The organism is Algoriphagus aurantiacus, assembly GCF_035156405.1.
GTDB classification, from domain to species: Bacteria; Bacteroidota; Bacteroidia; order Cytophagales; family Cyclobacteriaceae; genus Algoriphagus; species Algoriphagus aurantiacus.
The window spans coordinates 1-57,671 of the sequence record NZ_JAXRUT010000007.1; the positions used below are offsets into that span (position 1 = coordinate 1).

Sequence of the window (57,671 nt, forward strand, 5' to 3'; positions counted from 1 at the left end):
GGAGACTTGCACCAAGTAAGCAAACCCGTGACCTTTGTGTTCGAGGTTAGAATGAAATAATCAAAACGATTTAATTACCCAAAGTGGCTTATTGATAAAATAGGTCATTTTTTTTGAGAGACTTTTCGAGAAAATTTGATCAAAGAAGGATTTCTTTTCACTAAGAGTAACTAAGATATCACCCTTGGCTGTCTGTAAATAATTCTCCAGCCCTAGCGCAATATCATCACGGAAGGATTTCAGTACAAAATTTACTTTATCATATTTAATGAAAGGCTCTATCTCCTCTATCATAGTCATGTGCAATGATTTATCCAAGGCCTTGTGCGTATTACTTACATGAACGACATCAATTTCAGAATCAAAAAACTTAGCTATTTCCACTATTTTCTGAATAGCAATTTTATCCTCTTCTAAGTAATCACTTGCATAGACAAGCTTACGGGGTGCTTTGAAATAAACTTTTCGGGGTACGACAAAAATATCCCGATCTGACTGCTCAACAATTCTACTGGCACGAGAACCTATAATATTTTCCCGGAAATCATTTACTCCCTCAGTTCCTACTACTATCAGACCTGCACCGATTTCAGAAGCGAATCCTAATGTCTCTTTCACGATACCCCCTTCTCTCACGGTAGAAGTACAACTAATCAACCCATTCTTTATTCCTTCCTTGCTAACAGCACTTTGCAAATTTTGAAGCTTTTCAAGCACAAAGTCCATTTGATACTTTCCGCTGGTATCTCTGGGAGACAGTTTTTCATAATCCTCTCGATTGAGCACATGAAACAGAATAAGATCCGCCTTATACTTTTCGCCCAATCTAGTTGCATACTCTATTGCATTCAATGAGCATTCAGAAAAATCAGTAGGGCACAATATTTTAAAAGTTTGTTCCATATTATATGGCATCAGTAACCTCTTGTTCGATTTACAACGTTAATCAATTCTCTGTTTTCCCGAATCCGCTTGATATTTTCTATTACTTGTGGAGCTGCAGCTTGAGGATTCGTCACACTAGCTATGTGGGGGGTCATTGTTATTTCCCCATTCTCCCAAAAAGGATGGTCTTTCGGCAAAGGCTCTTCCCTGTATACATCCAGCATAGCTCCGGAAAGTTGACCATTTTCCAAAGCCTTACTCAAATCATCTTCTACCAAATGCTTGCCCCTAGCGACATTGATGAGATAGGTATTAATATTACATTTTTCAAACAGTTCAGTATTTAAAATATTTTCTGTGTCAGGAGTAAGTGGAAGTAAGCAGATTAAAACATTCACCTCCTTTAGAAACTCTTCTAATTTGTCCTTAGTATAATATGGGTATTCAAAATCTTGTTTTTCTGAAAAGCCAAAACCAACCACAGGAAACCCTAGGTAATTTAACTTGTCCATCACATCTTTTCCCAAAGCACCTACCCCCATCACTCCCACTGTTACATCCAATTCTGGACTACTCATGTCCCAGATTTTGCGAGTTTGGTTTACTTGATATCGAGGTGTTTGTCTATGAAAATTCAACACTGCCATCACTACATAATTGGTCATGGAAAAAGTGAGCTTTTCATCCACTATTCTCACGATTGGTATGGATGAAGGAATCGACTTATCCCGCAAAATATGATCAACTCCTGCACCCATTGAACTAATTAATTTTAGATTTGGGAAGTCTGAAAGAATTCCTTCCGGATGTTGCCATAAAAAGACAAACTCTACTTTTTCTGGCTCTGTTATCTCAGGGTATACTTCAATAGTAAGCTCAGGAGCCAGAGCCTTAAATTCTTTAATCCAAACGTCCGGTTTCTTGCCGGGACAAATAATAGCTAAACTCATAAAGTTCTATACGGTAGATATTGATTGAGGATGAAAAACAACAAGAAACGTTCTACTCCATGAAAAAAAATGAGCATTGCACTTTACAATATTGCCTTAAAAAGCATCAAATTGCAGCTCTTTTCGAAACATGCTATTAAATTTTACGCTTAAGTATCTATAATCCAAATTATAACTTCAATTTCAATGAAACAAAAAATTGCCTTCACTTTAGCCTTTTTGCTGTGTAGCATAATTTCTATTGCACAACAGATTCAAATGCCTCAGGCATCTCCATCGGCTAGGATCGCCCAGAAAGTAGGTTTAACAGATGTTACTGTAGATTACAGCAGACCAAGCACCAAGGACAGAAAGATTTTTGGAGAACTGGTTCCTTACGGACAAGTATGGAGAACTGGTGCAAATGGAGCTACCGTTCTTTCTTTTTCTACAGATGTACTGATCGATGGCAAGACTATTCCTGCCGGTCAATATGCTCTTTACGCTATTCCAGGTAAATCCGAATGGACAATGATCCTATCCAAAAATACCAAGCTTTGGGGAGCTATCGGTTACGATCAAAGCGAAGATATACTACGATTTAAAGTACAGCCGGCAAAACTTAGCAAGAAGAGCGAAACTTTTGAAATCAGCTTTGCTAATATGACGGATACAGGTTCTGACATTTCATTGAAATGGGAAAAAACAAAAGTTGATTTTAGAATAGAAACTGAAGTAGATCCGTTGGTAATGGCTCAGATAAAAGAATACGTTATCGATGGTGACAGTGCAGATCCAAGCTTACTATATTCTGCAGCAAGCTATTATTACACAAATAGCAAGGATCTAAACCAAGCTTATAACTGGATAAACGAGTCTGTGGAAGAAGATCCAAAATATTGGACAATGCACCTCAAGGCAAAGATAGCTGCAGCATTAGGCAAAAAGACCGAGGCAGTAGAAACTGCTGAAGAGGCAATTGACTTGGCTGAGGAAGCTGGAAATCCAGATTATGTGGGATTAAATGAAAGACTAATCAAGTCCTTGAAATAATAATTTTGAATTTCAAAAATTTGCAACAAACTGAAAGTAGAAATATAATAAGAGAAGCCTCCTGATTTGGGAGGCTTCTCTTGTTTAGGATTGACTAGGAATTTTTAGGTGGAATCACCAACTGAATCAAAGCAGCAAAAAGCATTACGGCTAAGCATCCGATAGGATTATACCATAAGAACCCTATATCCCAAAGATTGCCATCCATTACATCTCCATTGTTGAAATGCACAAATAAAACCAGCGCCTGGGACAACAATGCACCTATAAAAACTGCTTGGCCTTTTACCCACTTCATAAAGAAAGCCACTAAGAATATCCCAAGAATAGTACCGTAAAATAGCGAACCCAACAAATTAACTGCCTGAATCAAATTTTCAAATAATGAGGCATACGTAGCAAAAAGAATTGCTCCTAGACCCCAAAAAGCTGTAAACAACTTGGATGATCTCAGGTAATGCTTGTCGCTAGCTTCTTTCTTGATCGAACGCTTATACAAATCAACGGTGGTGGTAGACCCTAATGCATTCAATTCAGAAGCTGTAGATGACATGGCCGCTGAGAAGATCACTGCGAAGAGCAATCCTATAATACCCTTCGGAAGATGATCCATCACAAATCGCATAAATACATAATCCGTATCCCTAGTCTCTGCCACCGGATCATTGGTTACAATTAATTCTTTTACCTCTTCCCGAATAGCTTTCTGCTCAATTTTTAAGCTAGATAGCTTCTCACGAATTTCAGTTTCCCGGCCTTGATCTTCCTGATCTATTGCATCGAGCATTTCCAGATAGGAAGTTTTACTTAGCTCAAAATTCTCTGCGTATTCCGCTTCCAATCCTTCAAACTCACCTGCATATTCGCTCTGGCGAAGTTTGTCGGTTTGTACTTTGTTGAAAACTACCGGTGGTAGGAAAAATTGGTAAAACACAAAAACCATCACACCAATGAAGAGAATAATAAACTGCATTGGAATCTTCAAAAAACCATTCATGATCAATCCCATCCGGCTTTGGGATAGTGTCTGACCAGAAAGGTAGCGCTGCACCTGACTTTGATCCGTACCAAAATATGAAAGGAAAAGAAATACGGCTGCTGTCATTCCTGACCATATATTGTATCGATCTGAAACATCAAATTCAAAGTTGATCATTTCCAGTTTATCCATCTTACCTGCGACATGCATGGCTTCTTGAAAGGAAATAGGAAGCATTTGAATAACAATAATTCCTGCCAAAATCATCCCTCCCATCATCACAGCCATTTGCTGCTTTTGAGTGATAGACACAGCTTCCGTCCCTCCGGAGACGGTATAGAGAATAACCACCGACCCAATCAGAATATTTGTAAATGTCAGATTCCAGCCAAGAAGTGTGGATAGAATAATTGCCGGGGCATAGATGGTGATCCCAGCGGCCAAACCTCTCTGTAAAATAAAAAGCAGCGCAGCAAGTGTTCTTGTTTTTAGATCAAAGCGATTTTCTAAAAACTCGTAGGCTGTGTAAACTTTCAGCCGGTAATAAATCGGAATAAAAACCACTGAGATAACAATCATCGCCAGCGGCAATCCAAAGTAAAACTGAATGAACCCCATCCCATCCTCATAAGCCTGCCCTGGCGTGCTCAAGAAAGTGATAGCTGAAGCTTGAGTTGCCATTATAGACAATCCTATGGACCACCAGTTCATTGAATTTTTGCCGCGCAGATAGGAATCCAGACTCTTTGGCCCGTAAGTTTTATAAATTCCGTAAGTCGCTATGAGCGCCAAAGTGCCAAAGAGAACTACCCAATCTAAAGTACTCATGCGTATGCTACTTTAAGCCAGTAAAATAAGGCTATTAGCAAAAATAGACATACAATCAATCCTGCATAAAGGTATTTCCAACGTATAGGTTTTTCTTCCAAAACTATTGCTCGATCAAGTTGATGAATAATTTAGTAGCTCCAGGAACACCAGCAGGTAGCTCTCTAAAGAATGATATACCTGTATAAATGTATGTTCCTTTACCATATTTCGCATAGATCAACGATCCATTAAGCGGATCTTCATTCGGGTCTTGGAAAGTAATAGGGGTAGAGTATTCTGGAGCAATATCAGACTCAAAATACAATCCTCTTTCCTGAATCCAACCATCAAAATCGGCTGTTGTTATCTTATTTGGCCCTGCCAAAATCGGATGGTTCCAATCGGCTGTAAATGGGGAATCTTCCACAGTCACTCGGTCTCTACTAATAGCAAAAGGATAGGGTCCAAGATTGTCGATAAGAAGCGGTCTGCTCACGTTGTATTGCACGACCACAGTACCTCCGTTTTCTACATACGCCATTAAGTTTTGTTGGTTGGCGGCAAGATCAAAATTGGTATTGTATGCCCTGATTCCCACTACGATGCTTTTGTATTGAGACAGGTTTGTCAAAGAATAATCAGTGAGTTCGGTCACTTGGTAACCTAGAGATGAAAGTACAGCTGGCACATCATCCCCTGCTCCCATGATATATCCGATTTTAGCTCCAGACACCTTCCAGTCTTCTTGGATCAAATTCATGGCTGCCGGAGAAAAATAAGTCAAGTTCGGAATATGCTTATAGGGTATTCTATGAGTCACTTGATCAAAAGTTTCTCCGTCTGAAGTGGCAAATTGTGCAACCGCTTCTCTCTTTTCATTCTTATCCAATTTGAAAGAAACGCTGTAAGTTTTTTTCTTTTGACTACTATTTTCTTCTACACCCAAAATTTCAAATTCAGACTTTTGAAGATTTCTAAATGACAACTCGCCGTCTTTCAATTCACCATTGAAATTGACAGTGACTGTGACAACTGGGTTTACTCCTGAAATCAAAAACACATTTTGATCCGATACTTTCAAGTCAATTTCTGGCACAATCGTAAATGGCTGCTTTACTTCGCCATCCACCTGATCATTGTATTTATATTCTAGAGGAATTGTCGTTTTGAATTCCTTTCCGTTGATTTTAAAAGTCAAGTCACCCCCAACTTTCATGTCATTGAATGGCCTGCCTATCATTTGCTGATCCCTCACATCGTAAAGGGCACCCATTACCGGGTTTACGAGCCAATAGGGTTGTGACAAGGGGGTAGTTTCAGCGATCTGGAATTCGACAGGAATCTGTTCTGGCTCGTTATTGGCAACTACCTTTTTCTCCAGAGAATAGTAAGTATCATAAAGCTGCAATGAAATGTCCGTAAGCATAACAGCAGATGGATTATTGACCACAAGATTTGCTTTGATCTCTTCACCTGCATAACCTAGCTCTTGACTAGTAACAAACTCCATTTTCAGTCCCAATAGTTTAAAGATCAGTTGGTCCATCTTCTGGGCTTTTTCACGAATCCAGGAAGTTTTTGAGCCATGCTCCATAAGTTTATCTCGAATTTGCATCAACGACTTTAGGTTGATGACAGGATCTTTAAAGTTGAATTTCTCAATGGCACTTTGAAGCATAGCCTCTATTTCCTTTCCACCCTCTACTTCCACCCAGCGATCAGGTATTCCCTCAAAAGCTGAATTTTCAAAAGGCTCTCCTTTGATAAATTGCAAATGATCTTCAGTGGCTCCTGTTCTAGCTGTTGCCCCAAAACCCTGTGATTTATGCATGGTACGGCTATTGGCGGCTATTTGGCTGTAAGACTGCCCTAGCAAACTATTGAAATCTCCTGTTTGAATCACAGCATACTTTTCATCTTCCAATGGCTTGAATTCACCTCCGAAATTGTATGAGTTCCAAAAGATTCTCCTAGTCTGCCAAGTCTGTACGTATTTCAATTGTTCAGGAAATACTTTTGGATCCGCAGCCAAGTCAAATGCTTCCTCAGCCAAAATCGCTGATGTGGTATGATGTCCATGATTGCCTCCAGGTATAGTATTGAATCGAGTAATGATTATATCTGGCCTAAAATTTCTTACCACCCATACCACATCAGAAAGAACCTTTTGCTTATCCCAATTTTGCAGGGTTTCATCGGGATTCTTAGAATAGCCAAAGTCCATTGCTCGGGTAAAAAACTGTCTTCCACCGTCGGTCTCACGAGCGCGAAGCAATTCCTGCGTTCGGATCTGACCAAGTTCAATACCTAGTTCCTTTCCTATTAAATTCTGACCTCCATCACCACGTGTTAGACTCAAGTAAGCCACTTGCATATGCTCACCATTGCCAAGAGCTGCAATTAGCTGCGTATTTTCATCATCAGGATGCGCAGCTATGTAAAGGACTCTTTTGGTTTCCTTAATCTGAAGTAGCTGATGATATATCTCGGAGGAAGAGAGTGATTGTGAGACACAAATCAAACTGTTTAGCATAAGGAAAAGAAATGCTAAACATCTGAGCAGAATAAGCTTGGTCATAAATGGGGGTAATTTATGCCTACAAGCTAGAATAAGCCCAATAGAAATAAAAACAATTTGTGATTAAAGGAAGAAGAACTGGTTAAGGATTAACGATTTTTCTCACTTTGCCTGGAATGGTGTATCCTAAAGTAAACTCAAAAATGTCAGCCTTTGCCTTGTGCGCTTTAATCTGCACCCCCACAAACACATTATTGTTCATGCTATAGCGAACACCAATTCGTTCATAGAAACTAGAGGTTTCCTGATTATAATCGGCTTTACTCAGGTAAACTCCGAATGCTATGGGCATATATAATTTTTCGGTCAATTTCCATTCCCATGAGCCCACCACTGCAAAAGAATTGACATCTGTAAAAGTTATATTTTCGTCAGGATATCGATCTTTAGCTCCTGCTCCATAATACCAATCTACACCTAGCCCACCCCTGTATTTATGAGAAATCTCCCAGAGATAATTAACGCCTAACCCTCCCCTGAAATAGGTTTTTTCGTCTATATCATAGCTTTTAAGTCCAGTGTAAGCTGCAATGTTCCAAAAGCCTCTTTTCTCTAAAGGTGGGGAATCTGGTTTAGCCCCAGGATTGAATTTCTCCTTATCAAGGTTCATTCGAAGACCAATAGCTAAAGGGATAAAATTGATTCCTGAATTGGGCTTTTTGATGGAGCCATTGGAATAATGTTTGGTACCTATTGAAGTGAATACTCCTATTGACTTTGAAATTTGATAAGCTGCTTTCACTCCGAAATGAATGTGTGCATTGACTGCAGTACCCACAAATCCATTAAGTGGATTGGTTTCTGCATCGTAAGGGTTCATATTGAAACCAACTCCGATTTGAGCATAATAGCTGAAATTGAGTTTCCTATCAAAATTAATCTTACCAAAAGGAAACTCCCCAAATCCGTAGATTCCCATGGGCCTTCCAATTTCTTCGTAATAATTAACGGCAGTAGTAAAGCCTAATCCGTAACTCGGATATCTATTGAGATAATTGTAGTAGGTGTTTTTGCTGCTTCTCCAGCCAAATCTAACATCGACTCCGCTATAGTCTATGATGTCAATAAGTTCATTAGCCCAATCCTTATTGTTTCCAATAACAGGGCCTTGATCGTAAGACACCTCAATGAATTTTTTAGATTGTGCCTCTACTTGATAAGATAGTAGTACAAAAAATATAAAAGCTAAAATCGGCACTATTTTCAATCGCATCACCACTAGGAATTTCCGAAGGCAAAGATAAAAATATTGTAAAAACCAGACTATCGGTTTTGAAATTCTATTACGCCTGGATATTTGATGTGACATTCTTGGAATAGGTAGAAAAATTATAAAAAAAGAGCCTCTGAATTGAATTCAGAGGCTCCATCTATATATTTGGCCTATTAATTATCCGATTCGAGCCAGTTAGCACCTTTTAATTCGATTAACATTTTATTATACTTTCCTGCTTCCTCAGCATTTTTCAATCTAGTATGTACTTGATAAAGAATTGCCATAATATCAGTGTTTTCAGGTCTGATTTCTAATGCTTTTTCAAAGTAAGGTATGGCTTGTTTATAGTAGCCATTTGACTCTTCCGTCATTGATTGTGATTTAGCTTCCCACTCTTCGTCCGACAGAGCACCTAGTTCAACAACGATTTCTCTGGATTTCTCCAATAGAAGTGCTCCTGTATAGTAGTTACCATCGTAGAATTCAGGATCAGCAACAACAGACTTTTTGTAGTCTTCTAAAGCACCATCTATATCGCCAGCTTGCTCCTTGAGGTAGCCTGATCTCAATAGGATTCCAGCATTATTGGGGTCATTTTTTAAAGCTTCCTGGATAGATGCCATCGCCTCATCCATTTTGTTCAATTGAAGTAACAATTGGATTTCATATTCAGCAAGTATTTTGTCATCAGGGTAATCTTCTCTACCTGCCATAATGATATCGTACGCCGCTTCAGGATTTGCATCTTCACCACTTAGAATCTGAACCATTAAGTAGTAAACAGTCAATTTATTGTACTCTTCTACTTCAAGCAAGTATCCGAAATGCTTCTTTGCTTCATCGAATTTACCTAATTCTTGTGCTATGAAACCAGCATTGTAATGGACTGTAGTATCAGTAAGGTCTATTTCTCCTGCCAAATCAAAGAATTCGTAAGCCATTTCTTGATCTTCTGCATTATACCTTTCTAATGCTTTATCAAAAGCTAGATTCTTCAGTGTAAAGATAGAATAAGGTCTAAGGTTATTAGGAACGCCAGGCATATCCTCAGTATAAATCTCCTCGCCTACACCATCTTCTTTATTACTTCCTGCCATTTCAAAAGCTTTGTTGTAAGTAGTCAATGCAGCATGCCCTGTTTCCACAGTGGAAGCTGTATTAGAAGAGTCAGAACCAAACATCTTGGTTTCAATTTGGGCTTTTAAAAGATAAGTGGCTGGATCACTTCCAGTTTCTGGATCAGAACTGGCAGCTTCTACGTCAGCCAAGGCAGTGGTTAAATCTCCAGACTTGAAGTTCTTCTCTGCAGAACGAACCACTTTTTTTTGTCCAAAAGCCAGGGTCGTTGCACCGATCAAGGCCATTGATAGAATTAGCTTCTTCATTTTAGCGTATTTTTCGTGTTTGGTTGGTTAATCGTTAATTTCATTTGATTCATCCGAAGAGTCGTCAGTTTCGTCCGTTGGAGATTCATCAGTAGCTATTTCAGGATTTTGATTTTCATCTGAAACTACTATTGCTTCTTCGATCGCTTCTACTTCTTCTTTTGATATTTTTTCAACAGAGGAAATCTCGTCATTTTCTCCGATTTTTATCAATCTTACTCCTTGAGTAGCTCTTCCCATGACGCGAAGTCCATCCACAGAAATACGAATGGTGATTCCAGATCTGTTGATGATCATCAAATCATCTGTTTCTACTACTTCTTTAATTGCAACTAGTGCACCGGTTTTCTCAGTTACATTCATTGCTTTCACTCCTTTGCCTCCACGATTGGTGATTCTGTATTCGTCTAGACTAGAGCGCTTACCGTAACCTTTTTCGGAAACTACCAGTAACGTTGCATTCTCCTCAGATGCACATACCATGCCAATCACATAATCATTATCATCATTTAATCTGATAGCTCTCACTCCCGTAGCTGTTCGACCCATTGGTCTTACTGCTGATTCGTTGAAGTGAATTGCTCTACCGGATTTAGCTGCGATCACAATGTGCTGACTACCATTAGTCATCTCTACATTGACTAATTGATCATCCTCACGGATATTCAATGCAATGATACCATTGGTTCTAGGACGGCTATATTGTTCAAGCGTGGTCTTCTTGATCACCCCTTGCTTAGTCACCATCACTAGGAAGTGATTGTTAAGGTAATCTTGATCATTCAAATCAACAACCTGAATGATAGAACGGATCTTATCATCCTGTTCGATGCTTATCAAGTTCTGAATTGGTCTTCCTTTAGACGTCTTTGATCCTTCTGGAATAGCATAGGTTTTCAACCAGAATAATTTCCCTTTATCAGTAAAGATCAATAGGTAGTTATGCGTTGATGCCGTAAATAAGTACTCCGTGAAATCATCTTGCTTGGTACTTACACCACGCGATCCTACCCCACCTCTACCCTGAGTTCTATATTCCGTAAGCGCCGTGCGCTTCACATAACCTTCATGAGAAACAGTGATAATGACTTCCTCATTTGGAATCATATCTTCATAACTGAAATCTTCTGCATTATGCTCGATCTCAGTTCTGCGGTCATCAGCATAGCGAGTTCTCATTTCTGAAAGCTCTTCCTTGATGATTTCCATTCTTTTCTCTTCGTTGCCAAGTATTTCTTTGAGTTCCTCGATCAAGGCCATTATTTCTTCGTACTCCTTGATAATCTTGTCTCGCTCCATTCCAGTCAATCGCTGTAATCTCATATCGAGAATAGCTCTTGCCTGAATTTCACTTAATTCAAACCTCTCCATCAAACCATTTCTAGCGGTCTCCGGATCAGCAGAACTTCTAATCAAAGAAATCACCTCATCTAAATGATCTAATGCGATCAAATAGCCCTGTAGGATATGCGCTCTCTTTTCTGCTTCTCTTAATTCATACTCCGTTCTGCGAATCACTACCTCATGGCGGTGATTGACATAATGAACGATCATATCCTTCAGATTCAGCGTATGCGGTCTGCCTTTCACTAAGGCAACATTATTCACTGAGAATGAAGTTTGAAGCTGTGTATGCTTATAAAGATTATTAAGGACTACGCTGGATATTGCGTCACGCTTCAATTCATAAACAATCCGCATTCCTGAGCGGTCAGACTCATCACGAATCGCAGAAATTCCATCAATTTTCTTTTCATTGATCAACGCGGCAGTTTTCTCTACCATGCTGGCCTTGTTCACCATATATGGAATCTCGGTGATGATAATCATCTCCTTGCTACCACCATCTTTGATCTCTACATTGGCTTTACCACGCATTACAACTCTACCACGGCCAGTTTCAAAGGCAGCTTTCACTCCATTGTATCCGTAGATTATACCTCCAGTCGGAAAATCCGGTGCAATGATATGCTCCATCAATTCGGCTATGGTAATCTCGTTATTGTCAATGTATGCGACAATCCCGTCAATAACTTCACCTAAATTGTGAGGTGCCATATTAGTCGCCATACCTACTGCGATACCCGAAGCGCCATTCAATAGCAGCGCGGGAACTTTAGCAGGCAAAACAATCGGCTCCTTCAGGGAGTCATCAAAGTTGAATTGAAAATCAACTGTCTCCTTATTGATATCCACCAAAAGCTCTTCAGCAATACGCTTCAGTCTGGCTTCGGTATAACGCATCGCTGCGGGATTATCTCCATCCACAGAACCGAAGTTACCCTGACCATCCACCATAGGATATCGCAAAGACCAAGGTTGTGCCATACGAACCATCGTTTCGTACACAGCTGAATCACCATGTGGGTGATACTTACCGAGTACCTCACCGACAATTCTGGCAGATTTCTTATAAGGTTTGTTATGTAATACTCCCAGTTCCTGCATCCCAAAAAGGATTCTGCGGTGTACTGGTTTCAGTCCGTCACGGACATCAGGAAGCGCTCTTGAAACAATAACCGACATCGAATAATCGATGTAGGCACCACGCATTTCCTCTTCAATATTAATGGGTATGATGTTCTCGTTTTCTCCTTGAGCCATATAATGCTATTCACGGGGTCGATTAAGGCTGCAAGATAGTAAAAACAGACTGGTTTTGAAAAGAGATTACAAACACCAATAAGGATAATCAGGACTTTAGTACCACTGCCCTACCTTCCTGTCTTGAAAATTGAAAATCCCGCTTCCTCTATACTCAATTCCATTGTGCATATGCTTCATCACTACACCACATCCAACGATTTTGCAACGCTTTGTTCCAGGAAACCGAACAGCAAGCCCCACTTGCATAGCATATACTTTTTGATCCAGCTCCTGAAATTCAGAAAAATCAGAAGCCGCATAGGTGAAACTACGGAAATCAGCTCCTCCTTTGACAAACATCTTGGTGTAATCAGAGAAATCACGCTCTATTCTCAAACCTAAACCGTAATAATTTTTATCAGACACAGCTAGTCTTGGCACATAGGGATCTGGTCCATCATCTAGGGCTGCGTCATAAGCCTTTTTAAGATTCAGTTTACCAAACTCCGCTTCAAAAATAAATCGCCAAGGATAATTCTGACGAGCTCGCTGTCTTAATTCTGACTGCATGTAAAGATTAGAAGAAGAATAATTTCTATATCTCCAGTTGAGAAATGAGCGTCTTCTATTAGCATCGTAAAGCACCAAACCAACCGTACCGTAAAGTTTATCCACTTGATAAGTAGCTCCTTCGAAATCAAACTGGTGATCTCCGCCTTGCATAGGAGCTAGATTACCCCATTCCTGACCAAAACCACCACCAATAGTGATTAGATTGAAAAAATTGATTCTTACTCCTCCATTCCAGTTTGGAAACACCCAGTCCCCACCTTTCATTTCCAGTGGATTTTCTTCAGAAATATCCAAAGGATCTCCGTCAAGGTTTTGGAAGCGTGAGAAGGGATAAAGGCTAGGATTTGCAGAATAAAAGCTAGTTCCAAATTGCTGATAGGAACCTCCACCTGAAAGCTCTACACTGAACATTTCCAGCACGTTCCGGGTCACATTACCCAATCCTGACTCACTCTTGGGTTTTTTGGCTTTGTCGGAAATCCCGAATATGTCTTCTCCCTGAGCAAACACAGCTGACATTACGAAACAAAGAATAATAGAGAGGGGGAGCTTTTTAAAATTCATACTTATCTAAACGAAGGCTTGGAACTCTTGGTGTGAAATTAAAAAAAAATGCCTCCCGATTGGGAAGCATCTTCATATTAACTTGAATAAAATCTTATTTTCCGTCTATTACTTTTGTAGTATCTGCATTTTCAGCCGCTTGTTTTGCTTTTAGCTCAGCTATCAAGGAATCAAGTTTTTCTTTCAATGCTGGATCTTCTTTAGTGGCACCATTTACTTTGTTATAAGTGGAAGCTCCAAGAATAGAATCGTTCATAATGAGATCGGTTTTATATTCTTTCAGCACGTCTTGTTGAGAATCTTGGAAAGCCTGAACTTCTTCATAAGCTGCAATTTCCTCAGGCGTTACTTTAGCTTCGGTCATTTTCGCTTCATCACCCCATGCTGCCTTTATTTCATTGTAGCGCGCACCACCCTGAAAGATCTCATTATCCAGAATCATTGATTTCATTTTTTCTGTTCTGGAATTAAGGAAATTTTCAAACTCAACTTCCATATTCGCAAACTTGGTAAGCTCCTCAGTGGTTACTTCTTCCGTCGCTTCCTGCGCAAATCCTGACATTACAATACACGCGAAAAGCGCTCCAAACAACAGTACTTTTTTCATAAATTTTTATTTTAATTTCTGTATAACCCTCAATAAAAAAACCAAAAGCCAAAAATTCAAAGAATTGTAAAGCTTTTTAAGGTTTTTTATGATAAATGGTATCCCTCAAAGTCAGACCAACGATATGGACTTCAATTGACTGATCGTTTGAACAGGATTTGATGAATTGAATACAAAACTCCCAGCAACAAATACATCCGCCCCCGCAGCCATGAGTTTTGGCGCATTTTCAAGATTAACTCCACCATCAATTTCAATTTTTGTTTTAGCTCCCTTAGCAAGAATCAAATCCTTTAAACGTGACACCTTGGAATAAGTATTTTCTATAAATTTCTGTCCTCCAAAACCTGGATTCACTGACATCATACATACCAAATCAATATCCAGAATCACGTCTGACAGTAACTCTACAGGTGTATGGGGATTAATCGCAACCCCTGCTTTCGCTCCGAGATTGTGGATAGCTTGTAAGGTTCGGTGCAAATGAGTACATGCTTCGTAATGTACAGAAATCACTTCCGCGCCCGCATTTCTAAAAGCTTCTAGGTAATTATCAGGATTCACTATCATCAAGTGTACGTCCAAAGGCTTTTTCGCGTAGCGATGGATCGCCTCAGTCACAGGAATACCAAATGATATATTTGGGACAAATACACCGTCCATTATATCCACATGAATATAATCCGCTGCTGAGGAGTTGAGCATTTCTACTTCTCTTTGGAGATTTGCAAAATCAGCAGCTAGTATGGAAGGGGCAATTAATAGAGACATGTTTTTTTTATTTCTGTAAAAAAGCTAAAATATTGATCAGTCCCCAAATCCTTATTGCCTTATTAATTTGCTATGCTTGTTCAGCGAGCGATCCTGCATCTGAATTACATAAAAGCCTGGCTTCACTCCTTGCAAATGAATTCGGAAAGGTTCTTTGACATTCGCTCTAGTTAGCGTTACATTTTCTAAGGCTCGCCCATTGAAATCAATAAGTGAAAATTCTGCACTAAGGCTATTTCCAAAGTAAATATTCAACTCATCACCAAAAATAGGATTAGGAAAAACTTTCCAAGCAAATACTTCAGCATCTTCTTCCACAGCTAGTATTTCTCCATAGAATGCATCAAAGAAATTGGGAATGCCATAGCCCAACAAATTATCAGGTTCATCTGCTTGGGTTCCACTATTCAATAGGCTTTCTATTAATTTATCTTTTGTCCATTCTGGTTTGGCTTCCCATAGTCCCGCCGCCAATGCCGCAATCTGAGGAGCGGAGAATGAAGTTCCATTAGAATAACCGACCTCTCCATTTGATCGGATCAATGTTGTACCCTCCCCAAATGCAGCTAAATTCGGCTTAATTCTACCATCTCCAGTTGGGCCACGTGAGCTAAAACCAGAAACAGCCAATTCTCTATTTACAGATCCTATAGCAAGGATACCTTGCGCATCTGATGGTGAAGTAAGTGTTGATTCGGCTGGGCCATAATTTCCGGCACTGTTAACTACTAGGATTCCCTTACTGGCAGCAATACTAGCTCCTCGGGCAACTATGGTGGTTTCCCCATCTAAATCCTCTAAAGTGTAGTTCATCGCGGGGTCGTCAAAATCCCAATATCCAACGGAACTGCTGATAATATCGGTACCTAAGCTGTCTGCATATTCGGCCGCACGAACCCAATTATATTCTTCCACCCAGTATTCTGTCGCGATTTCTTCGGTCATTGCAAGGATATAATCTGCATCTGGGGCACCTGCTAACATTTTTCCTGGCTCATTAGAAGCTATCAGTGAAAGCACATTTGTACCATGTTGATTGTCTGAATATACATTTTGATTCCAAGGCCTTACAAAATCTCTTGTCCCGATGATCTGTCCATTGGTTTGAAGATGAGCCAATGGACTGGCAATCTCAGCTCCGGGAAAGCCAGCATCAAAAACTGCTATAGTCACACCTTTTCCAGTAAACCCTTCTTCATGCATTTTATCAATTCCAAGCAGGGAATTCTGGAAATCGTACGTTTCCTCATTGGTAGCCAACACACGCTTAATATCACTAGCAGGAGAATGAATTTTATCTGAAAATGAGGAGTATCGCCTTCTGCCATTTCTGGCATTGGGACTTGGGATAAAGCTTCTACCAACAAGCTCTACTCTATCTACAAATGGTAAAGCTTCTAATTCTTTGACGTGAGCATCGTCAGTTACAAGTAACGTAGCGTTAAACCATTTGCTGGAATACAATAGATAATCCGACTTCTCATAGACCACATCCACATATTTCTGTGAAACAGGTAGATCTAAACTATCAGGTGTCACCCCTTCTCTGGTTCTACGATCCAATGCTTTTTGACTTAGAAATTCAGTCGGTTGATCAAGCGATAAACTTTCTTGAGGCTTATATTTATAAAACACAGCATAACGATCTTGTGCGGCCACATTAGCTGAGAAAGCCAGTCCAATAAATAAGCTAGCTAGAAGCTTAATCCTTCCCATAGTCTGTCAACTTCATGTGAACCTTAAAACCTGAATCTATCAGCATATCACCAAGGCAATCATTTCTTGAACAATAAGTCAAAACTTCATCGTATTTTTCTACCAAACCAACTCCCAACTCATATACTTCATATCGAACATCTCTATAGGTCACCTCATCATCACTTTCCTCCTGATTGATACGAATTGAATTTCCAGATTTGATTAATTCAAAATCGTCTTCCGGTTCACCTCTATAAGCATTTCCATCCCAGATTTCCCCATCTATTGCAGGAAAAACCAAGGTCACTAAGGCTTGATTTTCAATGGTTCTCACAAGTGAACGATTGCGCTTTAGAAGAGTATATTCTATTGTGTTATTCCAGTCAGTCTGATCTGAAGATTTGGAACGCTGTACTATAAAAACCTGCTCGCCTTCTGCATTTGTATAGAAAGTTCTTATACGGTCTTTGTAAAAAAACAGCTCTTGCTCAGCATCATTTTCTCCAAAATAGGTGGTTTGGTCCACTTCATAGATCCAAAACAAACCAATTTCCAAAGGCTGAAAATCATAACCGAAATCCACTTGTCCTTCTTCAATTTCTCGATCACAAGAAGTAGATAGTGCAAATAGGATAAATAAAATAAGTGATCGCCCTCTGTACATATTGCCTTTGAATGACTAAAAATACAAGTATTTTCTCAATTATCCGGTAAGGATGAGTTGATACAGTTTCGAAATACTTTTTTGAAGCCGATCATCCTGTTTAACTTAGCTGATTCAAAATTTGAACCATGGCTTTAAGCACTTTTGTAAAAATAAGCGGTATTACCAATCTCTCTGATGCCAGGTATTGCGCTGGGATGTATGTGGATTTGTTGGGTTTTTCGCTTGAAGAAGAATCTGAAAAATTCATCACTCCTACCCAGTTTAATGAAATCACAGGATGGGTCTCCGGACTTGAATTTGTAGGCGAATTCTTAACCTATAACGCACTTCAGCTCTTGGAAACATTGCCAAATTACCCTTCCCTAAAATGGGTAGAGCATGATAGAATAGAGCCGCTATTAGAACTAGAGGGAAAGGGATACGGACTGATATATAAGATGGATTTGGAAGAAGTTCGTCACATTGAAATACCGGTAGCTGAGAAGCTAAATGAGTCTAGAATAATTTTTCATATCACCTCTGCTCACGAAGAACTGGATGAAGATGATATGAACGCCATCAAACTGATAAGCGAGAATTGTAGGGTTATCTTGGGAGTAGGAATTACAGCCGTTAACGTTCAATCTTTAATCGAAGAGCTAAACCTATATGGTATTTCTCTCACTGGAGGAGAGGAAATCAAGCCTGGCCTGAAAGACTTCGATGAACTGGCTGATATTCTGGAAGCATTGGAAGTAGAAGAATAACAGGTCCTAGGGTACATACAAAAAGGCTATTGGGGTTGAAACCTGATAGCCTTTTTTGATTGGATTTTATGTGAAAATCAGAATTGGTCAAACAAATCTGATGGTTCATACGGACTATTATCTCCTGTAAATAATGAGCCATCTATAAACCTGTGACTGATACCTATATCTCTGAGCTCCATCATATCATGATCATCAAGCTTGATTTTAGAGGAAGCTAAGTTCTCAATAATCCTATTTTGATTTACAGATTTAGGGATCACAGCAATATCTCTCGCAATTGACCAGGCGATCAGGACTTGTCCAGCAGATACATTATGTTTATTGGCAATCTCAAGGATAATCGGATCAATGAGCAGCTTTGGATCATCGCTGTGTTTTTCAGCTCTAGAATCGGGAGAGCCTAAGGGTGAATAGGCGGTCATCAGCATACCATTCTCTTTACAAAAATCCACCAACTTTTCCTGAGGCAAATAAGGATGCATTTCCACTTGATTCATTTCAGGTTTTTGACCGCCTATTTCGAATAGCTCATTCAGTTTATTCTGGTTGAAATTAGATACACCTATATGCTTGGCAAGGCCTTTTTCCTTTAATTCTTGCATAGCTCTCCAAGTCTCCCCGATGGACACTTCATCATAGGTGTAAAAGTCCTCTCTATCTTTTGGGAATCCCACACCAGCCTTTAAAGCAATTGGCCAGTGCATCAAATACAGATCCACGTAATCCAATTTCAAATCAGCAAGTGATTTTTTCAATGCCGGAAGAATTTGCTCTTTCTTATGTGAATTGTTCCAAAGCTTGGAAGTCACAAATAGATCTTCGCGCGATACCAATCCATCAGCAATCGCTTTAGCAATCCCTTCTCCTACTTCATTTTCATTCTGATAGATTGCCGCACAGTCTATATGTCTGTAGCCCGCCTCTATTGCCCAAAAAACAGCCTGCGTAACTTCTCCAGGCTTACTTTTCCAAGTTCCTAATCCTAAGATTGGCAGTTTATCTCCATTTTTGAAGCTTAAATTTTTCATGATTTTAAAAATTTAGATTTTTGGCATGTGTTACTTTAAAAGTAAATATCCTTGGCCTTAAATCGTTCGATTCTTTAAATATTTCTTAAATCTATTCATAAGCCAAAGGTGAATCTTAGCTTGGGTATTCACGTAGATAAGCCATGGCAACCTTGGCACAAACTCATGAATGGCAGATATGATATAACGATTATCTAATGCATCGCGAAACTCTAACCAACCGTGATCAAACCTCTTCACGAGCCAACGCCCGAGATGTAAAATAACTGATGATTTTCCTCACTTCGATCTGGAATCATCGTCAATTGTAGCATTGGTTTTTTGCTCCAAAGCATATAAAAAACAATTTCACCACTGTCAAGCATTTCTCCATTAATCCAAAACCTTCCCACATAGCCCCCGGCACCAGCAATGGCTACGGTAGGTTTGGCACAGAAATAGATTGATCAGTTAATTCCATAAGTAAGAGCTTAACTAACCAACCTATTGACTGGTAATCCTGTTTAAAATTAGTTTACTTTTCTTCCGCTTTTGCCAAAGCCTCCGTAGTAGTAAAGTATTTTACAATCATATTGGGAACTTCCCATGAGGGCATGTTGCCTTGGGATAAATACTCCAGATACTTTTCTGTGACCTGGGCAAAATGAGCTTCGTGTCCATTATGATAGGCTTCAGGAATAAGGATTCTATACTTCCCATTGCTGATTTTCTCTAAATCTAAGCCAGGAAAACGTCCTTGTAAATCCGTTTTGATCTGAGAAACTAAAGCTTCATCCTGACCATCCAGCAGTTCTACATATAGAGTTGCTACATAATTCTCAGCCTCACCTTGCTGGATAATCAGGTTAGCTTTGGTGCCACGCATCATGCTGTAATGGGTATCTGCGGCTCCTTCTGGCGCCTGATAATTCCAGATCACACTTACTTTAGAATGCACACCTTTCAGCGTATAATTCATTTCCCCGTTACTATTCACGCTCAGCTTATTATCCGATACGTTTTTCATTAGGAAATCAGGAAACTCAGCTTGACCAGTAACCAGTTTGAACTGATCCAAATCCAAGTCAGTAGACCAAAGCTTGGCCGTCTGCATCTGCACATCTGCTGTATCTAGCGTAACACCCGGAAAAGCTTCCCACTGGATCAAATCAACCAAGTGAGTAGTCACATCCACTATACCTGTGCCTTCAATATCGGTATCAAAAAACCAAACCGGTCTAATCAGAGGATTACCGGAAACGTATTTGAAGAAATGATGGGCCGACTCCTTGGTGATAGCAGGATTTTCCAGCGTTCCTTTCTCCAGTTCACCGAAAACGGCAGGAACCATGGAAAGCTCTTTTTGCAAAATCGTACTGATCTCAAAGCGCTCCGTCATAATATCATAGAGCAAGAGATCCTTTTGCCCAGCCTCTTCAAAGGCTTTGATAAGCTTTTGAAATCCGACTTTATTGATCACCAAAGGCTTATCTGCATAGACATTGATTCCATTTGAAATAGCGGTGGAGATGTAATCAATCTTACGATCATTTTTTCCAGCTACCATCATGACATTGCCGGGCTTGGTAGAAGTCATTTTCTCCAAATAATCATCGCCGATACTTACCTGTAAATTCCAGATTGTAGGGTCTTCATCTCGATTGTTGTAGCCAGAGAGACGGTTCATATAGTCTTTCAACTCGGCTCCTTCCGGAGCAAAAACGTAGACAGTAGAATCCACCTGAGGATACATGGATTTGTGGATTAGGCCAGCGTGAAAATGCCCAGGATCCAGGGACATTATTGTAATCTCAGGTTTAGATTCAGGTGCTTGACTCACACGTTCTTTATTTTCGCAGGAAAGTAATAATCCCGCTGCAATAGCTACTAGAGCAGTATTTTTCAAAATATTAGTTTATTAAACTTTCACATAATTAGTACCATATGGCGCTCGCTGTGGTCTTTCCAACATAGCGTTAGCTTCTGGGTCATTAATAAATTGCTCTGCTTTGGCATCCCACTCAAGCTTTCTTCCAAGCTTCATAGAAATGTGCGTCAAAAGACAAACCGAACAAGAGCGATGACCAATTTCTACCGGAGAAAGTAATTCATTGTTTCCCTGAATAGCTCCCAGCCAGTTGCCATGATGTTCATCACTTTTGATCAACTGAATTTCATTAGGACCAATCACCGATTGCAAGATCTTGGGATCTGAAGCATCCAAAGCCTTAGCACTATTACCTTGGGCTACTGGATCAGAAGTAGAAGCCACATAGCTGCCACGAGATACCCAAATCCATCCTTCCGTACCTTCATAGCGTATCCCATTCGGATACCCACCACCCGTGTACATTATGATTCCATTGTCATATTCAGCTTTTGCGTAGAAGTCGCCATGTACATTCCAAAGTCCTGACTGAGGAAACTCAGCCACTGCTTGTATATATCGAGGACCTGTCAACTCAGTATCCATTCCCCAAGCGGCAGAGTCATAATGATGCTGTCCCCAGCCAGTAATCATGCCTGCACCATACTGTTCTAATCTCAACCATCCAGGTCGTCCATAACCTTGCTGTGGATGCACGCCTATTTCCGTGTAGGGAACTTCAGGAGTAGAACCCAACCACATGTCGTAATTCAAAGTGGAAGGAACTGGCATCGCTGGAGCATCTGGACCAGCTGGGTCACCAGGCAAACCTACTTTTACAGTGTGAAGCTTACCGATTCTACCATTTCTTACTAGTTCGGCGGCAATCCTAAATTGCTCACTGGATCTCTGCTGCGTACCGAGCTGAAGCACAGTCCCTGATTTTTTCACTGCATCGACTAACTGCCTCCCCTCTCGAATTGTCAAAGACGTTGGCTTTTGCACATAAACATGCTTCCCAGCCATAGAGGCTTCCATCGCTGGCTGCGAGTGCCAGTGATCAGGGGTGCTTATTACTATTGCATCTATATCCTTATTCTGAAGCATATCCTTGTAATCAGCGTATTGGGTTACATCAAGATATGCTTTACCCATTTTCTTGGTGTAGTAATCCTCAACAAGTTTTTTACCATCAGCCATGCGATTGCTATCCAAATCTGAGACTGCAATTACTCGAGCTATGTCATGGCGCATTACACCAGGCAAATCATGATCACGAGCAATTCTACCACAACCGATTTGACCTATATTGATTTTATTACTTGGGGCATTTTTTCCAAAAACTGAAGCTGGCACAATCGTAGGAAATCCGATCGCAGCGCTAGCTAGGGCGCTATTTTTAATAAATTCTCTTCTTTTCATATTCATAAGGGTTATTTATCATTGGGTTTTTATAATTCACTTAAGTAATAATTTCTCAATCTTCAAAATACTCCAACTGATTCTGATCACTGAGGCTAAATGCTTACTTGACAAAAGCCTTCCAATAAGTGTCCGCTTCCTCAGCAGTCATTTCACCGTCGAAGACTATCATTCTGTATTTAAGCGTATATCGTTGGTTGGGTTGCAACTCCCAAGAATCATGTCTGATCGGCGTGAATTCAATAAATACATTACCGATTCCATTGTAGTTGTTTTCTGGCCAAACGCGTAGTGGCTCAGGATGAGACTTATTTGTATTATGACTTAAGAATAAGATCCCACTTTCGCCGGATACATCGTCAGTTTCTCCCTGCACAATAATCCATCGGGCATTTGAACCATCAGCCGTTTTTCTTGCATCTCCTTCTGAAGTCAGAACAGTACTGTTGTCTGAACCCCATTTCTCAGTAGCACGAAAACCTATTCCACCACCATAACGGTAGTCATCCAACAAGATACCTCCTGGAATTTTCGTCTCAATCGTAGTGGTGTAGTCAACCATATATCGGCCTTTATCCGCAGGTTTTACTTTGATGCGTAGATCTTCTTCAATTGCAATTCGCTCAGATTCGGGAGCTTTCAAGTCTATGTGATTTTGACGAACATTAAGTTCGGCGGCTCCGCCTGCTTCCTTTTTAGAAAGAACGTGTGAAAAATCCACTCTACCTTTTTGATCACCCAGATTCCAAAAATCAACCTCTCTCCCACTGATGGTAGCACGGGTCCAGGGTCCCCATATTCCGTAGTGATGATAATGGTCTTTTGGTTGAATTCTAGTAAGAACTTGGCCTGAGGGGGATTTTAGAGGATGGATAAATCCGGATTTTGCAAAATCTTTTTTGATGCCTTCCGGCACATCTTCTACAGCCGTTTGGTATGTCAAAACAGGCTGACTATCAATTACGAAATCAATTCCGCTATCAGTCTCTTTTAACGTTACATTTTGCCCATATGACACCATCACAAAAAACAAGTAAATGACTGGCGCACAGAAAATTCTTTTGAATATCATATAAAATTCAGGTTATTGGGATTGAATTTTAAAGATATAGAATTCTAAATTATCGATTAACCCATTCATCCAATTACCTCATGAACAAGATTATTATCTACGGAATCGTTTTCCTAGCCAGTGTCAGTTTTGCCTTTGCGCAAAACCCAAAAGAGATTCCCTTGGATCAAGCTTGGAAAGACAAAATCACTGAATTAGCTCCAGACAAGGCTAATTTTCCATTTAAAAAGAAAAAGAAAATTCTTGTGTTTTCTTTGCACACTGGCTTTTGGCATTGGGTAAATCCACATACGCAAGCGATGATTCAGATCATTTCCGACAAAAGCGGGACTTTTGATGTCACCACCAGTACTGATATAGCGATGATGGAAAAAGATAAGTTGAAAGAATTTGATGCCGTGGTATTCAACAATACGAATTCTAAGCCGAAGTATAGAAATCTATTCGTGGATGTATTCAGTGAGGATACTTCGCTTGATAGCGCGGCTATTTGGGCGAAAGCAAACCAACTAGAGGATAATATCATAGAATATGTGAAAAAAGGCGGAGGAATTCTCCTTGTTCACGGTGGTGATACCATGTTCAATAACTCTATGGAGTTCTCCAAATTAACTGGTGGAAGCTTTGACTATCATACAAAGCAGCAGGCATTTCAGGTAAGACTTGTAGATCCTAAGCACCCATTGGTACAGTCACTTCCTGCCGAAGGTTATAATCATGTGGATGAACCATATTTCTATAAGAACGCCTACGACGAACTGGATTTCCATCCACTGACATACTTCAACAATGCTGAGATAGAAGGTCAGAGAGAGGGCCAGGAAAAAACCTCCGGCAAAACCTATGTGTCTTGGATCAGAAAAGACGGTAAAGGAAGAGCGATGTATATCTCTACATCTCATAATGCTCAAAGCTTCGAAAATGCTTCAGTCCTTGCTTACTTCTTAGATGCACTTCAATATGTAGCTGGAGATGTAAAAGTAGATGAAACGCCAATTGGTAAGTAATTAGCATTCAGATAATATTCTGCAGTGAGAAGTTACAGTTGAACTTCTCACTGCTTTTTTCTTTATACTTTTATGATCAAAAGACTTTTTGTAGTTACAGTTTTATTGGCCTTATGCGCATTTTTTTATAGTAAATATGTAAGGAATGTACCTGTGGTTATTCCCTTTGAAGTAATCAGAAATTCTATACTTTTTGATGTAGAAATTGAAGGTGAGACATATACCTTCTTTTTTGATACTGGAGCGGGAACAGTAATTTCTCCCAAGCTTAAAGAAAAGTTGAATATAAAACCAAGTAGTAGCAATTATGGAATGGACTTTTATGGAAACAGTTCCATTGTCACTAATGTCATTTTATCAGAACTAAAATTAGCTTCGCTTGTATCCCAAAATATAGAAGTAGCAATAATTACTACCCATCAAAACTTTATTCCCTGCGGAATAGAAGTTGATGGACTTTTAGGCTTGGAATACTTTAAAGGGAAAGTAGTTAAAATTGATTTGGCACAGAAAGAATTAACCGTGGCAAGTGATATCTCATATTTAGATGAAGACTTTGGAAGACCACTTAAAATTTCTTTTTACGATGGAAATAAAAGACCTTATATCCCAATTACTTATTCTGATTCAAGTGAAACAGTAGATGCCCTTTTTGATACTGGAGCAATAAATGACCTTTTACGATTGGACAAAAATTCATTTTTTAACATGATCAAGGACAGCACCTTGAGTCATGATTCAGTACGGGACACGCTAACAATGAGCCAAGGTATTGGAGTATTCGGAAAACAAAGAGACACAGTTAACTACAGACTACGTCTGCCAAAATTAAATATTCCAGAAACAAGTTTTGAAAACTTGCTAGTGGACACTTATGATGCACCAAATAAAAAATCAATTCTAGGTCCCAAAATTCTAGCTAAAGCGGTAGTAGTTCTAGATTTGGTGAAAGATGATTTTTATATAAAACCTTACGAAAACTCAGTCTTGGATTACAGTTATCGTTTGGGTTTTCATTTTCACAACTATAAAGTAGTACAAGTAGCTGACTCATCAAATGCCTATCAAGCAGGCGTAAGACTTGGTCAAATTTTGAAATCGGCGAATAATTTGAAACTGGATTCTTTATCAAAATGTGATCAACTGAAAATAGATTGGAGCGAATTTTATCTACAAAAAAACATACAATTTGTATTTGAATCAGACTCTGGAGAAATAATCTATAATTACGAAGCTCCGGAACCTGCTATCGAGCAATAACCCATATTCAGCTTGTGGTAAGCAGCGTGGCATTCACAATAAGTTGCTTCTCAATTCTTAACTAATTTTTAAAAACCTATGATAAAAAGACTTTTTGTAGCAACAATTTTACTAGCAGTCGGTGCTTTTTTTTATAGCAAGTATGTAAAGAATGTCACTGAGGTAATTCCTTTTGAGGTTGTGAGAAATGCCATATTCCTTTCAGTAGAAATCAATGGGGAAGTTTTTACTTTTCAATTTGATACTGGAGCTCCGACTACAATCTCGCCTGATGCAGCAAAAAGACTAGGCTTAGATTCTATTGGCTGGCATCATGGTATGGACTATTATGGAAATACTGATTCTGTAACAAATACAATTATTCCGGAAATAAGTATTGGGAAGATTAAAGTAAGGAATCTAAAAACATCTATAATAGCTCCTGGTGATATGTATGAGATCTGTAATATTCATCTAGATGGATATTTAGGTCTTGAATTTTTTGATAAAAAAGTTATTGAAATCGATCTAAAGAGTAAACAATTAACTATTGCTAATTCTGTTAATGCCTTATCAAATAACTATTCCGATTTTGTGGAAATAAAATACCCTGATGAACAAATAACTCCTTTGATTCCAATATATCACGTCGGCACCAACGCTGCTGAATTGGTACAGTTTGACACTGGATCTGGAAATAGATTTTTCAATATGAGTAAAAAGACATTTGAGAAAATGGTTGATGATAATGTTCTATCTCCAGATCTTATTACTGACACACTTTACTCTTTTACAGCAAGAGGATTGTTTGGAACACAGCAGGACACACTGAATTATTCATTTGAAGCTGAAGGATTGCGCGTAGGAGAAACTATATTTTCAAATGTGCCAGTTTACACTTTTGAAACTGGTTGGGTCTCAAATTTAGGTGCCGGACTCCTCGAAAAAGCTGTTGTGGTAATTGACTTGGTCAAAGACAGATTCTATGTTAAGCCGCATGAAAATGCAAACCTTGATTTCAAAAGAAAATTGGATTTTCAAACCATTAATCATCAAGTCTCATTCATAAAGCCTAATTCTGCTGCCTACTTAGCTGGAATTAGAGAAGGTGATATTTTGAAATCCATAAATAACTTGCACTTGGATTCTATCACCTTTTGTGATCAGCTTAATATGGATTGGTCGGAAATCTATCTACAAAAAAATATCCGATTTGTCTTTAGCTCCGAAGAGGGAGAGGTAGTCTATAATTATGTAGCTTCAGAGCCTACTACCGTGGAATGACAAAAATTCAGCTTGTGGTAATCATTGCGACGTTCCCAAAAATGTTACTTCCCATTTCTTAACTTACTTTTAAAAACGTAGGTTAAAAAGACTTTTTATTGTTACTGCTATTCTTTTTTTACTAATGTCTACCCTAAAGAGTGGCTACGAGGCCTCCTTGATTTCAGTAGAAATTATCTGAATGTGGGATGTATGCAATATGTAGTCAGGATTGTATAACATGTCCCGCTATGGTTTTTGGATCTTTGTATTGAATCTCCTTTTGACCGGATCTCACCTCAAGAATTTGATGACTCAAACAATTTCCAGTCGGACAAGAGATGAATACAAAACTGGGGGATAAGTACATCGATTAGAAAAAACAACATATAGCTTAAAACATAAAAAATGAAATCACAAAAAAATCTGGGTATTTGGATGGATCATTCCACTGCCAATTTTATTCAGGGAACTCCTGCCCTAAGAGAGCATTCAAACGATGTGGATATCACAGCAGATACAAAGGAGGAATCCTCAAACGGAAGTGAGCATACCATGCACAATAAGGAACAGCAGATGCATGAAGCTTTTTACAAGGAAATATCAGAGGAGATTTTGAAATATGATCATGTGCTCATTTTCGGCCCTACCAATGCAAAATCAGAATTGCACAATTACTTAAAAAAGGATTCTCATTTTAATGACATTACCATCGAAGTAGAATCTGCCGATAAGATGACGGATAATGAAAAAGATGCCTTTGTAAAAAATCATTTTGACAAGCAGTCTAACTAATTTGATTGGTCTGCAACAATAATTCAAAAAGGGTTCTAGCAGCATACCTGCTATTACTTACCTACTAAACCAACAAAAAGCCATGCAAAAACTATTGCAATCCACGAAATTACTGGGTTTTACACTTGCCGTAGTAGCCATTTTCACCTTCACTTCATGTGCAAAAAAAATGAGCTTTTCCAGTTCGAGGGTAGTTCCTGCTGCTGAAGGATCTGTCAAAATAAAAAGTGACAAAAACGATAATTATACAGTAGAAGTTAATGTGAAAAATTTAGCCACCCCATCCCAACTGACTCCCCCAAAAAATACTTATGCTGTGTGGGGAACCAACAATAACAATGAGGTTCAAAACATCGGTCAATTGAGGAACTCATCAGGATGGTTCTCTAAGTCATTAAAAGGTTCATTATCAACGGTCACTTCATTTAAACCACGATCTGTTTTTATTACAGCAGAATACGATAGCCAAGTGAAATACCCGGGAATGATTGTTCTGACCACACGTCGATAGTAATCTGAGTTAATATAATTTCGGGTAAAAGAGGTACTACCTCTTATAAAAGGATACTCGTTTCCCTAAGTCATTACACTACTCATGAGAGTTTCAGTCCAACGAAAAAATGTAAACTTCCTACCCGACTCTAGCCGGGTAGTCGCGCGATATTTTATGAACGGGGATCTGAGAACCCGAAATTTACTCAGCCGCATATTTTCATTGACCGAAGCCCAGGTAAATCAAGCACTGGAACAAACGCTGAGGGAATTTGCCAGTCGGCACCGTAATATTTCACGTCTCCTTTTTAAGCATTGCGAAAAAATCCGTGGGATTATTGAAAGCATGGGAATCAACTACAATTCGCTATCCACAGAGCAAAAAATGCTTATCGGTTCTTATTGTACGATGGAATTTTCGTTGGAGTCAGCTGCATTTTTCAATCCTTCCATGATTGAGGATTTTGATCAAACCTATCTAGAGCAAGGGGAAACCCGAGTCATAATTTCTTTTCGAGCTACTGGAGAAGGGCATATTTCTTCCTTAGTATTCAGGCGGGCAATCTTGGATGCTAATAACAACCTGCAACTATCTACAATTGGAGACTATATTGACAAAGCAGAAATCTCCCACAAGCAACTCTACGATAAGCAACGGTTTATTAAAAGGCTCCAGGGAATGCAAATCGAAGAACAATACACCAAGAGTATCATGGATACCCTTCCCGATAGGTTCGAATATTCTGCACTGAAAAACTCGATCTCCCACTTACTTCAAAATCAGGAACTAACAGCTACTGAGCGTATTGCTTACGAAGATGTTACCTGGCTGGTAGATTCATTTTATGATATTCATTTTCATAAAGATTCCGACCTAACTGAACGTGTGATTTTTCCGATTTCAGCATCCGAGAGTAACGGGATTGAAGATGCACGCTTTGTAAAATTCGTTGATGACATTGAAGGCACCAAAGTTTATGCTACTTACACAGCGTATAATGGCCATACCATTTTACCCAAATTAATCTGTACTGAGGATTTTTATACGTTTCGCATCATGCCACTACGCGGCAATGGTGCTCAGGGAAAAAATCTGGCCCTTTTCCCCAAAAAAATTAAAGGAAAATATGCAATGCTTTCCAGAATTGATGGAGTAAACAATTACCTCATGTATTCTGAGCGACCCACCTATTGGAATAATCCCCAGCTTATACAGGAACCTAAATTCACATGGGAATTTACCCAAATCGGTAATTGTGGCTCACCACTGTGGACTGAAAAGGGCTGGCTAATTATAACTCATGGCGTCGGGCCAATGAGACGCTATAGCATAGGAGCATCCTTGTTTGATCTCGATGATCCTTCCAAGGAAATCGGCAGATTGGAAGAGCCATTATTGATGCCATTGGAAGATGAGAGAAATGGCTATGTCCCAAATGTGGTTTATTCTTGCGGATCCTTGATCCATAATAACAACCTCATCCTTCCATATGCCGTTTCGGATTATTCTTCTACGTATGCCGTGGTGGGATTAGAGGAGCTTTTTGCAGCATTAGTAAGAATCTGATCAGCTCGATGCCATTAATACTTTTTTATAAGCTTCTTCATAGGATTCAATCATACGATCCCTACTGAAATTTTTCTCTGCATGAGATCTGCACTGCATTGGATTGATTTGGTCGAGATTTTTCACTGCTGCTACCGCTTCTTCGATAGAGTGTACCAAAAAGCCAGAAACCCCATCATCAATTAACTCAGGCATACTGCCTCGTGAAAATGCAATTACCGGAGTGCCGCACATCATAGCCTCCAAAACACTTAATCCGAAAGGTTCTTCAAATGAGATGGGATGTAGTAATCCTTTGGCACCGCCTAAGACTAAATCCCGAGCATCTTTCCCGAGATTACCCAAATATTGGATAGATGACCCGTTGATTCTCGGTTCGATCTCTGTCTTAAAATAGAACTCATCTTGAATAAGACCTGCAATTTTTAGGGGAAGGTCAGCTTTCTCGGCTATGGTAATTGCTTTATCCAATCCTTTCTCAGGATGTATTCTGCCAAAATACAGTAAATACCCTTCCTTGTTATTTTGAAAAGTAAAAAGAGCTGGATCTACCCCATGATAGATAGTATCCAAATAGGTTAATTCGCTGCATCTGTCAGCATTTGAAATAGAAATATAGGCTGAGGAAGCATTGTATTTTTTATAGACCGGAATGATTTTAGGAGAAGAAAAGCCATGAATAGTTGTGATCATGGGTGTTTTTATCAGCTTGGAATAAGTAAGGGGAAGAAAATCAAAGTGATTATGAATAATATCAAAATCATCCGCCTGTTCCATCAAATTACTGATGTGCAGACACTCTTGAACTTTTGGATCACTGGAACTATCCATTTCATAAGGCAATTCGCAGACTGCCTCCAGTTTTGCAGCAGTAATTGAATTGCCGCTGGCAAAAAGGCTTACTTCATGCCTTTTTTCTACAAGACCCTCAGTTATCGTTGAAGCCACCTGTTCCCATGGTCCATAACTTTCAGGTGGTGTTCTCCAGGCTATTGGGGATAAAATGGCAATTCTCATAGATGTTGTAATGAAGTCTCCTTCTCCCAAGTTTTGACGGCATCGGCCTGATAGAATTCTTCATAGGCTTGAAGGACAGTTAAATGAGAAATGAGGTAGGCCAGCGAACTTTCAGCCCCTTGGTTACGATTGATTCCATAATTTTCAAAGCCATCACAACAGCCCTTAGTCTCAAAATCGTAAAGACTCATGCGTAGATCATTTTCTCCCAAAAACCACATAAAGGAATCGAAGAGTTTGTTGAGGTAAACTTTCTTCCCAGTAAGTAAATAGGCCTGATGGAACATCAAAACCATTGCCATAGCATCAATGGGTTGTTGGGCGAAAAAGGAACGTTCACCATCCTTTGTATACCATTTGTCATTCCCTATCACTGAAAGTGTACCGTCCTTTAAGGTGTGTTCTTCCAGGAATTTCATAGTGCTCATGGCAACTTTGATAACATCAGGATCCGGTATGGCCTGGGCTGAATGCAGCAGTGCCAAAGGTAAAATCCCGTTATCATAAGCAAGCAACGATTCAAACCACTTCCAATTCTCGGAATTGCTTAAGTTATATTGCTCAATCAGCTTATTGGTCAAATTCTTTAACACCCCCATCATCGGTTCGTCCGAAGAATTGGTTTTTAAGTAGTAGCATATTCCAATAATTGTGTTGGCAATACTCCGTATGGATTTTAACTTGTCGAAATTGGGCAGTGCGTCAAAAAACATAAGTTTGCCAGTCTGATAATAAGCATCGTTTGGTGCATTGCCTATCAAATATCCCAATGCCCAAATCGTTCTTCCAAAAGAATCTTCAGATCCCACTTCATCCAAAAAATTGCGATTAAAGCTCAGGAAATTCCTAAAACTCCCATCTTTATTCTGCATGTAGTGGATGTAACTCAGATAAATTGGCATAAAACCCAAAGCCAACTCATCCTTTTTCTGCTTATATGTCATCAAAACCATCAATAGCGCACGTGCATTATCATCCAGACAATACCCCTCCTTCAGATTGGGGATACCATATTTTGCATGTTGAATAATCCCCGTATCGTCAGTAAGTCTTTTGATGTGAGTAAGTGAAAAAGCAGGAAGTAACAGCAGATCTATTACGGTTTCTTTTTTGTCACCTTGCCTCTTTGGGAAGGAAAGTAGGCTATTACAAAGGTGTAGGTACTTTTTACCGATTTTAGGCCAGGTAACATTTTTACCATACTCATGGGCATTAGCCTGAATCTGCCACATAGTTTCGGGGTGGTCAAACAACTGATTCACTATCGAGGCCAGTCCTGCTGCATCGTTGAAATCAAAAAGTCTTCCTCTGTCTTCGGTCAGTAATTCGGCTGCATGCCAATAAGGTGTAGAAACCACTACACATCCTGCTCCCATAGCATAAGAAAGGGTTCCACTTGTAATTTGAGCCTCATTGAGATAAGGAGTGATATAGATATCACAGGCACTTAAATATTTAAAAAGTTCTGATTCATCAATAAACTCGTTTAACATCAGTACATGGGACTGAAGATTTAAATTTTTGATCAGTAATTGTAAATAGGTACGGTACTCCTCACCTGCATGTCTCAATACATTAGGGTGGGTTTTACCCAATATTATATACAGTGCATTGGGATGACTTTTGATAATTTCAGGCAAGCCCCGAATGACAGTTTCAATCCCTTTGTTTCTACCGATAAATCCAAATGTGAGGAGTATTTTCCTCTTAGTCAGTTTGAATTTCTTTTTCGACTCAACTTTGTCAAAATGTATATCGGGAACTCCGTGCTCTATCAAAACAATCTTCTCAGTTGCAATATCATAGATCGTTGTTAAAAAAAGTATGGCTTTATGGCTCATCACTACCACCTTATCGGCCATTTTACAGATTTCCTTAAGGATTGCTTTCTCGTTGTAGGACGGCGCTTCCAGAATTGTATGAAGCGTCACAACGCAAGGGATCTTCAAGCGATGCAAAAGTGGTAGTATATAGATTCCACTTTGACCTCCAAAAATTCCAAACTCATGTTCAATAATACAAATATCAGGTCCACTTAGATTTATAAAGTTTGCTGCTTCAATGTAATCGCTTTGCTGCTCCTGCTGAATTTGAAGTTTCACCTCTGGTGGATAGGTGTATTTCTGACCGCTGTCATTCATTGCGACAACCACTACCTCATTGTTTTGAACGCCCTGGTTATCAATACCCAACATTGACTTTGTCAAGTTTTGGGTAAATGTGCCTATTCCGCATTCCCGTGGTGGATATGTGCCTATATATGCTAGTTTCATGTGTTTATAATTTGTTTTTTAAGGCCACATGGAATCTCGCATTATGGATAATCTTCTCTCCGTGTGACTCTTGAGTCGTGCTCGATTTCATTATAATTTGTTTAAGCGCGAGCCTGATCTACTCCAATTTGACTCTTCCCTGGCTAGGCTGTGTTTGATTCTGACTTAAAGTCAAGCTTCTTAAACGTGACCGAGAAGTCAAAATTGATCTGTAAACTATATTTCAATCACTTGCTCAATTTCTCAAGCAATAAAGATATGAAATGGCTATTGTCATTCCCTTACACAAAACCTTATGAGAAATACATAAATCCCACTTTTAAAATAAAATCTACATGTAAAATCAGGAGGCTCAAATACACCCTTCCTTCCAGCATTGATTACGAGGTAGCGAGAATTCAGCGATCAAATAGTTACTTCTTTAGGAGGTGAAAAATTCATAGAGAAAAAATATGGAGAAGAATAATTTTCCTTACTCTGCCAACGGAAAGTACAGCCCAGCCACCTTGGGATGGTAAGCAAAAGCTTAGGCTTAATAAATTGTGATTTTTTATATGATCCTCCAGAAAGCTACGCAAGTCATAGGAATTGATGATAGTCCCGGTCTCGACATTCCTACCAGTCATCCTGATCCATCGCCATTCACTGTCCCAATTGCATAGGAATTTAAAATCTTCCATCCTTCATTTATCAACAAGCCCTCCTACTTCCAGTCTCAGACCGGTTCCAGTAGTATTTGCACTTGAAAATGAAAATTGAAGAAGCTTTTGAAGAAGGTAAAGTACTCTGTTATTTATTGGATTTAGTTTTCCCAGATTTCCAGGGAAATGAATTAGTAGAGATTATTCAAAGAACGTTTAAAAACACATCTATAATTATTCTCATCGGCTATACAGACTTAAAGTTAGCTAGGACCTTGCTCTCAAAAGGAGTTTCAGACTTTTTATTGAAAGATGAAATTAACCCTGAAGTACTTTATAAAACCGTTGTTTACGCAATTGAAAGAGAAAACTTTATTGTAGGCCTGGAGAATTCCAAAAACACCTATCAAAATTTATTTGATTTCACCCCACAGCCTATGTGGCTATTTGATAATAAAACACTGCAGTTTTTGGATGTCAATGAAGCGGCTATTGAAAAATATGGCTATTGCAAAGATGAATTTATCACCTTAACAATCAGAGATATTCGCCCTAAAAGTGGAAATGTAGACTTGAATAAATTTCTTGCAAAAAGACATTCTGAAAAAATGACATTTTATGCCGGAATATTTGATCACTTGACTAAGTCCGGTAAGAATATCCAAGTAGAAATTTACAGCAGATTCTTCGAATTTAACTCTAAAAAGGCTACCCTGGTTCTCGCAAATGATATTACAGAAAAACTTCATCATATTAACGTTATCGAAAATCAAAATGATACGTTAAGAAAAATAGCTTGGACACAATCCCATGAAACTAGAGCTCCATTAGCACGAATCATGGGTTTGGTAGATCTTCTGGAAATTGATATGAATCCTAATCAAGAAGTTAGTTTTTTGTTTGAACAAATTAAAATTTCTGCAAAGGAATTGGATGAGATTATCCGTAAAATGGTAAAGGAATCAAGCACCATAAATATAAAAAAATGAGTAAAAATATTTTATTAGTAGATGATGACCCAATTTTTCTGTTAATTGCTACTAAATTAATAGGTAAATTTGAAGTTCCTGTTAATATAACATCTTATCATAACGGAAAGTTGGCTCTAGATTTTCTAACAAAAAACTACACTAGTTCAGAATCTTTTATAGTTCTCTTAGATATAAACATGCCTGTAATGAATGGCTGGGAATTTCTTGATAAACTGACTAATTTTAATTTTTATGATGAGATTGAAATTTATATAGTTTCCTCATCAACAGATGAAGTAGATATACAAAAAGCTGGCACTTATACTAACGTTGTTAAATTTATTTCCAAACCAATTGGAAAAGAAGATTATGAAGATATATTGAGTTAAATAAGTATATAACAGCCTTGCAATGGGAATAAATATTTATTTTTTTTGATTGGATAATAATATAGATCATCAGCCAATCTTATAGCACTTTTATTGAAGAGGATTTCCGAATAGTGAAAATGTCTCTTTCAATTATTTCAACCACTCCCACCTTTTAGCCCAATCTTTCAAAAACTCATTTCGATATTTCGATACGGTTTTGGCTCCCTGCTGATCCTGAAGATACAATTCTGGTTCCTGACGGTCGCTGTACCAGTTTTCACCTAGGAGATAATCAGTTGCTGCAGGTTTGCCCGGCCAAGGAATGATACTTACATATTTACCTTCCAAGCCATCCAATTCAACGATTTCACTACTTGTTTTATAGGTACCAACTTCGGGCTTTTTTGAGGAGTATTTTACACCATAAACTCCATCACCTAGATAGTATCCTGGCCATGTTTGATTTTGAATCTCTATTTCAAAAACTACAGAATCACCTGCAATTTCCAGTTTTGGTCCTTCAAACCTCCATTCTATTGTAGCATAGGCAGCAACCGTATCTGCTGAGGTACTTCCTCCATAAAAAACAGTTCTAGAACTGCGGTTAATTTTCTGAAAACTTCCTCCCCAGCTTTCTCCTATAGGGTTATTTGGATTACCATTCATGACATATGCCAATGAAGGGGTATCTCCCATTTTGATTTCTCCATCGTAATGGTTTTCAAAATTTTTACCCATTGCTCCTCCTCCCTGTATGTAGTTCGGGTAGAAGTTCTTACTGGAAATATCTTCCGGGGAGCCTTCATCAATAAACCAACCTCGGTAGGTTGCATTAGCCTCAATGATCCAAAGATCCGGATGGTATTCTGCTATATAACTGTAAGCATTGATGCTCCACTTTTTATTTGGCCCCCCTATCCAATATACCTTGATATGATCCTTAATCTCCGGCTTGTCATGTAGAGCCTGAGCCAAATCTTCCAATCCTCCCCATACCAGTACCCAAAGTGGCCGATCACTTTTCTTTATTGTCTCCTGAATTATCCAATCCGAGCCTTCGGTAGCCATGGAATAACCTATAAACGGTGCGCTATTGAATGCTCCTTGCTTAGTGATTTTCCTAAGTTCCTCTGGTTTCGGGAAATCCTTAGAATGCTTTATTAGCTTACTGTAATCAGTTTCATATAAATCAATTATATGTAAAAAATCATCTGCTCTACCTTTTCCGAAAGGTGAAGAAATCAAGCCCTCTAGTTCAAAAAGATCGGCATACATCAGCAAATGAATCATAGACTGGAAGTCGTCCGGATCGGTGCCACCTATATCAGAACTGATCAGGATTCTAGGTCTGTCCTTTTCTTCCTGCGCTAGTAGTCCATTGAAAATCAAAAGACTAAGAACCAATAGAAACCCTTCTTTTAGATAATCAATAGTGTTCATATTCAATTCAGAATAAGGATAGGTAAACAAGTATCCACATTTTTCTTCCAGGAACTATCTGTAGGTATCCTGATCTACCTATGCTATAAGTAAATAGGTGCATCACAGGTTATCGAATTAATTATGTCACCTCCCATTTCCACTAAAGCAATATTAATCTCTATATTAGCGCCATCAAATAAGGGGTGCCCTAAAAGTTACGGGCTGAGATCATACCCATCGGTGAGCGATCACCGAGCACCTGATCCGGGTAATGCCGGCGTAGGGATTAGATTATTGTTCTCCCTTTTTTGAATAATCATAAAACGTTATTCAAATGTTATTTTCCATTGACACGAGTCTGCTCGCAGAGCAGATCAAATCCACCAGTCTACTGGAGTGGATCGCTGTGAGTTTTGGGGTTACTGAAGTATTACTTGCCCGCAAAAACAATGTACTACTCTATCCGGCTGGTATCATCGGAATTCTGTGTTCTGGTTTCCTGCTGGTGGATGCGAAGCTCTACGCAGAGACCTTACTCCATGCCTATTATCTGGTAATGAGTATTTATGGCTGGGCTATGTGGAAAAACCGATCTGCCTCTGGGGCATCCCATATATCCAGAAGTACGGTTACTGAACAAAAAATCACTTTGGCAATTGCACTTGGTGGCTGGGCATTTCTCTACTTTATGCTTATCAATTTCACCGACTCCGATGTGCCGGTCGTAGATGCTTTTGTATCTTCTACAGCCTGGGCGGGTATGTGGCTTTTGGCAAAAAGAAAACTTGAAAACTGGATTTGGCTGAATGTATCCAATATCGTAGCTATTCCATTGCTCTTTCACAAGCAACTGATTCTAATCTCATTTCTCACCATTTTCCTTTTCATCGTAGCCATATTTGGTTATTTCGACTGGAAAAAAGAACTAGACCATCCCCATGGAAAATTCAAAACTGTTTAGCCCCGAACTTTCCGCAAAGGCAGAGGAACTCGGTCACCTTCCCGATGAATGGCTGGCAGAGATTTATTCTGAAAAATGGTTCAAGCTTTTTGTACCAAAAGACTTGGGAGGACTGGGGTGCACCCTACCTGAAGCCCTAAAAATTGAGGAAAAACTGGCAAAGTTGGACGGGAGTTTGGGTTGGACAGTGACGTTATGTGCAGGTGCAGCCTGGTTTGTCGGCTTTATGGAAGAGTCACTTCGCAATGATATTTTCCCTGGCAGCAAACTTTGCTTGGCAGGAAGTGGATTTGTCGGTGGAAAAGCAAACTTGGTCGGTGACAAGTATCTTATTTGCGGGAGTTGGACCTATGCCTCAGGAGCATTACATGCTACTCATCTCACTGCAAACTGCGAGATTCTAGCTGACGGAAAGGCTATGGTTGATAAAAAAGGAAAACCTATTATCAAAGCCTTTGTTCTAGATAGAAAAGATGTAATAATCCTCGATGGCTGGAATTACATGGGCATGATAGCTACCGGAAGCCATGCTTTTCGCTGCGATGATCTTGAGGTCCCGTTAAATCGCTGCTTTGAAATTCTTCCCGAAAAAGCACAGTTGATTGCAACCGTTTACCAATATCCTTTTCTGCAGTTTGCTGAAGCTACACTTGCAGCGAATATATTGGGAATTACCCTTCACCTAAAAGAATTGATAGAACAAGCATTCTGGAGAAGGCATGAATACCGAAAATACGACAAAAAGCATCTCAAGTATTTCAAGAAACTTCTGGGAAAGCAGGAGGAAAAACTCCAAAATCTCCGAAATGATTTCTATCATCGCATAAATACCTCATGGACTGAACTTGAAAAAAAAGGTAAACTTTCTGATGTACAATTAAAGGAAATCAGCAAAATCAGCCGAAAGCTAACTCAAAAGTGCAGAGAGATAAATGGCAAACTGTACCCTTTTTCAGGATTGGAGGCTGCGAAAACCCACACCGAACTCAATCGCGTTTGGCGCGATTTCAATACAGTTGGCCAGCATGCCTTATTGATATTTCCTTTTTAGATTTTAGAAATTCGCATTCTATTTAAGAGACTTTTCGAACAGAAGCCTATTGAAAACATCAGTTTAGTCCCTTTTGTAAACTATTCTTTCCTTACCTTAGGAAGCTCAATAACAGCTGATATTTTAGCTTATCCGAAAATTTCATGAAGCATAAAAGTATATTAAAGTCCTTAGTCATTTTTGCCTTGGCGCTCTTTTTTACCGCTTTTCAGCAGCTGAAAGAAGAAAAGAAAACGCTCTATTTAATCGGTGATTCTACAGTTAGAAATGGTGGAGAAGGAACTCTACAGCGAGGCTGGGGTAATTTTCTACACGAGTTTTTTGACAGCACCAAACTAGCAGTCAGTAACCAAGCCATGGCCGGTAGAAGTACCAGAACTTTTATCAAAGAAGGAAGATGGGATAAAGTCCTCGAAGCGCTGAAGCCTGGAGATTATGTAATTATGCAATTTGGGCATAATGAAGGAAGCGTTCCTGATATCACCAAAGCTGGCTACCGAGGTGTACTTAGAGGCTTGGGTGAGGAAACCAAAGAACTCACTTGGCCTGATGGCACACTGGAAACGGTTCATACCTATGGATGGTATTTGGAGAAATTCATCAGCGACACCAAAGCGAAAGGAGCAATTCCCATCATTGCCTCCATGATCCCGAGAAACAAATTTCAGGATGGAGAAACAGAAAGGGCCAATCAGGATTTTGGGAAATGGGCTAAGGAAGCGGCAAGAAAACAGGGAGCATCCTTTATTGACCTCAATTCAATAGTGGCTGACCAATATGATAAATGGGGACAAGAAGTCGTAAAAGGCCTTTTTGAGAAAGATCACACCCATACAAATGAAGCGGGCGCACGGATCAATGCATGGTCAATAACTGAAGGAATACGAAATCTGGAAAATTGCACGCTCAAAGATTACCTGACTAAGGATAAGCCTACTCTTTTTCTGATCGGAGATTCTACCGTGAAAAATGGTCAAGGCGATGGAGCCGGAGGACTTTGGGGATGGGGTGATTTTATCGCTCCTTATTTTGATAAGGAAAAAATCAAAGTCCAAAATCATGCACTTGGGGGTACAAGCAGCAGGACGTTTCAGACGTATGGACATTGGGAAAAGGTGCTGGAGAAATTAGAACCCGGAGATTATTTGATTATGCAGTTTGGGCATAATGACTCAAGTCCGCTGGATGATGAAGCCCGAGCCCGAGGCACGATCAAAAGTGCCGGACTGGAAGCTGAAAAGATCTACAATCCTATTACCAAGCGTCAAGAAACGGTTTACTCCTATGGACAATATTTGCGGCAGATGATTCTGACTGCCAAAGCCAAGGGCGTCACTCCTATCGTGTGCTCGCTGATTCCCCGAAACAACTGGAAAGATGGCAAAATCATCACAGCCGAAACTGATTACGGCCTCTGGGCAAAACAAGTCGCAGACGATACTGAAACGGCCTTTATCGATCTAAATCAACTGGTGGCTAATCAGTACAATCAATTGGGCGAGGAATATGTGAAAGCACATTTCTTCAATGAAACAGATCACACCCATACGATTGAGGAAGGCGCTGAGCTGAATGCAGAAATAGTGACAAATTCTATTAAAACTTTACCGGGAAATGGTTTAAAAGCTTTTCTTAAAGATTGAATTTTATGATTATTCGCTTAACTGCACATATGTGCTTTGTATTAATGCTAGAAGTTCAAATTTGGCAATTCCCTCCGCCGCGGCGGAGGGAAAGGGGGATTTTTTCAGGCTAGAACCAGACATAATTCTAGTACGTGCATTCATGCGGAATCATACATTGAATTTTATGTATTTGAATAGTGTCTTACTTCAAATAGAAGAACTTAGCCAAGGATTTACTACCAAACTCTGACAAGGTCATTCGGTCTTCAGTCTCCCGTCTCCCAGCTCTCCTAATCCTCCGTCTTCACAAGCTCCTTCACCTCTTTACCATTAAAAGTCACATTAGTAAACTTGGCGTTTTTGAAGTGGTTTACTTTAAACAATTCATCCACACCGTTAATTGTGCTGTTTATCATCTGGAAGTTCTCCACCGGTGAATCCTCGTATGCATCTATCATCACGGCATATTTTCCACCGTCTTCTACTTGCAGATTTTCTATGATTACATTCTTAATCTGCGGCAGATAATCTCCCTCCTCTTCGTAGAACATATTGAATCGTACCGCAGCTTCCTTGTATTTACCCACTTTCACATTTCTCATATAGACATTCTCCACGGTTCCTCCCCGCTTTGAACTTGTTTTGATACGAAGAACCCGGTCCAGATTCTCACTGCTCATCACTAGGTTTTGAGCAAAAATATTCTTAGCTCCACCGGAGATTTCACTTCCTATGACCACACCACCATGGCCTTCTTTCATCGTACATCCTTCGATGATGAAATTCTCAGAAGCCACTCCGATGTTTCTACCGTCCTGATTTCTACCTGATTTGATGGCAATACAATCGTCACCTGTGTCAAAATAGGTGTCTTTTATCAATACATTTTTACAAGCCTCAGGATCTACCCCATCGTTATTGGGTCCCAATGTCACAATCTTTAATCGCTCAATCGTGATATTTTCACTCAAAACCGGATGAATATTCCACATAGGACTGTTTATCAATTTTACATCTTGGATAAGAATATTCTTACACTTGTAGAATTGCACAAACTGGGGCCGTAAGTAATGGCCTTCTCCAAATATTCTCTCCTCAGCGGGCACTTCATCTGCAACCATCTGATGCAGCAGTGCACGGGCTTCTGTCTGTCTGCCCATGCCCTCTTTCCATCCATAGTGCATTGCGCCGCACCACCACCACCAGTTTGCCATATCTGCATTTCCATCCAAAATCCCATTTCCCGTGACAGCAATGTTTTCCTGCCCAAATGCATAAATAAAAGGCGAGTAATTCATCAACTCCATGCCTTCCCAACGGGAAAACACAACTGGTAAATAGTCTTTGTCATCTTGACTAAACTGAATGACTGCACTATCCGCCAAATGCAAATTGACATTTGATTTCAGATGGATTGCACCCGAGAGCCATGTTCCCTCAGGAACAACCACCCTTCCTCCTCCGGCTTCATTGCAAGCCTTGATAGCTGCCGCAAAAGCATCCGTGTTCTTAAACTTACCTCCTGCTTTGGCTCCAAAATCAGTAATCAAAAAATCCTGATCCTTAAATTCCGGAGCTACAATCTGCGCACGGATTGATGGCAGCAGTTCCCAAGGATCTGCATCTTTTTCTAGCTCTGTCTCGGTGTCGGAAGTTTTAGAATTGCAGCCTTGCATCATGCCTACAGCAAGACAAAAAAGCAAATAGAAAATATTTTTTGAATGGGATAAAATTGTAATTGACTTCATAATGGGATTAAATTTCGGTTTCTTATGTAGCACGTAGCAGATCCGTTTTATGCAATTTTAGCTAAGGTTATTTGCACAATCGATTCCATTTAAACTAGCCCAAGAGCTGTATTTGTCTATTTTTTCAGATTTAGAATTCAGCCTTTTCTGCGCAATAATCATTTGTCTTTTGTACAAAAAACATAGCGTTTTGCTTGAATAAGCAACTTTTCACGGATTAAATCAATATTTCTATGATTAGCACCTTAATCATTTTTCTAACCAACTAGCTTTTATAAATTACACCCTGTATATATTCTAACTAACAATTTTTACTACCCAAAATGCCCAGAAAACTAGCCTTTCGAATGAAATTGATCCCGGGTTTTGAGGAGGAATATGAAAGACGACACAGAGAGATTTGGCCCGAACTGGTCATTTTACTCAAAGACACCGGAATCATAGATTATCAGATCTTTTTAGACAAAGAGACTTCCTGTCTTTTCGCCTTTCAGGTGATCGAAGGAAAAGCCAACTCGCAAGATCTTGGCAGCACCGAGATTGTCCAACGCTGGTGGAAGCACATGGCTGATATTATGGAAACCAATCCGGACAACTCTCCTATTTCTGTAGAACTTCCAAACGTTTTTGATCTGCAATAACCTCCATTTCCAATGACCCCAAAAGCTAAAAACCTTTTTATTCTCACCATACCGATCCTACTGTTCTTCGGTTTCCATCAGGTAAAAAAAGAAGCACCAACCTCTGCTGAATGGCCCGAAATCAGCCAAACTGCCAAACCCTGGACGCGCTGGTGGTGGATGGGAAATGCGGTAGATGAAGAGAATCTTTCCGGACTATTGGAAACCTACCATGATGCGGGTCTGGGTGGAGTGGAAATCGCACCTATCTATGGGGCCAAAGGCTATGAAGATCGCTACATCGACTTTCTTTCCGAAGATTGGTTGAGCATGCTTGATTTTACGGTGAACAAAGCTCATTCTCTCGGGATGGGCGTGGATATGACTCAGGGAACGGGTTGGCCATTTGGAGGTCCGCAGGTAAGTGTGGAAAATGCAGCAACCAGGATGGTGATTCAGGATTATGAAAAATCAGATGGAGCGGCACTTTCTACTCCCATTCTATTTCAGAAGAAAAAAGAAACTCAGCCCGATGCACAATTGATCGCAGTGATGGCTTACGATGAAAATAACACTCCAAAGGAGATCACAACATTTGTAGACGATAAGGGAAAGTTAACCTGGGATGAAGCAGGAGATTGGAAGATCAAAGCTATTTTCTTGGATAAAACAGGTCAGATGGTAAAGCGAGCTGCTCCGGGTGGAGTCGGGTTTACATTGGATCACTTTAGTAAATCTGCTGTTGACACATATAATTCACATTTCCAGAAAGCATTCTCAGGTAAGGATTACGGTTTCCGGGCCTTTTATAATGATAGTTTCGAAGTGTATGGGGCTGATTTTACTGCCAGCTTTTTTGATGAATTTGAAAAGCGCCGAGGATATGATTTGAAGGAATTTCTACCCTACCTGGAAAGTGAAGAAAATTCGGATAAGGTGCGAAGAGTAAAATCTGACTACCGGGAAACCATCAATGATCTCCTATTGAATAACTTCACAAGGAACTGGACAACCTGGGCGCACAGTCAATCCAAATTGACCAAAAACCAAGCCCACGGTTCTCCCGGAAATCTACTTGATTTGTATGCTGCGGTAGATATTCCAGAATGTGAGACCTTTGGATCAAGCTATTTCCCTATTCCCGGTCTGCGCAGAGACAGCGCTGACATTCGAAATGTGGATCCAGATCCCATCATGCTGAAGTTTGCTTCCTCGGCGGCTCATTTAACAGGCAAAAACCTAGTTTCCTCCGAAACCTTTACCTGGTTGGGCGAGCATTTCAAATCCTCATTTGCCCAGATGAAACCTGAGGTGGAGCAGGCATTCCTTGCCGGAGTGAATCATATTTTCTATCATGGAGTCACCTACAGTCCAGAAGATGTCCCCTATCCCGGCTGGTTGTTTTATGCTTCCCTAAATCTTACTCAGCAAAATAGCCTTTGGCCACATTTCAAAGGGTTCAATGACTTTATTGCTAGATCACAGGCCATTTTACAGGCTGGAAAAGCGGATAATGAACTGCTGGTCTATTGGCCGGTTTATGATGTTTGGGCGGAGCCAAAAGGGAAAATGGAAATGATTACCGTGCATGCAGTAGATGAATGGCTACATCCTACCGCATTTTATAAGCAATCCAAAAAACTGATGGAGGCTGGATATTCTCTGGATTTTATTTCGGATGATATGATTGCAAATTCCAAGGTAGCCGATGGTCTGATTCAAACTTCGCAGCAAAATTCCGCAAAGGTTCTAATCATCCCTGAAACTGAGTTTATGCCGACAGAGACCTTACGAGCTATCTTAAAATTGGCAGAAAATGGTGCAAGAGTAATTTTCCAAGCCAAGCCAAAATCTATCCCGGGTTTTCATGCTGACCAAGAGTCAAAAGAGAATGATTTCAATCAATTGTGGACTTCAATACGGTTTGAAGGAGGAAAATCAAACCTTGGGAAAGGTGAAGTATTTCTTTCCGATAACCTTGGAAAAACCTTGGAAGATTTAGGGATCTATCGAGAAAAGCTAGTGGATTCCGGGCTTGATTTTGTCCGAAGAAAAGTAGAAGACGGTAAGTATTACTTTCTTGTAAATCATAGTTCGGAAACCGTGTCCCAGGTTATTTCACTTAACACTAAATCGGGAAAAGTGATGGCAATGGACCCGCTGACAGGCAAAACAGGAACAATTCCTTCTGGTAATTCAAGCGAAGGGACTAGTCTAACTATTTTCCTGAAATCAGGAGAATCTATTTTTCTCAAGACTTTTGATAAGCAAGTTGACTTGGAAGTCTCTTCTTGGCCCGATTACAGTTTACCATCAAAAACTACTGATATTTCCAAAAACTGGAAACTAACTTTTACCCAAGGCCAGCCAAATCTTCCTGCTCCCCAAGCCATGGAAATTATCAAACCCTGGACAGACAATGGAGATCCAGAAGCAGATGATTTCTCCGGACAGGCGAGCTATTCCTCTGAATTTGAATTTTTAAAAACGAATGGTAAGCACTATATATTGGCCATTGACAAAGTGTATGAAAGTGCCAAAATCTGGATTAATGGGGATTATGTAGGTACTACCTGGAGTATTCCTTATCAACTTGATATTACTGAGTATCTAAAAAATGGCAATAATACCATTAAAATTGAAGTAGCAAATCTAATGGCGAATAGCATACGATACCTGGATAGAAATGGGATTGAATGGAGAAATTACCACGAGATTAACTTCGTAAATATCGATTATAAACCATTTGACGCCAGTAATTGGAAAACAATGCCATCCGGACTCGATGGGAAAATTGAGATTTTAGAATTTCAATAATGAATTCAGCCTAAGCTGAGTTTTTATCCACTATAACCCATATAGTACAGGATACATGAACGTGTCTCCTAGCCTAATTTGAACTTCAAGCCCAAAAGAAAACCTATGTCATCAACCCAAAACCTGAAACAGCGACTCGAAGCTGTCAATGAATACGAGAGAACTCCCATTCCCAAGAACAAACTTAAAGGTTGGAAAAGCTTTATAGGCACTTACGCTGGTGAACATACCGCAGGAACTGAATTTGTATTGGGACCTCTTTTCGTAGCACACGGTGCATCCGCCGGAGATTTGGTGAGTGGCCTGATTGTAGGAAATATTCTCGCAATTCTTAGCTGGGCCTTTTTAACCGGAAAAGTAGCTGTTAAAACCAGGACCACATTGTATTATCAATTGGAAAAGATCGCCGGCAACCGATTTACCCTAGTTTATAATATAGTAAATGCAGCGTTATTCTGCTTCCTGGCAGGTTCGATGATTGCAGTGTCAGCCACCGCAGTAGGGATTCCCTTTAATCTTCCTATGCCATCTCTTACGGATGTTTACCCAAATAGTATAGGATGGATTATCACGGTTTTTTGCATTGGTGCCATTACGACGGTAGTCGCCATGTTCGGATTCAATGTGATCTCGAAATTCGCAAATATCGCAGCTCCATGGATGATTATGATCTTTATAGCAGCTGCGGTGGGTGTATTACCTAGATTAGGAATCAATTCCTTTTCTGAGTTTTGGCCTGTTGCTGAAAGTACCATCTGGAATGGAGTACCACTAGAAGGCCAATCCAAATTTACTTTCTGGCACATCATGTTCTTTGCTTGGTTTTGTAACATGGGGATGCATATCGGAATGGCAGACATGTCGCTTCTTCGCTACGCAAAGAAATGGACATACGGATTTTCATCTACTGCAGGTGTATTCCTAGGACACTTTATCGCATGGATGGCATCTGGAATTTTATATTCCCTCTTTCTTTTGGAATCTCAGGGCAGTTTGGTTTTCGCTCCGGGTCCCATCGCCTATGAAGCTGCCGGAATAGCAGGTGCTGTTTGTGTGGTGATTGCCGGTTGGACCACTGCAAACCCAACGCTGTATAGAGCTGGACTTGCTATCCAATCTATCAATCCAAAATGGAAAACATGGAAAGTGACACTCTTCGTGGGTTTGGTAACGACGATTGCAGCTTGCTTCCCTGCTTTGGTAATGCAGTTATTAGAATTCGTAGCGCTCTATGGGCTGATCCTAATGCCTCTGGGAGCAGTGATATTCTTGGATGTGGTTGTCCTTCCAAAAATGGGACTTGCCAGCAATTACGCAGAACTGACCAAGTCACATTTCAATCCGGCTGTAGGCATTACCTGGGCAATTTCTCTGATCTTTTGTTTGGGTTTGAATATTTATGGTGGAATTGAAATCTTCTTCCTTGGACTTCCGGGCTGGTTTGTAGCAGTTTTAGTCTACCTACTTGCATCAAAAGCTATTCAGAAAAAAGTAACAACTGTTTCTCCTACTGTCCCTTTAACTTATTGATTATGAAAAGTCTATTAAAAATCATATCATTCACTGCTTTAGCTTTGACACTCATCCCTTCCTTTTTGGTTTTAAAGGGAATAATAACGCCCGATCTTAGCAAAACACTAATGCTTATCGGTACCCTAGTTTGGTTTGGATCTGCCTCCTTTTGGTTGAATAAATCCGAGAAAGAAGAGGAAGTTGGGTAGGTTGTACCTGAAGACAAACTAAAGTCCAGCTTCTGGAGAAGCAGGACATCATTTAAAACCATTAAAAAACTACCGCGACCTCTGCGTGACCTTTGTGTCCTCTGCGGTAAAACCACATAACAATGAAACTTACATCAGATCAAATACAAGATCAGAATTTATTAAAATTAAGCGAACATGCCCGGAACTTTGAATTCCTGGCAGCTAGTCTGGACAAGAAAGGCTACAAAGTAGAAGTGCTGATTTCCAAACTTCAGGAATTACAAATAGCTATCCCAAGTTGGGCGCTGGGAACCGGTGGAACCCGTTTTGGAAGATTCTCCGGTGGTGGGGAACCTGCAACCCTAATCCAGAAAATCCAGGATGTAGGTATACTGCATGCACTTAACAAATCCAGCAATGCAGTTTCCCTTCATATACCATGGGATATACCCAATGATTACCAATCCATTAAAGACAGTGCATCGGAAGTAGGAATCGGCTTCGATGCAGTAAATTCAAATACTTTTCAAGACCAGGCTAATCAGGAAAACAGCTACAAATTCGGTTCCTTGGCCAATTCTGAGGCAGCCGTTCGTGAATTGGCAGTGGAGCACAATAAGCAGGTAATCGAGATTGGAGAGAAATTGGGTTCAAAAGCATTAACAGTCTGGTTGGCGGATGGAAGCAGTTTCCCGGGACAGCATAGCCTGAGAAAATCTCTGGAGAACACGCATTTGTCCTTACAGGAAATTTATAAAGCGGTGCCGGAAGACTGGAAGCTCCTCATAGAATACAAACCTTATGAACCCTATTTCTACAGCACAGTCATTCAGGATTGGGGGACTTCCTTTCTGCTGGCAAATAAACTGGGCAAAAAGGCGTATACGCTTGTGGATCTTGGTCACCACCTGCCCAATACAAATATTGAACAGATCGTGGCCACGCTGATGACAGAAGGAAAATTGGGCGGATTCCACTTTAATGATTCCAAATATGGAGATGATGATCTGACTGTGGGTAGCATCAAACCATACCAGTTATTCTTGATTTTTCAGGAACTGGTGAAGGGTTTTGAGGAAACCAATAATCCCCCACTTTCCTGGATGATCGATGCCAGTCACAACCTGAAAGATCCTATGGAAGATTTGATCCAATCCGTGCAGGCAATCAAACTGTCTTATGCACAAGCTCTTTTAGTGGATAGCAAATCATTGGAAGCTGCACAGGAAATCCATGATGTGACTGGAGCACAGGAAATATTGCAGGATGCCTATAGAACCGATCTTCGCCCTTTGCTGGCCGAAGCGATACGCAGATCGGGTGGAGCAATTGATCCTATTAATACATTCCGAACACTTAAAGTAAGAGATTCATTAATCAAGGAAAGAGGCTTAAAATCAATATCTTCTGGATTATAAACTTTAAAGCAGCTTTTCCAAAGTTTAGAACTTTGGAAAAGCTTCATTTTCTACTTTTTTATTTTTTTTGCCTTCCCAACTAAGGGTAATTACTTCTCAGGCTGTCAAGATAACGACACCACAAATCGTCATCACAGCATATGGGAAAATATAGCCAACTCCGAAAAATCACACAAGTCTTCAGCGAATACGGAATCGTATTGACTGGAGCTCGAAAGCATGATCACTTCATTTTCGACCTGAGAATGGACAAAATCTTCCTGAATGGGTTGATTTTCGAATTGGAATATGCCCTTAACAAGGAGCTCGAAGACCATAAAATCATTCAGGTAAACGCCCCGTCCCAATTGATCGCTTTGCTTCTCGATTGATTCCATTTACCCATTAAACATCACACAGACAATTATTAATGATGTCTAAGCAGCACTTTACTGATGTCTGCCTTGAGCCGAAAACAAAAACATCCATGAAAACTTCAGTATTAAAAATCACAATACTTTCCTTCCTTTTTTTACAAATGATTTCCATTTCATATGGCCAGGAGAAAAGCCCAGCGCACTTAGGGTTATTTTATCCTATTTCTACCCACGGAACTGAGGCAGCAGATTACAGCAACCATTTCAGTCTTCATTTACTCACCGGACTATCTGGAGGAGAAACTGGTGCTGCCATCTACGGTTTGGCTGGTATAGTCAAAGGAGACGTGCAAGGCGCACAGATTTCAGGACTTTGGAATAATGTCTCAGGAAAAGTAACTGGATTCCAAGCCGCAGGAATACTGAATCAAAGCGCTGATGCTACCCAAGCAGCACAAGTCGCAGGAATCAGCAACATAAACTTAGGCAATGTATCCTTTCAGGCTTCAGGCATTTTTAATACTGCCGAGATGGTGACGGGAGCTCAATTTGCGGGGATTTCAAATATCGCAGACACAATCGATGGAATTCAGGTATCAGGAATCGCTAGTCTAACCAAGTCAGTAAAGGGTTTGCAGGTAGCCGGTATTGCTAGTCTTTCACCTGAAATCGATGGCGCACAGATCGCCGGAATCGCTACAGTGTCCAAAAATATAAAAGGTATTCAAATTGCGGGAATTTCGAATGTAGCTGAGCATGTAGAAGGCATGCAGATCGCAGGGCTGGTCAATAGAGCTAAAACCGTTAAAGGCATGCAAATCGGTCTGATAAATATCTCGGACAGCAGTGATTATACCATTGGCTTGCTGAATATTGTGAAAAATGGCGATCATAGATTGGGGGTTTCGGTGGATGAAAATCTAAATTCATTCCTGACATTCCGCTCCGGTGGAAAAAAGGTTTACGGTATTATTGGCTTGGGGACAAATTTCGATAGCAAAGATGAAAATTATGGTTTTGAGGCAGGTCTAGGGTTGAATTTAACAGAAAGTGCCCACTTCCGATTGGATATGGAAGGAGTCAGCAAATATCTGACTGATTTCGAATGTAAGGATTACTACAAATTCAGCTTCCAAATACTTCCTGCGCTGAAGATTTCCCAAAGCATTCATCTCTTCGCCGGACCAACCCTTTCTTATATGTATGCAAATGAGCTGGATATTGTTGACCACTCAGGTTTGGCGATTTGGGATGAATTTCACCGCGAAAATTACCAAGCCATTCTTCTGGGATTCACTGCGGGTCTGAATGTGAGGTTTTGAGGAAACTTGTCGGATGTCAGGTGCTGGATGACCGATGTTAGCTGCATCGGTCACCCTCATCAAACATCCGACAGTTAACACTATTGCTAATATTCTCATAATTTTACCAAAAGCACTAAGGGTAAGAGCAGCTAAGCTTGTCATATCCATGAAAGCATCAAATAATCAAAGGTGACAGAGACCCTACCACTTTCGTCAAATACAACAACGCTCGTCGATGAACAGTCATTCGAAGCCGTTTTCAAAACCTATTTTAAGGCGTTGCACGCCTATGCAATGGCTATTCTTAAAGAATCTGAAGCTGCTGAAGAAATCGTGCAGAGTGTATTTCTCAAACTTTGGGAAAAGCGAGATTCTATTGAAATCAACAGTTCTATAAAAGCATATCTCTATAGAGCTGTGTACCATGACAGTCTGAACTACATCAACCATCAGAAAGTGAAACGGAAACATTGGGATCATGCGCATTATGAAATGACTCAGGGTAAACCTGAGCTAGTCGGTGAGCAGATCAAAGGCCAAGAAAATGAATTGTATGAGCGCTTTCAATTAGCGCTGGAAAAATTACCTGAAAAATGCCGGATGGTATTTAATCTCAGCAGGTTTGAAGAACTGAAATATCAGGAAATAGCCAACCGGCTAGACATTTCCATCAAAACAGTGGAAGCACATATGGGTAAGGCGCTGAAAACGTTGCGGGTGGAATTGGCAGAGTTTCTTCCTTTGCTTTTGATGTTTTTGATAAATATATAAGCAATGGAAACCATGAACGAAGAAAAATTGATCAAATATTTGCTTCAGGAGAGTAATTCCGAGGAGACCAAAGCTGTTGAAGAATGGATTTCTGAGGATGAGGCAAATCAAAAGGAATTAGATAAAATACAGTGGATATGGAATTCCAGTAAGGTGTTATTGGAAAAAAGCGAAGTGGATGAAAAGCTAGCCTGGCAGAAATTCACCACGCTTAGAGATCAAAAAGTAGAGAATAAACCAAGGCAAACTCAGCGTTTTTTGCAAAGCAATTGGTCCAGAGCGGCTGCAGCAATCACCTTGATATTTGTATCAGCTTGGGTTTATTCAGCCTTTCTTCCACAATCAGGAAAAGCATACTACAGTTCAGTTGAACTTCAGTCAGAAAGCACTGCCATAGAAGTTCCTTTGCTCGATGGAACCACAATTACTTTGAATAGAAATACCACGTTGAACTACTCTCAGAAGCTTTTTGGCAATGTGAGAAATGCGAGTTTGGAAAGTGGAGAAGCCTTCTTTGATGTGAAAAGAAATGAACAAAAGCCTTTTGTAATCCAAACTGAGAATGTTTCTATCACAGTTTTAGGAACAAGTTTCCATGTCAAGACTGCCCAAAACACAACAGAAGTGATCGTAGTCACAGGCTCAGTCCAGGTGGAAATCGATGGAAAGAAAGAAGTACTTACACCAGACGAAAAGCTGAGAATTAATCAGCAAACTGGTGAAATGATAAAGTCGCAACCTTCCAATAAGCTTTACAATTATTATGTTAGCAAAAAATTTCAAGCCGACAGAATCCCTTTGGGAGATTTGGTGAAGGCACTTAATGAGGCTTATGATTCTAATATAGAAATCACCAAAGCAGAATTAAAAACCTTACCTATTACCACCACTCTGGAATATGGCTCTCTGAATAAAAATCTTGAGGTAATTAGGGAAACCTTAAATCTGAATATAGGTCAACAGGATGGGAAAATTATCATCGAGTAATACATACCACTTTTGAGAATATAGGACTAGGGTTGAAAAATCTTGGTCCTTACTTTATTATATTCATCCTCAATTCTTGCTTTTAAAAATTTCACCTTAATGCCGCGCTCAAAATCACTTTTTCAGGGCTCTCTCCTGCTCTTGCTGGTATTGATCAACTCGATCGATGGATTTTCGCAAATGATGCTGGAGAAAAAAATCAGGATTCAAAGTGACGATGAGCTCAGTCTGCGTCAAATGCTGGATACCCTGTCAGACCAAAATGATTTCTATTTTTCTTATGAAAGTACACTGGTACAACTGGACAAACCCATGGGAACCGATCGGTTCTCGGGTACAATTGGGGAATTTCTATTAAAAGAGTTGGGTGATTCCTATGAATACAAGGAATTGCCTGGCTACATCATCATCCGATATGCCCCTGAAAAGCTTGATCTGGATGCTGAAATGCAGACCAGATTTAAAACCGTAACAGTCAAAGGCTATATTAAAAATGTACGAACCAATGAAGTAGTAAGGCAGGCTAGTATCTATGACAAAAATAGCCTTGCTTCTACTCTGACCGATGACAAGGGATATTTCAAATTGAAATATAAGAAGCTGGATTCGTCGATTTGGCTTACACTGAGCAAGGAGCATTATCGAGATACTACTTTTTTGCTCTTACCGACCGTGAGTATTGTTGCTGATAAGGAAAACCGCAGGTTCCGATACTTACCAGGTGATAGCACTACCAGGGAAATGGAAGATAGTTTTTTGGGAAGGATGTTTATTGGTTTCAGGCAGAGATTACAAGGTATGAATGTGGGCAGTTTCTTTGCTGAAAGCCCATTTCAGATGTCCCTGACTCCAGGTCTAAGCTCCAAAGGCATGTTCAACAGTCAAACGATCAGTAATTTTTCACTGAATTTAATCGGAGGATATACCGCGGGAATTGAAGGGCTGGAGGTCGCAGGGATTTTCAACATCAATAAAAGAGATGTCAAATCTGTTCAAGTGGCTGGAATATTTAACATGGTAGGCGGAAGCTCAAAAGGTCTTCAGGTGGGTGGCATATATAATTCAGTGTATAAAAATGTAGATGGACTGCAAGTCGGAGGAATATATAACCATGTCAAAGGAAATGTAAAGGGACTCCAAATAGGAGGAATAGCCAATCAAGTAGAAAATAATGCCGATGTTCAGATTGCTGGTATTGTCAATCTGGCCAGAACTTCAAACCACTTTCAGCTTGGCGGGATATCCAATATTGCCGTTGAATCTGCAGGTTTTCAATTGGCAGGAATTTCCAACATTGCCGGGGACTCTGTAAACCATCAATTCACGTCCATTATCAACAGAGCCAAAAAAGTCAACGGCTTTCAATTTGCGTTGATTAATGTTGCAGAAGAAAACGACTACCCAATTGGCTTGCTGAACTTTGTTCGAAACGGAGAGATAAGTCTTTCTTTAGGTCTTGATGAGTCAAGTTTCACTCATCTTAATATTAGATCCGGGGGCAGGAAAATGTATGGAATTCTTGGGCTAGCTTATAATCTTCGGGACATTGATACGCCTATTGGGTTAGAGGCGGGATTAGGAATACACCTGCTCCCTAACTCCAAATTCTCTTTAGACACAGAATTTGTAAGCCTAACAGCCAGCGATTTTCAAACAGTGTCCAATCATATTCAATCTTTTCGACTAGTCCCCGGATACCTAATTGGCAATCATCTCCGTATTTTTGCGGGTCCAAGTCTCAACTTCGCATTCTTGGATCCAGGTCAGGAGAACTTTACTAATGGCTGGAATATACTGGATAAAACCACTTCCAATGGAATCTACCGTAGTTTTGGGGGAGTTACGGGCGGATTACAGGTTGTATTTTAAGCATACGGTGACAGTGCATACCTCCTGGTTCAAGACTTCAGTCTTGGACCTCTTTTAATGCAGTCTTTAGACTGCCGGAGAAAAGAATAACAAATAGGATTTAATTGCAAATTAGATCCAGCTTCTGGAGAAGCAGGATAACATAACCTTGACACCATCGTACCCGCCCCTGCAAGAGGTACGGCCTGTCCCGCAATTTTGCCGGGAACATTGCAGTCTAGATTGAAAGAGATTGCTTCGTTCCTACCGATGACGTAATAATCTAGCATTCCCTGGCAATTATCACTAAACAGCGTCCTCCTGCTAAAACCTCCGTCTCCTTGGCGGTAATACTTTCAAAAAAAAACCCGGCCGTAGCCGGATTTTGTATGAGATGAACAACTTTTCACTACTTCTTAATTTGAATATTGCCACTAGAGACAACCCCAAATACGGTATGGGGAGAACCATTATCGATCTTCAATGAACCAGTAGATGTACTCTCCCCCACTCTAAGATTTCCACTGGAGGTTTTCAAATCAAAATTAAAATCCTTCAAGTCGGAATCTGTCTGTATATCAAAATTTCCAGACGACCCTTCAAATTCTGTATTTGGGCCAAAAAATGAATCATCCACACTGTAATTTCCTGAGGAAATTTTCAATCTTCCGATTTCCTGAATTCCGCTCAAAACTCCGTTTCCAGAGTTCAATGAACTGTTTACTTTCCCATCAATCTGACTAAACGTAAACTTCCCGCTGGAACCAACCGCATTTAAATTCCCTTCAAGGTTTGAGATAGTGGCATTTCCAGATGAAATCTCTAATTGAACATCCCCCTCTAGATCGTAGGCATTTATCCTACCTGAACTTAACACCAAATCTATATTGTCAGCACGCAAATTTGAAAGTTCTACATTTCCTGATCCCCCACTAAATTCAAAATTCTCAGAGGTAAGCCGGTGAATTTTTATATTACCAGACCCAGCCTCCACATCCATCGCCATCGATTCAGGACCGGTAAGATTGATATAGCCACGATTATTGCCAGTACCGATACCGTGTCTTTCCACTTCGATGATCAGCTGATTCTGGACCACTCGATATTCAATTGAGTAATTCCCCTTTCTACTGGACTCCAACGATCCCAGGAGTTGTACAGATTCGGCATTTTCATTTCCTTGATAAGTCACATCAAGAAATGAGGACTCAATCTCAATAGAAGTAATCCCGGTGAATTCTTCGTCAATGGACTGAACTAACTCAAGGTCAGCATCACAGGATGTCAATGAAGCAAAAGCGGAGCTAAGTAGCGCCAATGCTAAAAATCGAAATTTAATTGGTTTTGTTTTCATAAACAGGTAGCATTTTAATGATATATACTATGAACTAGTCTGCATACGCACATACGTACGCTGATTTAAATTTCTCTGTTTAGTCGATGTTAAGTATTTGATTTAGATCAATTTGTAAAGAAAAAGTCTTTTTCTGAGATGAATTAGAAATGAGGATTCATCACTTACCCAGCGCTGTCGGATCACTTACTACTTACAAATTTTCCTAAATTTCAATCGAAAAACACAGATTTTCAACTCATTTTTAGCAGATATAGATTAGACAGTTTACTTTGTATTTACCCTTAGCTGAAATAAAAAAAAATGATAGCCAATACTCCTGATCCACCTTATTACGCAGTGATTTTTTCGAATATCAGAACTCAAATTGAAGAAGGTTATGAAGAAACTGCCTTGGAAATGGTGCGATTAGCTGAAGCCCAAGAAGGGTATTTAGGACATGAAAGTATAAGGGACGGATTGGGTATTACTGTTAGTTACTGGGAAAGTTTAGATGCGATTCGCAATTGGAAACAGCAGACTGATCACCTCCTAGCCCAAAAAATGGGGCGGAAAAAATGGTATTCAGCTTATAAAACTCGAATTTGTTTGGTAGAACGGGATTATGGGTTTGAGATTTCAAATAGCTGAATTCGGCCATCTGAAATCCCAAACTTTACAGCAAAAAATCTAGTGTCTTTTGTCTTAACACTCATTCAATTATCAAAAAGCATAACCAAATCCTACTCCAGCAAATAATGGCCAAAATCCATTATTATTAAATATTGGATTGATATTGATCTTCCAGGTAAATCCTCCATCCACTGGAATTCGTCTATAGCCAAAATTCATAGTACCCATTAAACTAGGTGAACCATCTACATCAAGAATAAAACTATAATTATCAGACCCGTAGGTGGTACACGTATACATTCCTGTATTAGAATCGTAATATCCATCGATACAATAATTATTCTGATTTTCGGTAAAGGTAAAAAAAGTAGCCCCTAGACCTACCTCAAAGTAATGTGGCCCTTTACCCATCAGTTTATTCACCATCACAGGAAGGGAAAAGAAGGAATCCCCATCCAAGGCATAACCACCAAAACCAACTCTCATACCCCATGAGTCCATTTTAGTTTTATCAAATCGAAAGTCATAGTTAAAACTATAAGGTAAGCCTGGCCCGCCTAATTCCACATAAATAGTTTGAGTTGCCAGTTTAGTTTCTGTTTCCTGAGCAAGTACTAACTGACTACATGCCAGCAATAAGAATCCAAGGATAATACGTTTCATAAATATTGGTTTAAGAATTATTAATACGAATTAACGCATTTAGCTCTAATTTGATGTTTAGCTTTGAAAAAATTTACTGTTTTAATAGTTTTAAATTTTACAGTTTTATTAATTTTTCAAAAAACATTACTAATGCTTTTAACTATCTGATCTCATGCTAAGGAAAATACTACTCGGGATTTTTGCCGCAGCGATGGTGCTCGCCATTGTTTATATGCTGGGTCCAAAGGTGAAAAATGAAGAAATAGCCATAGAATTCCCTGAAGTACCTACTCGACTGGCTGAGCTGCAGAGCTATGTAAACCAAAGAGAGGATTCTGTGATCGGCCTAAAACCTGGAAATGAAGCCTACATAGTCTGGGCTGATAGCCTAAACAAGCGCAAGACTCCCTACGCTATTGTTTATATCCATGGATTTGGTGCTAGTCCCATGGAAGGAGATCCTGTGCATAGATTTCTTGCCGCTCATTTCGGTGCAAATCTTTTTGTAACTCGACTGCCTGATCATGGTATTAAAAGAGAAAATGGTTTGGAGTACTTAAGTCCTCAGGCTTTAGCCAACGCCGCTGGTGAGGCTTATAAGATCGGAAAAAGTCTTGGTGACGAGGTGATCGTTGTTGGAACATCAATGGGAGGAGCATTGACATTGCTTCTAGCAAGCCAGCAACCTGATATCAAAGCAGTGGCAGTTTATTCCCCTGCTATCCGGGATTACGGCGAGAAGCTTTCAGCATTTTTCAATCCTTGGGCCCAAAAAATAATGGAAAAGACTATGATGAAAAATAAAATAATTCATCAGACACGGGAAGGCGAAAAAGCCATGTATTGGTCCGAAGATTATCATATGAATGCTTACGAGAGTCTTGCGATCATTTTATATAGCAACATGAATGAAAATACATTCAAAAAAATAAAGCAACCCTTGTTTTTAGGATACTACTACAAAGACAATGAAGCCCAGGACGATGTGGTCTCAGTACCGAAGATGAAGGAAATGTATGAGCAGATTTCTACGCCAGCAACATTGAAGCGTGAAAAAGCTTTTCCTAATTCAGGTGATCATGTGATAGGAAGTTCTATTACCTCTGGAGACTGGGAAGGTGTACTCTTCAGTACAATTGATTTCTTAGAAAATGTGGTGAAAATTCCTGCTAAACCTGAATTTCAGGAGAAAGTAGATGAGTTGCTGCAAGTCCAGGAATCTATGGGGAAAATCGAATAACAGGTTAAAAGGCCAAGCTGTTAGACTTGGCCTTTTAACCTAATTAGTTATTCAAACTTCGCTCTGAATGGTTCAGCCGGTAAACCAAGATTGTTTACCAAATTTACTTCAGGATTATCAGCCCAGGCATAGCGA

Annotated in this window: 48 protein-coding genes (1 of these 48 running past the window's edge); 25 read left to right on the top strand and 23 right to left on the bottom strand. The window is 39.8% G+C overall.

What is annotated here, in order from left to right; genetic code table 11:
• Positions 1-60 precede the first annotated feature (60 nt).
• A complete protein-coding gene (locus SYJ56_RS08785) occupies positions 61-903 on the bottom strand; it encodes a universal stress protein (protein ID WP_323833531.1) in 843 nt (280 codons plus the stop codon).
• A gap of 11 nt (positions 904-914) precedes the next feature.
• A complete protein-coding gene (locus SYJ56_RS08790; RefSeq protein ID WP_323833533.1) occupies positions 915-1,835 on the bottom strand; it encodes a 2-hydroxyacid dehydrogenase in 921 nt (306 codons plus the stop codon).
• 186 nt (positions 1,836-2,021) lie between these two features.
• Here SYJ56_RS08790 and SYJ56_RS08795 point away from each other — a divergent pair, with 186 nt between their 5' ends.
• Positions 2,022-2,867, top strand: coding sequence for a DUF2911 domain-containing protein (locus SYJ56_RS08795; protein WP_323833535.1), 846 nt, complete (start codon positions 2,022-2,024; stop codon positions 2,865-2,867).
• A 94-nt stretch (positions 2,868-2,961) separates the two neighbouring features.
• Here the strand turns inward: SYJ56_RS08795 and SYJ56_RS08800 are convergent, their stop codons facing one another.
• The 10 genes from SYJ56_RS08800 to SYJ56_RS08845 form a co-directional block, all read right to left on the bottom strand.
• Positions 2,962-4,674, bottom strand: a complete 1,713-nt coding sequence (locus SYJ56_RS08800; protein WP_323833536.1) for a sodium:solute symporter family protein — start codon at positions 4,672-4,674, stop codon at positions 2,962-2,964.
• Positions 4,675-4,777: 103 nt separating this feature from the next.
• Complete coding sequence (locus SYJ56_RS08805; RefSeq protein ID WP_323833538.1) at positions 4,778-7,234, bottom strand: PIG-L family deacetylase; 2,457 nt, start codon at positions 7,232-7,234, stop codon at positions 4,778-4,780.
• 82 nt (positions 7,235-7,316) lie between these two features.
• Entirely contained in the window at positions 7,317-8,447 is a 1,131-nt protein-coding gene (locus SYJ56_RS08810; protein WP_323833540.1) for an acyloxyacyl hydrolase, read from the bottom strand.
• Between the two features lie 173 nt (positions 8,448-8,620).
• A complete protein-coding gene (locus SYJ56_RS08815) occupies positions 8,621-9,835 on the bottom strand; it encodes a tetratricopeptide repeat protein (protein ID WP_323833542.1) in 1,215 nt (404 codons plus the stop codon).
• Between the two features lie 27 nt (positions 9,836-9,862).
• A complete protein-coding gene (gene gyrA / locus SYJ56_RS08820; protein ID WP_323833544.1) occupies positions 9,863-12,439 on the bottom strand; it encodes a DNA gyrase subunit A in 2,577 nt (858 codons plus the stop codon).
• A 96-nt stretch (positions 12,440-12,535) separates the two neighbouring features.
• Positions 12,536-13,513, bottom strand: a complete 978-nt coding sequence (locus SYJ56_RS08825) for a hypothetical protein (RefSeq protein WP_323833546.1) — start codon at positions 13,511-13,513, stop codon at positions 12,536-12,538.
• 139 nt (positions 13,514-13,652) lie between these two features.
• The gene (locus SYJ56_RS08830) at positions 13,653-14,165 is read right to left on the bottom strand and encodes a hypothetical protein (protein WP_323833548.1); all 513 of its coding nucleotides are present in this window, start codon (positions 14,163-14,165) and stop codon (positions 13,653-13,655) included.
• A gap of 111 nt (positions 14,166-14,276) precedes the next feature.
• Positions 14,277-14,936 (bottom strand): ribulose-phosphate 3-epimerase, encoded by a 660-nt coding sequence (rpe, locus tag SYJ56_RS08835; protein WP_323833550.1) that lies wholly within the window; start codon positions 14,934-14,936, stop codon positions 14,277-14,279.
• A gap of 51 nt (positions 14,937-14,987) precedes the next feature.
• On the bottom strand, positions 14,988-16,652 hold the full coding sequence (locus SYJ56_RS08840; RefSeq protein WP_323833552.1) for a S8 family serine peptidase: 1,665 nt from the start codon (positions 16,650-16,652) through the stop codon (positions 14,988-14,990).
• Positions 16,639-17,298, bottom strand: a complete 660-nt coding sequence (locus tag SYJ56_RS08845) for a hypothetical protein (protein ID WP_323833554.1) — start codon at positions 17,296-17,298, stop codon at positions 16,639-16,641. The genes SYJ56_RS08840 and SYJ56_RS08845 overlap by 14 nt, the downstream gene beginning before the upstream one ends.
• Positions 17,299-17,426: 128 nt before the next feature.
• Between SYJ56_RS08845 and SYJ56_RS08850 the strand changes: the two genes are divergently transcribed.
• Positions 17,427-18,047: a beta/alpha barrel domain-containing protein gene (locus tag SYJ56_RS08850; RefSeq protein ID WP_323833556.1), complete on the top strand. Its 621-nt coding sequence runs from the start codon at positions 17,427-17,429 to the stop codon at positions 18,045-18,047.
• Positions 18,048-18,124: 77 nt separating this feature from the next.
• Here the strand turns inward: SYJ56_RS08850 and SYJ56_RS08855 are convergent, their stop codons facing one another.
• From SYJ56_RS08855 to SYJ56_RS08870, 4 genes are all read right to left on the bottom strand, one after another.
• Complete coding sequence (locus SYJ56_RS08855) at positions 18,125-19,078, bottom strand: aldo/keto reductase (RefSeq protein ID WP_323833558.1); 954 nt, start codon at positions 19,076-19,078, stop codon at positions 18,125-18,127.
• A gap of 514 nt (positions 19,079-19,592) precedes the next feature.
• The gene (locus SYJ56_RS08860) at positions 19,593-20,963 is read right to left on the bottom strand and encodes a putative oxidoreductase C-terminal domain-containing protein (RefSeq protein WP_323833560.1); all 1,371 of its coding nucleotides are present in this window, start codon (positions 20,961-20,963) and stop codon (positions 19,593-19,595) included.
• A gap of 12 nt (positions 20,964-20,975) precedes the next feature.
• Positions 20,976-22,346 carry a Gfo/Idh/MocA family protein gene (locus SYJ56_RS08865; RefSeq protein WP_323833562.1) on the bottom strand — a complete coding sequence of 457 codons (1,371 nt, stop codon included), beginning with the start codon at positions 22,344-22,346 and terminating at the stop codon, positions 20,976-20,978.
• A 103-nt stretch (positions 22,347-22,449) separates the two neighbouring features.
• Positions 22,450-23,418 (bottom strand): DUF6807 domain-containing protein, encoded by a 969-nt coding sequence (locus SYJ56_RS08870; protein ID WP_323833564.1) that lies wholly within the window; start codon positions 23,416-23,418, stop codon positions 22,450-22,452.
• A gap of 80 nt (positions 23,419-23,498) precedes the next feature.
• Between SYJ56_RS08870 and SYJ56_RS08875 the strand changes: the two genes are divergently transcribed.
• The 6 genes from SYJ56_RS08875 to SYJ56_RS08900 all read left to right on the top strand — a co-directional run bounded on the left by SYJ56_RS08875 (position 23,499) and on the right by SYJ56_RS08900 (position 29,781).
• Positions 23,499-24,425 carry a ThuA domain-containing protein gene (locus tag SYJ56_RS08875; protein WP_323833566.1) on the top strand — a complete coding sequence of 309 codons (927 nt, stop codon included), beginning with the start codon at positions 23,499-23,501 and terminating at the stop codon, positions 24,423-24,425.
• 72 nt (positions 24,426-24,497) lie between these two features.
• Positions 24,498-25,685 carry a retropepsin-like aspartic protease gene (locus tag SYJ56_RS08880; RefSeq protein ID WP_323833568.1) on the top strand — a complete coding sequence of 396 codons (1,188 nt, stop codon included), beginning with the start codon at positions 24,498-24,500 and terminating at the stop codon, positions 25,683-25,685.
• Positions 25,686-25,763: 78 nt separating this feature from the next.
• Positions 25,764-26,948 (top strand): aspartyl protease family protein, encoded by a 1,185-nt coding sequence (locus SYJ56_RS08885; protein WP_323833570.1) that lies wholly within the window; start codon positions 25,764-25,766, stop codon positions 26,946-26,948.
• 387 nt (positions 26,949-27,335) lie between these two features.
• Positions 27,336-27,722, top strand: coding sequence for a hypothetical protein (locus SYJ56_RS08890; protein ID WP_323833572.1), 387 nt, complete (start codon positions 27,336-27,338; stop codon positions 27,720-27,722).
• An 82-nt stretch (positions 27,723-27,804) separates the two neighbouring features.
• Positions 27,805-28,233 (top strand): hypothetical protein, encoded by a 429-nt coding sequence (locus tag SYJ56_RS08895; RefSeq protein ID WP_323833574.1) that lies wholly within the window; start codon positions 27,805-27,807, stop codon positions 28,231-28,233.
• Between the two features lie 84 nt (positions 28,234-28,317).
• A complete protein-coding gene (locus SYJ56_RS08900) occupies positions 28,318-29,781 on the top strand; it encodes a glycoside hydrolase family 130 protein (protein ID WP_323833575.1) in 1,464 nt (487 codons plus the stop codon).
• Here SYJ56_RS08900 and SYJ56_RS08905 read toward each other — a convergent pair whose 3' ends face one another.
• Positions 29,782-30,798, bottom strand: a complete 1,017-nt coding sequence (locus tag SYJ56_RS08905; protein ID WP_323833577.1) for a glycosyltransferase family 4 protein — start codon at positions 30,796-30,798, stop codon at positions 29,782-29,784. It lies immediately after the preceding gene.
• Positions 30,795-33,071 (bottom strand): glycosyltransferase family 4 protein, encoded by a 2,277-nt coding sequence (locus tag SYJ56_RS08910; RefSeq protein ID WP_323833579.1) that lies wholly within the window; start codon positions 33,069-33,071, stop codon positions 30,795-30,797. The genes SYJ56_RS08905 and SYJ56_RS08910 overlap by 4 nt, the downstream gene beginning before the upstream one ends.
• Before the next feature lie 748 nt (positions 33,072-33,819).
• Here SYJ56_RS08910 and SYJ56_RS08915 point away from each other — a divergent pair.
• Together SYJ56_RS08915 and SYJ56_RS08920 are read left to right on the top strand one after the other, a co-directional pair.
• Positions 33,820-34,701: a PAS domain-containing protein gene (locus SYJ56_RS08915; RefSeq protein WP_323833581.1), complete on the top strand. Its 882-nt coding sequence runs from the start codon at positions 33,820-33,822 to the stop codon at positions 34,699-34,701.
• A complete protein-coding gene (locus SYJ56_RS08920) occupies positions 34,698-35,072 on the top strand; it encodes a response regulator (RefSeq protein WP_323833583.1) in 375 nt (124 codons plus the stop codon). Before SYJ56_RS08915 ends, SYJ56_RS08920 begins: the two co-directional genes overlap by 4 nt.
• 132 nt (positions 35,073-35,204) lie before the next feature.
• Here SYJ56_RS08920 and SYJ56_RS08925 read toward each other — a convergent pair whose 3' ends face one another.
• Positions 35,205-36,494, bottom strand: coding sequence for a nucleoside hydrolase-like domain-containing protein (locus SYJ56_RS08925; RefSeq protein WP_323833585.1), 1,290 nt, complete (start codon positions 36,492-36,494; stop codon positions 35,205-35,207).
• A gap of 316 nt (positions 36,495-36,810) precedes the next feature.
• On the opposite strand from SYJ56_RS08925, the gene pnuC reads away from it, so the two are divergent.
• The 3 genes from pnuC (at position 36,811) to SYJ56_RS08940 (ending at position 40,131) form a co-directional block, all read left to right on the top strand.
• Positions 36,811-37,437: a nicotinamide riboside transporter PnuC gene (gene pnuC, locus SYJ56_RS08930; protein WP_323833587.1), complete on the top strand. Its 627-nt coding sequence runs from the start codon at positions 36,811-36,813 to the stop codon at positions 37,435-37,437.
• The gene (locus SYJ56_RS08935; RefSeq protein ID WP_323833589.1) at positions 37,415-38,488 is read left to right on the top strand and encodes an acyl-CoA dehydrogenase family protein; all 1,074 of its coding nucleotides are present in this window, start codon (positions 37,415-37,417) and stop codon (positions 38,486-38,488) included. The genes pnuC and SYJ56_RS08935 overlap by 23 nt, the downstream gene beginning before the upstream one ends.
• A 143-nt stretch (positions 38,489-38,631) precedes the next feature.
• Positions 38,632-40,131, top strand: a complete 1,500-nt coding sequence (locus SYJ56_RS08940; RefSeq protein ID WP_323833591.1) for a rhamnogalacturonan acetylesterase — start codon at positions 38,632-38,634, stop codon at positions 40,129-40,131.
• Between the two features lie 272 nt (positions 40,132-40,403).
• On the opposite strand, the gene SYJ56_RS08945 is transcribed toward SYJ56_RS08940, so the two are convergent.
• The gene (locus SYJ56_RS08945) at positions 40,404-41,861 is read right to left on the bottom strand and encodes a glycoside hydrolase family 28 protein (RefSeq protein WP_323833592.1); all 1,458 of its coding nucleotides are present in this window, start codon (positions 41,859-41,861) and stop codon (positions 40,404-40,406) included.
• Between the two features lie 323 nt (positions 41,862-42,184).
• On the opposite strand from SYJ56_RS08945, the gene rhaM reads away from it, so the two are divergent.
• From rhaM to SYJ56_RS08995, 10 genes are all read left to right on the top strand, one after another.
• A complete protein-coding gene (gene rhaM, locus SYJ56_RS08950) occupies positions 42,185-42,502 on the top strand; it encodes an L-rhamnose mutarotase (RefSeq protein WP_323833594.1) in 318 nt (105 codons plus the stop codon).
• Between the two features lie 12 nt (positions 42,503-42,514).
• A complete protein-coding gene (locus SYJ56_RS08955) occupies positions 42,515-45,298 on the top strand; it encodes a glycosyl hydrolase (protein ID WP_323833596.1) in 2,784 nt (927 codons plus the stop codon).
• 105 nt (positions 45,299-45,403) lie between these two features.
• Entirely contained in the window at positions 45,404-46,828 is a 1,425-nt protein-coding gene (locus tag SYJ56_RS08960; RefSeq protein WP_323833598.1) for a purine-cytosine permease family protein, read from the top strand.
• A gap of 2 nt (positions 46,829-46,830) precedes the next feature.
• On the top strand, positions 46,831-47,019 hold the full coding sequence (locus tag SYJ56_RS08965; protein ID WP_323833600.1) for a hypothetical protein: 189 nt from the start codon (positions 46,831-46,833) through the stop codon (positions 47,017-47,019).
• Between the two features lie 122 nt (positions 47,020-47,141).
• Complete coding sequence (locus tag SYJ56_RS08970) at positions 47,142-48,419, top strand: sugar isomerase (protein ID WP_323833602.1); 1,278 nt, start codon at positions 47,142-47,144, stop codon at positions 48,417-48,419.
• 140 nt (positions 48,420-48,559) lie between these two features.
• Positions 48,560-48,790: an acyl carrier protein gene (locus SYJ56_RS08975; RefSeq protein ID WP_323822649.1), complete on the top strand. Its 231-nt coding sequence runs from the start codon at positions 48,560-48,562 to the stop codon at positions 48,788-48,790.
• Between the two features lie 95 nt (positions 48,791-48,885).
• The gene (locus tag SYJ56_RS08980; protein WP_323833604.1) at positions 48,886-50,097 is read left to right on the top strand and encodes a hypothetical protein; all 1,212 of its coding nucleotides are present in this window, start codon (positions 48,886-48,888) and stop codon (positions 50,095-50,097) included.
• A 171-nt stretch (positions 50,098-50,268) separates the two neighbouring features.
• Positions 50,269-50,850: an RNA polymerase sigma-70 factor gene (locus SYJ56_RS08985; RefSeq protein ID WP_323833606.1), complete on the top strand. Its 582-nt coding sequence runs from the start codon at positions 50,269-50,271 to the stop codon at positions 50,848-50,850.
• A gap of 12 nt (positions 50,851-50,862) precedes the next feature.
• Positions 50,863-51,837 carry a FecR family protein gene (locus SYJ56_RS08990; RefSeq protein WP_323833607.1) on the top strand — a complete coding sequence of 325 codons (975 nt, stop codon included), beginning with the start codon at positions 50,863-50,865 and terminating at the stop codon, positions 51,835-51,837.
• A 99-nt stretch (positions 51,838-51,936) separates the two neighbouring features.
• Complete coding sequence (locus SYJ56_RS08995) at positions 51,937-53,706, top strand: peptidase associated/transthyretin-like domain-containing protein (RefSeq protein WP_323833608.1); 1,770 nt, start codon at positions 51,937-51,939, stop codon at positions 53,704-53,706.
• A 388-nt stretch (positions 53,707-54,094) separates the two neighbouring features.
• On the opposite strand, the gene SYJ56_RS09000 is transcribed toward SYJ56_RS08995, so the two are convergent.
• Positions 54,095-55,039 carry a DUF4097 family beta strand repeat-containing protein gene (locus SYJ56_RS09000; RefSeq protein WP_323833610.1) on the bottom strand — a complete coding sequence of 315 codons (945 nt, stop codon included), beginning with the start codon at positions 55,037-55,039 and terminating at the stop codon, positions 54,095-54,097.
• A gap of 303 nt (positions 55,040-55,342) precedes the next feature.
• Here SYJ56_RS09000 and SYJ56_RS09005 point away from each other — a divergent pair, with 303 nt between their 5' ends.
• A complete protein-coding gene (locus SYJ56_RS09005) occupies positions 55,343-55,669 on the top strand; it encodes an antibiotic biosynthesis monooxygenase family protein (protein WP_323833611.1) in 327 nt (108 codons plus the stop codon).
• Between the two features lie 72 nt (positions 55,670-55,741).
• Here the strand turns inward: SYJ56_RS09005 and SYJ56_RS09010 are convergent, their stop codons facing one another.
• Positions 55,742-56,314, bottom strand: a complete 573-nt coding sequence (locus SYJ56_RS09010; RefSeq protein WP_323833612.1) for a hypothetical protein — start codon at positions 56,312-56,314, stop codon at positions 55,742-55,744.
• A 154-nt stretch (positions 56,315-56,468) separates the two neighbouring features.
• Here SYJ56_RS09010 and SYJ56_RS09015 point away from each other — a divergent pair, with 154 nt between their 5' ends.
• Complete coding sequence (locus SYJ56_RS09015) at positions 56,469-57,536, top strand: alpha/beta hydrolase (RefSeq protein WP_323833614.1); 1,068 nt, start codon at positions 56,469-56,471, stop codon at positions 57,534-57,536.
• Positions 57,537-57,583: 47 nt separating this feature from the next.
• Here the strand turns inward: SYJ56_RS09015 and SYJ56_RS09020 are convergent, their stop codons facing one another.
• Positions 57,584-57,671: the 3' portion of a sialate O-acetylesterase gene (locus SYJ56_RS09020; RefSeq protein WP_323833616.1), read on the bottom strand. Its footprint extends 1,814 nt past the window's final position; only the last 88 of its 1,902 coding nucleotides appear in the window; its start codon lies beyond the right edge, outside the window; it ends in the stop codon at positions 57,584-57,586.

Excerpts from the sequence above, each read along its gene's own strand:
- SYJ56_RS08785 (WP_323833531.1), bottom strand. The coding sequence starts at position 903 with ATGGAACAAACTTTTAAAATATTGTGCCCTACTGATTTTTCTGAATGC.
- SYJ56_RS08790 (WP_323833533.1), bottom strand. The coding sequence starts at position 1,835 with ATGAGTTTAGCTATTATTTGTCCCGGCAAGAAACCGGACGTTTGGATT.
- SYJ56_RS08795 (WP_323833535.1), top strand. The coding sequence starts at position 2,022 with ATGAAACAAAAAATTGCCTTCACTTTAGCCTTTTTGCTGTGTAGCATA.
- SYJ56_RS08800 (WP_323833536.1), bottom strand. The coding sequence starts at position 4,674 with ATGAGTACTTTAGATTGGGTAGTTCTCTTTGGCACTTTGGCGCTCATA.
- SYJ56_RS08805 (WP_323833538.1), bottom strand. The coding sequence starts at position 7,234 with ATGACCAAGCTTATTCTGCTCAGATGTTTAGCATTTCTTTTCCTTATG.
- SYJ56_RS08810 (WP_323833540.1), bottom strand. The coding sequence starts at position 8,447 with ATGCGATTGAAAATAGTGCCGATTTTAGCTTTTATATTTTTTGTACTA.
- SYJ56_RS08815 (WP_323833542.1), bottom strand. The coding sequence starts at position 9,835 with ATGAAGAAGCTAATTCTATCAATGGCCTTGATCGGTGCAACGACCCTG.
- gyrA (WP_323833544.1), bottom strand. The coding sequence starts at position 12,439 with ATGGCTCAAGGAGAAAACGAGAACATCATACCCATTAATATTGAAGAG.
- SYJ56_RS08825 (WP_323833546.1), bottom strand. The coding sequence starts at position 13,513 with ATGTCAGCTGTGTTTGCTCAGGGAGAAGACATATTCGGGATTTCCGAC.
- SYJ56_RS08830 (WP_323833548.1), bottom strand. The coding sequence starts at position 14,165 with ATGAAAAAAGTACTGTTGTTTGGAGCGCTTTTCGCGTGTATTGTAATG.
- rpe (WP_323833550.1), bottom strand. The coding sequence starts at position 14,936 with ATGTCTCTATTAATTGCCCCTTCCATACTAGCTGCTGATTTTGCAAAT.
- SYJ56_RS08840 (WP_323833552.1), bottom strand. The coding sequence starts at position 16,652 with ATGGGAAGGATTAAGCTTCTAGCTAGCTTATTTATTGGACTGGCTTTC.
- SYJ56_RS08845 (WP_323833554.1), bottom strand. The coding sequence starts at position 17,298 with ATGTACAGAGGGCGATCACTTATTTTATTTATCCTATTTGCACTATCT.
- SYJ56_RS08850 (WP_323833556.1), top strand. The coding sequence starts at position 17,427 with ATGGCTTTAAGCACTTTTGTAAAAATAAGCGGTATTACCAATCTCTCT.
- SYJ56_RS08855 (WP_323833558.1), bottom strand. The coding sequence starts at position 19,078 with ATGAAAAATTTAAGCTTCAAAAATGGAGATAAACTGCCAATCTTAGGA.
- SYJ56_RS08865 (WP_323833562.1), bottom strand. The coding sequence starts at position 22,346 with ATGAAAAGAAGAGAATTTATTAAAAATAGCGCCCTAGCTAGCGCTGCG.
- SYJ56_RS08870 (WP_323833564.1), bottom strand. The coding sequence starts at position 23,418 with ATGATATTCAAAAGAATTTTCTGTGCGCCAGTCATTTACTTGTTTTTT.
- SYJ56_RS08875 (WP_323833566.1), top strand. The coding sequence starts at position 23,499 with ATGAACAAGATTATTATCTACGGAATCGTTTTCCTAGCCAGTGTCAGT.
- SYJ56_RS08880 (WP_323833568.1), top strand. The coding sequence starts at position 24,498 with ATGATCAAAAGACTTTTTGTAGTTACAGTTTTATTGGCCTTATGCGCA.
- SYJ56_RS08885 (WP_323833570.1), top strand. The coding sequence starts at position 25,764 with ATGATAAAAAGACTTTTTGTAGCAACAATTTTACTAGCAGTCGGTGCT.
- SYJ56_RS08890 (WP_323833572.1), top strand. The coding sequence starts at position 27,336 with ATGAAATCACAAAAAAATCTGGGTATTTGGATGGATCATTCCACTGCC.
- SYJ56_RS08895 (WP_323833574.1), top strand. The coding sequence starts at position 27,805 with ATGCAAAAACTATTGCAATCCACGAAATTACTGGGTTTTACACTTGCC.
- SYJ56_RS08900 (WP_323833575.1), top strand. The coding sequence starts at position 28,318 with ATGAGAGTTTCAGTCCAACGAAAAAATGTAAACTTCCTACCCGACTCT.
- SYJ56_RS08905 (WP_323833577.1), bottom strand. The coding sequence starts at position 30,798 with ATGAGAATTGCCATTTTATCCCCAATAGCCTGGAGAACACCACCTGAA.
- SYJ56_RS08910 (WP_323833579.1), bottom strand. The coding sequence starts at position 33,071 with ATGAAACTAGCATATATAGGCACATATCCACCACGGGAATGCGGAATA.
- SYJ56_RS08915 (WP_323833581.1), top strand. The coding sequence starts at position 33,820 with ATGAAAATTGAAGAAGCTTTTGAAGAAGGTAAAGTACTCTGTTATTTA.
- SYJ56_RS08920 (WP_323833583.1), top strand. The coding sequence starts at position 34,698 with ATGAGTAAAAATATTTTATTAGTAGATGATGACCCAATTTTTCTGTTA.
- SYJ56_RS08925 (WP_323833585.1), bottom strand. The coding sequence starts at position 36,494 with ATGAACACTATTGATTATCTAAAAGAAGGGTTTCTATTGGTTCTTAGT.
- pnuC (WP_323833587.1), top strand. The coding sequence starts at position 36,811 with ATGTTATTTTCCATTGACACGAGTCTGCTCGCAGAGCAGATCAAATCC.
- SYJ56_RS08935 (WP_323833589.1), top strand. The coding sequence starts at position 37,415 with ATGGAAAATTCAAAACTGTTTAGCCCCGAACTTTCCGCAAAGGCAGAG.
- SYJ56_RS08940 (WP_323833591.1), top strand. The coding sequence starts at position 38,632 with ATGAAGCATAAAAGTATATTAAAGTCCTTAGTCATTTTTGCCTTGGCG.
- SYJ56_RS08945 (WP_323833592.1), bottom strand. The coding sequence starts at position 41,861 with ATGAAGTCAATTACAATTTTATCCCATTCAAAAAATATTTTCTATTTG.
- rhaM (WP_323833594.1), top strand. The coding sequence starts at position 42,185 with ATGCCCAGAAAACTAGCCTTTCGAATGAAATTGATCCCGGGTTTTGAG.
- SYJ56_RS08955 (WP_323833596.1), top strand. The coding sequence starts at position 42,515 with ATGACCCCAAAAGCTAAAAACCTTTTTATTCTCACCATACCGATCCTA.
- SYJ56_RS08960 (WP_323833598.1), top strand. The coding sequence starts at position 45,404 with ATGTCATCAACCCAAAACCTGAAACAGCGACTCGAAGCTGTCAATGAA.
- SYJ56_RS08965 (WP_323833600.1), top strand. The coding sequence starts at position 46,831 with ATGAAAAGTCTATTAAAAATCATATCATTCACTGCTTTAGCTTTGACA.
- SYJ56_RS08970 (WP_323833602.1), top strand. The coding sequence starts at position 47,142 with ATGAAACTTACATCAGATCAAATACAAGATCAGAATTTATTAAAATTA.
- SYJ56_RS08975 (WP_323822649.1), top strand. The coding sequence starts at position 48,560 with ATGGGAAAATATAGCCAACTCCGAAAAATCACACAAGTCTTCAGCGAA.
- SYJ56_RS08980 (WP_323833604.1), top strand. The coding sequence starts at position 48,886 with ATGAAAACTTCAGTATTAAAAATCACAATACTTTCCTTCCTTTTTTTA.
- SYJ56_RS08990 (WP_323833607.1), top strand. The coding sequence starts at position 50,863 with ATGAACGAAGAAAAATTGATCAAATATTTGCTTCAGGAGAGTAATTCC.
- SYJ56_RS08995 (WP_323833608.1), top strand. The coding sequence starts at position 51,937 with ATGCCGCGCTCAAAATCACTTTTTCAGGGCTCTCTCCTGCTCTTGCTG.
- SYJ56_RS09000 (WP_323833610.1), bottom strand. The coding sequence starts at position 55,039 with ATGAAAACAAAACCAATTAAATTTCGATTTTTAGCATTGGCGCTACTT.
- SYJ56_RS09005 (WP_323833611.1), top strand. The coding sequence starts at position 55,343 with ATGATAGCCAATACTCCTGATCCACCTTATTACGCAGTGATTTTTTCG.
- SYJ56_RS09010 (WP_323833612.1), bottom strand. The coding sequence starts at position 56,314 with ATGAAACGTATTATCCTTGGATTCTTATTGCTGGCATGTAGTCAGTTA.
- SYJ56_RS09015 (WP_323833614.1), top strand. The coding sequence starts at position 56,469 with ATGCTAAGGAAAATACTACTCGGGATTTTTGCCGCAGCGATGGTGCTC.